This window comes from Paenibacillus daejeonensis DSM 15491, from assembly GCF_000378385.1.
Classification (GTDB): domain Bacteria; phylum Bacillota; class Bacilli; order Paenibacillales; family Paenibacillaceae; genus Paenibacillus_D; species Paenibacillus_D daejeonensis.
Window position 1 is genome coordinate 41,417 of record NZ_KB899663.1, and the last position, 57,671, is coordinate 99,087.

At 54.8% G+C, this 57,671-nt stretch carries 39 protein-coding genes and 1 riboswitch (1 of these 40 cut by a window edge); of the genes, 26 read left to right on the top strand and 13 right to left on the bottom strand.

All coding sequences use genetic code 11. The annotated features are described in order from the left end of the window. The first annotated feature begins 291 nt into the window (after nucleotides 1-291). The 3 genes from F556_RS0115465 (at nucleotide 292) to F556_RS0115475 (ending at nucleotide 9,147) form a co-directional block, all read left to right on the top strand. Complete coding sequence (locus F556_RS0115465; protein ID WP_020617886.1) at nucleotides 292-6,540, top strand: immunoglobulin-like domain-containing protein; 6,249 nt, start codon at nucleotides 292-294, stop codon at nucleotides 6,538-6,540. A gap of 62 nt (nucleotides 6,541-6,602) precedes the next feature. Further along, nucleotides 6,603-8,309, top strand: coding sequence for an S-layer homology domain-containing protein (locus F556_RS34155; protein WP_020617887.1), 1,707 nt, complete (start codon nucleotides 6,603-6,605; stop codon nucleotides 8,307-8,309). A 127-nt stretch (nucleotides 8,310-8,436) separates the two neighbouring features. Continuing rightward, nucleotides 8,437-9,147, top strand: coding sequence for a DUF421 domain-containing protein (locus F556_RS0115475; RefSeq protein WP_020617888.1), 711 nt, complete (start codon nucleotides 8,437-8,439; stop codon nucleotides 9,145-9,147). 64 nt (nucleotides 9,148-9,211) lie between these two features. Here the strand turns inward: F556_RS0115475 and F556_RS0115480 are convergent, their stop codons facing one another. Then, nucleotides 9,212-9,910 carry a response regulator gene (locus F556_RS0115480; RefSeq protein ID WP_020617889.1) on the bottom strand — a complete coding sequence of 233 codons (699 nt, stop codon included), beginning with the start codon at nucleotides 9,908-9,910 and terminating at the stop codon, nucleotides 9,212-9,214. Continuing rightward, nucleotides 9,903-11,456 carry an ATP-binding protein gene (locus tag F556_RS0115485; RefSeq protein ID WP_020617890.1) on the bottom strand — a complete coding sequence of 518 codons (1,554 nt, stop codon included), beginning with the start codon at nucleotides 11,454-11,456 and terminating at the stop codon, nucleotides 9,903-9,905. The genes F556_RS0115480 and F556_RS0115485 overlap by 8 nt, the downstream gene beginning before the upstream one ends. A 191-nt stretch (nucleotides 11,457-11,647) precedes the next feature. Between F556_RS0115485 and F556_RS37780 the strand changes: the two genes are divergently transcribed. The 6 genes from F556_RS37780 to F556_RS0115515 are packed head-to-tail and all read left to right on the top strand — an operon-like array spanning nucleotide 11,648 to nucleotide 18,680. Next, entirely contained in the window at nucleotides 11,648-11,899 is a 252-nt protein-coding gene (locus tag F556_RS37780; protein WP_157272776.1) for a hypothetical protein, read from the top strand. Next, nucleotides 11,896-11,976 (top strand): potassium-transporting ATPase subunit F, encoded by an 81-nt coding sequence (locus tag F556_RS39245; RefSeq protein WP_083938008.1) that lies wholly within the window; start codon nucleotides 11,896-11,898, stop codon nucleotides 11,974-11,976. Before F556_RS37780 ends, F556_RS39245 begins: the two co-directional genes overlap by 4 nt. A 30-nt stretch (nucleotides 11,977-12,006) precedes the next feature. After that, the gene (kdpA, locus tag F556_RS0115500) at nucleotides 12,007-13,686 is read left to right on the top strand and encodes a potassium-transporting ATPase subunit KdpA (protein ID WP_020617892.1); all 1,680 of its coding nucleotides are present in this window, start codon (nucleotides 12,007-12,009) and stop codon (nucleotides 13,684-13,686) included. 27 nt (nucleotides 13,687-13,713) lie between these two features. Then, nucleotides 13,714-15,738, top strand: a complete 2,025-nt coding sequence (gene kdpB / locus F556_RS0115505; RefSeq protein ID WP_020617893.1) for a potassium-transporting ATPase subunit KdpB — start codon at nucleotides 13,714-13,716, stop codon at nucleotides 15,736-15,738. A 24-nt stretch (nucleotides 15,739-15,762) separates the two neighbouring features. Further along, on the top strand, nucleotides 15,763-16,335 hold the full coding sequence (kdpC, locus tag F556_RS0115510; protein WP_020617894.1) for a potassium-transporting ATPase subunit KdpC: 573 nt from the start codon (nucleotides 15,763-15,765) through the stop codon (nucleotides 16,333-16,335). A 2-nt stretch (nucleotides 16,336-16,337) separates the two neighbouring features. Continuing rightward, nucleotides 16,338-18,680 carry a histidine kinase gene (locus F556_RS0115515; protein WP_020617895.1) on the top strand — a complete coding sequence of 781 codons (2,343 nt, stop codon included), beginning with the start codon at nucleotides 16,338-16,340 and terminating at the stop codon, nucleotides 18,678-18,680. Here F556_RS0115515 and F556_RS0115520 read toward each other — a convergent pair. Next, nucleotides 18,646-19,035, bottom strand: coding sequence for a DnaJ family domain-containing protein (locus F556_RS0115520; RefSeq protein WP_342663312.1), 390 nt, complete (start codon nucleotides 19,033-19,035; stop codon nucleotides 18,646-18,648). The genes F556_RS0115515 and F556_RS0115520 overlap by 35 nt on opposite strands. 197 nt (nucleotides 19,036-19,232) lie before the next feature. Here F556_RS0115520 and F556_RS0115525 point away from each other — a divergent pair, with 197 nt between their 5' ends. The 3 genes from F556_RS0115525 (at nucleotide 19,233) to F556_RS0115535 (ending at nucleotide 22,344) form a co-directional block, all read left to right on the top strand. Next, nucleotides 19,233-20,456, top strand: a complete 1,224-nt coding sequence (locus F556_RS0115525; protein WP_020617897.1) for a leucine-rich repeat domain-containing protein — start codon at nucleotides 19,233-19,235, stop codon at nucleotides 20,454-20,456. Then, the gene (locus F556_RS0115530) at nucleotides 20,443-21,282 is read left to right on the top strand and encodes a helix-turn-helix transcriptional regulator (protein WP_020617898.1); all 840 of its coding nucleotides are present in this window, start codon (nucleotides 20,443-20,445) and stop codon (nucleotides 21,280-21,282) included. The genes F556_RS0115525 and F556_RS0115530 overlap by 14 nt, the downstream gene beginning before the upstream one ends. A gap of 111 nt (nucleotides 21,283-21,393) precedes the next feature. Beyond that, nucleotides 21,394-22,344, top strand: coding sequence for an aldo/keto reductase (locus tag F556_RS0115535; RefSeq protein WP_020617899.1), 951 nt, complete (start codon nucleotides 21,394-21,396; stop codon nucleotides 22,342-22,344). Between the two features lie 6 nt (nucleotides 22,345-22,350). Here the strand turns inward: F556_RS0115535 and F556_RS0115540 are convergent, their stop codons facing one another. The 3 genes from F556_RS0115540 to F556_RS0115550 all read right to left on the bottom strand — a co-directional run bounded on the left by F556_RS0115540 (nucleotide 22,351) and on the right by F556_RS0115550 (nucleotide 24,999). Then, on the bottom strand, nucleotides 22,351-22,986 hold the full coding sequence (locus tag F556_RS0115540; RefSeq protein ID WP_020617900.1) for a cyclodeaminase/cyclohydrolase family protein: 636 nt from the start codon (nucleotides 22,984-22,986) through the stop codon (nucleotides 22,351-22,353). After that, nucleotides 22,986-23,843, bottom strand: a complete 858-nt coding sequence (locus tag F556_RS0115545; RefSeq protein ID WP_020617901.1) for a bifunctional 5,10-methylenetetrahydrofolate dehydrogenase/5,10-methenyltetrahydrofolate cyclohydrolase — start codon at nucleotides 23,841-23,843, stop codon at nucleotides 22,986-22,988. Before F556_RS0115545 ends, F556_RS0115540 begins: the two co-directional genes overlap by 1 nt. 84 nt (nucleotides 23,844-23,927) lie before the next feature. Next, nucleotides 23,928-24,013: riboswitch (ZMP/ZTP riboswitch) on the bottom strand. Between the two features lie 65 nt (nucleotides 24,014-24,078). Continuing rightward, entirely contained in the window at nucleotides 24,079-24,999 is a 921-nt protein-coding gene (locus F556_RS0115550; protein ID WP_020617902.1) for an NAD(P)/FAD-dependent oxidoreductase, read from the bottom strand. A 148-nt stretch (nucleotides 25,000-25,147) separates the two neighbouring features. Between F556_RS0115550 and aac(6') the strand changes: the two genes are divergently transcribed. The 5 genes from aac(6') to F556_RS0115575 all read left to right on the top strand — a co-directional run bounded on the left by aac(6') (nucleotide 25,148) and on the right by F556_RS0115575 (nucleotide 32,871). Continuing rightward, nucleotides 25,148-25,585, top strand: coding sequence for an aminoglycoside 6'-N-acetyltransferase (gene aac(6'), locus F556_RS0115555; RefSeq protein WP_020617903.1), 438 nt, complete (start codon nucleotides 25,148-25,150; stop codon nucleotides 25,583-25,585). An 11-nt stretch (nucleotides 25,586-25,596) separates the two neighbouring features. After that, entirely contained in the window at nucleotides 25,597-26,190 is a 594-nt protein-coding gene (locus tag F556_RS0115560) for a hypothetical protein (RefSeq protein ID WP_020617904.1), read from the top strand. Between the two features lie 9 nt (nucleotides 26,191-26,199). Then, nucleotides 26,200-26,670 carry a gamma-glutamylcyclotransferase family protein gene (locus F556_RS34160; protein ID WP_020617905.1) on the top strand — a complete coding sequence of 157 codons (471 nt, stop codon included), beginning with the start codon at nucleotides 26,200-26,202 and terminating at the stop codon, nucleotides 26,668-26,670. A 460-nt stretch (nucleotides 26,671-27,130) separates the two neighbouring features. Further along, on the top strand, nucleotides 27,131-30,082 hold the full coding sequence (locus F556_RS0115570) for a glycoside hydrolase family 2 protein (protein WP_020617906.1): 2,952 nt from the start codon (nucleotides 27,131-27,133) through the stop codon (nucleotides 30,080-30,082). After that, nucleotides 30,079-32,871 (top strand): alpha-L-rhamnosidase, encoded by a 2,793-nt coding sequence (locus F556_RS0115575; protein ID WP_020617907.1) that lies wholly within the window; start codon nucleotides 30,079-30,081, stop codon nucleotides 32,869-32,871. Before F556_RS0115570 ends, F556_RS0115575 begins: the two co-directional genes overlap by 4 nt. A 681-nt stretch (nucleotides 32,872-33,552) precedes the next feature. Here F556_RS0115575 and F556_RS0115580 read toward each other — a convergent pair. The 3 genes from F556_RS0115580 to F556_RS0115595 are packed head-to-tail and all read right to left on the bottom strand — an operon-like array spanning nucleotide 33,553 to nucleotide 39,904. Next, nucleotides 33,553-35,184: an S-layer homology domain-containing protein gene (locus F556_RS0115580; RefSeq protein ID WP_020617908.1), complete on the bottom strand. Its 1,632-nt coding sequence runs from the start codon at nucleotides 35,182-35,184 to the stop codon at nucleotides 33,553-33,555. A gap of 30 nt (nucleotides 35,185-35,214) precedes the next feature. Beyond that, nucleotides 35,215-39,237, bottom strand: coding sequence for a choice-of-anchor I family protein (locus tag F556_RS36325; protein WP_020617909.1), 4,023 nt, complete (start codon nucleotides 39,235-39,237; stop codon nucleotides 35,215-35,217). Nucleotides 39,238-39,268: 31 nt separating this feature from the next. Next, the gene (locus F556_RS0115595; RefSeq protein ID WP_020617910.1) at nucleotides 39,269-39,904 is read right to left on the bottom strand and encodes a YfbR-like 5'-deoxynucleotidase; all 636 of its coding nucleotides are present in this window, start codon (nucleotides 39,902-39,904) and stop codon (nucleotides 39,269-39,271) included. 231 nt (nucleotides 39,905-40,135) lie between these two features. Between F556_RS0115595 and F556_RS0115600 the strand changes: the two genes are divergently transcribed. From F556_RS0115600 to F556_RS0115610, 3 genes are all read left to right on the top strand, one after another. Next, nucleotides 40,136-40,987: an alpha/beta fold hydrolase gene (locus F556_RS0115600; RefSeq protein ID WP_020617911.1), complete on the top strand. Its 852-nt coding sequence runs from the start codon at nucleotides 40,136-40,138 to the stop codon at nucleotides 40,985-40,987. 171 nt (nucleotides 40,988-41,158) lie between these two features. Beyond that, on the top strand, nucleotides 41,159-41,620 hold the full coding sequence (locus F556_RS0115605; protein WP_020617912.1) for a hypothetical protein: 462 nt from the start codon (nucleotides 41,159-41,161) through the stop codon (nucleotides 41,618-41,620). Nucleotides 41,621-41,652: 32 nt separating this feature from the next. Then, nucleotides 41,653-42,465, top strand: coding sequence for an inositol monophosphatase family protein (locus F556_RS0115610; protein ID WP_020617913.1), 813 nt, complete (start codon nucleotides 41,653-41,655; stop codon nucleotides 42,463-42,465). Nucleotides 42,466-42,489: 24 nt separating this feature from the next. Here F556_RS0115610 and F556_RS0115615 read toward each other — a convergent pair whose 3' ends face one another. Further along, the gene (locus tag F556_RS0115615) at nucleotides 42,490-43,338 is read right to left on the bottom strand and encodes a helix-turn-helix transcriptional regulator (protein ID WP_020617914.1); all 849 of its coding nucleotides are present in this window, start codon (nucleotides 43,336-43,338) and stop codon (nucleotides 42,490-42,492) included. Between the two features lie 251 nt (nucleotides 43,339-43,589). On the opposite strand from F556_RS0115615, the gene F556_RS0115620 reads away from it, so the two are divergent. Then, nucleotides 43,590-45,959 carry a glycoside hydrolase family 95 protein gene (locus F556_RS0115620; RefSeq protein ID WP_020617915.1) on the top strand — a complete coding sequence of 790 codons (2,370 nt, stop codon included), beginning with the start codon at nucleotides 43,590-43,592 and terminating at the stop codon, nucleotides 45,957-45,959. A 769-nt stretch (nucleotides 45,960-46,728) separates the two neighbouring features. Here the strand turns inward: F556_RS0115620 and F556_RS0115625 are convergent. Next, on the bottom strand, nucleotides 46,729-47,499 hold the full coding sequence (locus F556_RS0115625) for an IucA/IucC family C-terminal-domain containing protein (RefSeq protein ID WP_020617916.1): 771 nt from the start codon (nucleotides 47,497-47,499) through the stop codon (nucleotides 46,729-46,731). Beyond that, nucleotides 47,489-49,462 (bottom strand): ABC transporter substrate-binding protein, encoded by a 1,974-nt coding sequence (locus F556_RS0115630; RefSeq protein WP_020617917.1) that lies wholly within the window; start codon nucleotides 49,460-49,462, stop codon nucleotides 47,489-47,491. Before F556_RS0115630 ends, F556_RS0115625 begins: the two co-directional genes overlap by 11 nt. Before the next feature lie 349 nt (nucleotides 49,463-49,811). On the opposite strand from F556_RS0115630, the gene F556_RS0115635 reads away from it, so the two are divergent. The 3 genes from F556_RS0115635 (at nucleotide 49,812) to F556_RS0115645 (ending at nucleotide 53,529) form a co-directional block, all read left to right on the top strand. Further along, nucleotides 49,812-51,422 (top strand): extracellular solute-binding protein, encoded by a 1,611-nt coding sequence (locus F556_RS0115635; RefSeq protein WP_020617918.1) that lies wholly within the window; start codon nucleotides 49,812-49,814, stop codon nucleotides 51,420-51,422. A 298-nt stretch (nucleotides 51,423-51,720) separates the two neighbouring features. Then, nucleotides 51,721-52,623, top strand: coding sequence for an ABC transporter permease (locus tag F556_RS0115640; protein WP_020617919.1), 903 nt, complete (start codon nucleotides 51,721-51,723; stop codon nucleotides 52,621-52,623). 12 nt (nucleotides 52,624-52,635) lie between these two features. Further along, entirely contained in the window at nucleotides 52,636-53,529 is an 894-nt protein-coding gene (locus F556_RS0115645; RefSeq protein WP_020617920.1) for a carbohydrate ABC transporter permease, read from the top strand. Nucleotides 53,530-53,582: 53 nt separating this feature from the next. Here the strand turns inward: F556_RS0115645 and F556_RS0115650 are convergent, their stop codons facing one another. Beyond that, the gene (locus F556_RS0115650; protein ID WP_020617921.1) at nucleotides 53,583-54,962 is read right to left on the bottom strand and encodes an extracellular solute-binding protein; all 1,380 of its coding nucleotides are present in this window, start codon (nucleotides 54,960-54,962) and stop codon (nucleotides 53,583-53,585) included. Nucleotides 54,963-55,055: 93 nt separating this feature from the next. On the opposite strand from F556_RS0115650, the gene F556_RS0115655 reads away from it, so the two are divergent. Both F556_RS0115655 and F556_RS0115660 read left to right on the top strand, forming a co-directional pair. Further along, nucleotides 55,056-56,795: a polysaccharide deacetylase family protein gene (locus tag F556_RS0115655; RefSeq protein ID WP_157272777.1), complete on the top strand. Its 1,740-nt coding sequence runs from the start codon at nucleotides 55,056-55,058 to the stop codon at nucleotides 56,793-56,795. A 27-nt stretch (nucleotides 56,796-56,822) separates the two neighbouring features. Further along, on the top strand, nucleotides 56,823-57,671 hold the 5' portion of the coding sequence (locus tag F556_RS0115660) for a DegT/DnrJ/EryC1/StrS family aminotransferase (RefSeq protein ID WP_020617923.1). The gene runs 408 nt beyond the window's last position; 849 of the gene's 1,257 nt are visible here — the first part of the coding sequence; its start codon is at nucleotides 56,823-56,825; the stop codon falls past the right edge of the window.

A 57,671-nucleotide genomic window follows, 5' to 3' on the forward strand; every position in this document is an offset into this window, starting at 1 on the left:
GCACACGCTCGACTAGCGCCTCCAACGAAAGTTTCTTTCGTTACAGCTCCTGCACACGCTCGACTGGCATCTCTAACGAAAGTTTCTTTCGTTACAGCACTCGCACACACTCGACTAGCGTCTCTAAGGAAAGTTTCTTTACTAGGGTTGTAGAGAAAAAGCGCTGATCATCGGGAGGGCGAGTATGTCTACAGACGTCCGCTCTACTGTCGAAGTCTGTCTTGTCAGTAACTTGTCAGAATAAGTCTTTATACTTAAGACAAGTGCATACATAAGGAGGAATTTAGGTACATGGTAGGAACGAAGAAGCGGTGGTCATCGAGTGCATGGGCACTTGTATTGACTGTTTGTCTCATTGTGTCGACTTTGGCGCCGCTGACGGCGGTAGCTAATAGTTCATTCTTTGCATCGGGCTCGGGGACTGAACAGGATCCCTATATCGTGATGACGGGCAAACAGTTGGAAGATATCCGCATGAATACTAACGCACATTATAAGCTGGGTGCCGATCTTACGCTAACAATTCCCAACTTCCCGCCCATTTGGGCTTTTAACGGGAGCCTGGATGGCAATGGGCATACGATTAAGGGACTGCATATTTCCCGGACCGATTATCAAAACGCAGCATTATTTGAAACCCTTAATCCCAGTGCAAAGGTTTCAAATCTCATATTTGAGGATGCTGTGATAACAGGACGAGAAGTTGCAGGTGTCTTGGCAGGAAATAGTAATGGGACAATAACCAATGTCCACGCTACTGGATCAGTATCAGGAACTTACAATATAGGCGGACTAGTTGGAATTGAAGATGGGACTATCGTTTCCAGTTCATTTGTAGGGAATGTGACGGGGAATGGTGATTCAATTGGAGGCTTAGTAGGGTTGTCCCTTGGTAATATTGATGCCAGCTTTGCACATGTTACCCTCAATGCGACCAATGGTGAAGGTACTGGCGGTCTTGTCGGATTTAAGGATGATGGCACAATCAGCCGTAGCTATGCTCAAGGAACAATCACCAGCAATGATAGTTATGTTGGCGGACTTGTAGGACTTCTTGTAGATACGACGTTGGAGGACAGTTATGCAAACGTCATGGTTAGCGGATCCGGAGAGTCCTATTATGGCGGTCTGGTAGGGGAAAGTGCATACAGCGCAATTAAGAGAAGTTATGCTATCGGTCAGGTCATCCATGAAGGTAATTCCGTTGGTGGCTTGATAGGTGAGAACGACATCGCTACTGTTGAGAACAGTTATTACGACCAAGAAACGACAGGACAACAGGATACTGGAAAGGGCGAAGGGAAAACCACGGCCCAGATGAAAATGCAGTCAACCTATACAGGCTGGGACTTTGACACGGTCTGGGACATCCAGGAAGGTGTGAATTATCCCACACTTCAGGTCTTCCGTGTGCCTCCACCAAAGCCCGATTTGGTAGGCTCGGGTACTGAGGAAGATCCATACATCGTTGATTCGGCAGAGGGTCTGGATAGCATCCGCTTGGATGTCAGTGCGCATGTCAAACTAACAGATGATATTGATTTAAGCAATATGATAAATTGGGAGCCGATCCCCGACTTTGAAGGTAACTTTGATGGAGATGGGCATAGCATTACAGGATTGAGCATCAACCGGCCCGGTGAGGAACTCGTGGGTTTATTTGCTGGCATAAAAGAAGAAGGCAAGGTGGCGAACCTTACCTTACTGAATGTAAATGTAACTGGCGATGGTTATACCGGTTCGCTTGCAGGAGAAAGTCTCGGAACCATTGAGAACGTCCATGCCGAAGGAACAGTGGTTGGAGGCGACATGTATACGGAACGAAAGTATACAGGGGGACTAATCGGTTATGTGGAAGATGGATTTATTACACAGAGCAGTTTTGAAGGTTCCGTTACTGGAGGCGCAGGAGGAACAGGTGGACTGGTGGGACGTTCATACGGCGTAATCGAAGCCAGTTATACCGATGTGACCATCGACCGCACCGGCCAATATGCTGGAGGGCTTGTCGGATTTAGTGGTGGTACTATTTCACAAAGCTATGCACAAGGTGTGGTAACGGGCTGGCACCGAAATATGGGCGGCCTTGTTGGTCTTGTTCAAAAAGGGATCGTCCAGGACAGTTACACCAATGTAGTATTGAATGGCAACGACGACAACTACGGTGGACTGGTGGGAGAGCTTACAGGAAGCACGGTCTCTCAAAGCTATGCGATTGGCCGCAATAATAATGATTTTAATACTTCTGGCGGTTTGATTGGCGATATGAGGAATAGCGAGGTTCTACGAAGCTATTATGATCGGGAAAAAGCTTTTTCGCGATCCGGAATTGGTGAAAGAAAAACGACAGCGGAGATGTTCACCCGAGTCACATACGTAGGATGGGACTTTGAGACCATCTGGGTTATTGAAGAAGGGAATGGTTATCCGACGCTTCGTGTTTTCGTTGAAGGCAACCCTGCTCCTGCGCTTGAGGGTTCAGGAACAATAGAAGATCCATATATTGTTGACTCTGCAGAAGCACTGGATAGCATCCGTTTGGATGTAAATGCACATTACAAACTGGATGATGATATCGACTTAAGCACAATTGAGAATTGGATTCCCATTCCTCATTTTAGAGGTAGTCTTGATGGTGATGGCCATATCATCACAGGATTAAACATCGATCTCCCGGACGGGGAGCATGTGGGGTTGTTTGCACAGATTGACGAAGAAGGAAAAGTTGAGAATCTTACTTTGCGTGATGCCTGGATTACAGGCAAAAACTATGTAGGTACGATTGCAGGAATAAACCGTGGAGAAATTGCCCACGTGCGATCAGAGAATGGCGTTGTGTTCGGAAGTCCGGCTGGTGGACTGGTGGGCAACCTGGAAGGGACAGGAATTATTGAATATGGCTATTATGAAGGACTAGTACAGGGTAGAGGAAGTATTGGTGGTCTGGTAGGTATTTCCTCGGGACATATAACTGCTAGCCATACGGATTTCTATGTTATATCGGAAGGCGAAATCGCAGGAGGCCTCGTAGGATTGAATAGAGGCTCAATTACTCAAAGCTTTGCCGTAGGCGGCGTCACAAGTTACAGTCCCACTGTTGGCGGTCTTGTCGGCAAACTGGAACAAGGCCTCATCGAGGACAGTTATGCAGAGGCATGGATCAATGCAAGCAACGAAAAAACGGGCGGATTGGTTGGCGAAAGTAGCTATGGTACGATTGCACGAAGCTATTTTTTCAGTGTTATGTCTAACCCATCGCCTGTAGGCTTGATTGGAAACGCCATTGATAGCATCGTCATCAACAGTTATTACGATACGGACACATCTGGTGATGCGGGTGCAGGCAAAGGCGAGGGCAGAACGACAGCCCAGATGCAATCAAAAGCAACCTATGTAGGATGGGATTTTGATACCGTTTGGTTTATTCGCAATGGTTCAGACTATCCGAAATTGCGCGTCCTTGATGACCCAGACCAATATACCGTTTCTTACGACGGTAATGGACATACGTCCGGTCAAGCGCCACCGTCCCAAATGTTTGAAGAGGGCGCGACGGTTACCACTCCACTTGCAGGAGATTTGGTCCGTACCGATTATATATTTACTGGCTGGAACACAGCAAGTGATGGCACAGGTACAGCCTATGCGATTGGCGATGAGTTCGATATGGGTTCCACGGACGTTACGCTATATGCGCAGTGGCTGCAAGCAATGAAAGGTGATGGGAATTTGGATGGCGTAGTCACGCCGGCGGATGCACTGTTGTTCGTCAAATCGACTAAAGATCTCTTTCCAATCCTTCTGCCTGATCAATATTGGGCGTTTGATATGAATGACGATGGCTCATTGGATGACCAGGATCTCCGACTGATCCTGGAAGCTTACAACGCAGCACCGTTTACTGAAACAGTTGACACTACAGGTTCTGTAACGATCGAGATTGGCAAAGCCTCTGCCGCTCAAGGTGAGGTTATTGCAATTCCTATTACGCTGCAGCAAGCAACAGTTGGCGTAGCGGCTTATGGCTTCGAGTTGATTTACGATGAGGATGCGTTTGAACTGGACCGCTTGTCCGAGCAACCAGGTATGCTGGTGGAACATGAAGCGGCGGGATCGCTCAAATTGGCTTGGGTAGATACGGAAGGCGGCGACGCTGCCATATCTGAAGGAGACGAGCTACTGACTGTTTATCTTCGAGTCAAAGGCGACGCGGCGCCAGGAAATCAAATCCTGACGATCAAACACCCAGCACATAGCGGTAACCTCCATGTTCAGGATATGAATAACCGGGCGATGGCTGTGACCTTCGTAGAGGGTGAGGCGGCAATTACACCGAAGCTTCAGCCAAGATTGTCTGCTGTGCCAGGTGACGGAAGCATCAAGCTCAGCTGGACCCACATTGCAGATGCAAAAAGATATACACTCTTTTATCATGATGCGGAAGATGTCATTGATAATCCACATGCAAGAAGCATGGGGGTAGTCGATCCAAATCACGAATTCAGTGATCTGGAAAATGGCAAGACCTATTATGTCGTCCTGCGTGTCGAGCGTGCATCCGGCGAGATGGTATACTCCAATGTCGTGAAGGCTACGCCAGACGGCACAACCGTCGATACGCTTCAGGACATGCTGGATTTCATCGATTCGCAGATTGAAGAGCTGCCGGATGGCGACTTCAAGGCCGAACTGGTGGAGATTGCCGATAAACTGAAGGACGACATCACAGAGATGCTGGCAGAAGAAGCGGAAGTGGATGACTTGCCCGCTTACCTGACTCTTTACCAGAAGATGACCAATACCGGTAAGAAGCTGTACGAGATTCAAGTTGCGATTCTGCAATGGTATGCCGACCAGTTGATCGATGCTCTAGTAGGATTAGAGGATGAGAACGAGGATTTAATGGCTGAAGCGGAAACGATGAAGCAGCAGATTCAGGATTTACAAGACAAAATTGATGAGCTGGGTAGCGAAAACGAAAATCTGTCCGCTCAACTCGGCAACATGAGTCAACAGGTAACAGACCTCCAGGGTCAGATCACAACACTCAATCAAAAAATTACGGACCTGGAGAATGAAAATGAACAGCTGAAGCAAGAGAAAGCGGCGCTGCTGGCGCAGATTGAGACTCTTGAGGATCAAATTGACGATTTGAATGCAAAGGTTGACGATCTGGAAGGCGACAAAACGGCTATGCAATCCATCATTGATGCTCTGACGACTCAGGTTGAAGTGCTGAAAAGCGAAGTCGATGACCTGAAGGGCAATGGTACCGAGTTGCAGCAGAAGGTTGCCGAACTGACGGCTCAAGTAGAGGAATTGCAAGCGAGTCTGCAACAAGCCGAAGCTTTTGCAAAAGATTTGCTGGCATTGAAGATCGGTTTCGCCGGCAATGAAACAGCAGAACAAGTAACAAGCAATTTCACCCTGCCGACGATTGGAGCGGGCGGTACAGCCATCGTGTGGACGGCCTCGCATGACGGCAATGTTTCGATCACGGACGGACAAGCAATTGTCACTCGACCTTCGTACACGGAAGGTGATGCCTTTGTCACCTTGACAGCGACATTAACGCTTGGCGATTTGACAGGTACGGTGTCGCAGCTGATCCGAATTGTTAAGGCAGAACCAAGCGATGCAGAAGCGGTAGCTCTGGCACAGAAGGAGCTGGCGATTCGTTTCGCAGAAGGCGATTCTGTCCTCGGTGTTACTGGGCAGCTGATCCTGCCAGGACAAGGCTTGCATGGTGCAGAGGTTACCTGGACTTCCACTCATCCATCGATCATTAGTCACACTGGTGCGGTGACACGGCCGGGGTACGACGAGAAGGATATCGTTGTTATCTTGACGGCGCACATTTCCCGCGGTGATGTTATGGAAACCAAGACTTTTGAGGTGCAGGTGCTTCGAACGATTCAAACGGCTCAAGAGGCGGTAGATGCGGCAAAAGCAGCACTCATGCTGGAGCTGGCAACAGGGGATACCGCTGAAACCATCAAAGGTTCCATCCGTTTGCCGCTCACCGGTACAGATGGCACAAGCGTCACTTGGACCTCTAGTGATGAAACGCTGATCTCTGCTGATGGCGTTGTGCGGCGTCCGTCTGCCTCCGAGGGCAATCGAACCGTCACTATGACGGCGACAATTACCAAGGATGGTGTGACCGAGACGAAGACATTTGAACTCACTATTCTTGCTTATGCATCCGGCAAGCCAGTTGAACTGGTAACGGCGGGGACGGGGCTGGGCATCCAGCGTGATGCTTCCGGCATTCGTGTAAGCGTGGAGGCAAACCGCAGGGATACTGCGCATCAACCGGAACGTGCGGTAGTTGTTTTCCAACTGATGAGAGGCAATGAATCCATTGCTATTGTAGCCTTTGAAAAAGAACAGCTCGTCAGCGAGCGGGCGACCGCAGGCTTCTTCAACGTGAACGGTAATGACGCATCTTACAGTGTCAAAGTGTACGTGTATGATGAGCTGTCGACTGACCTGACACGCATCCAGACCAGCTTGGCCGAAGTGGCAGAGCTGAACTAAATTATACGGAGCACGGGAGCCGGCAAGCCGGTCTCCCGTTTGCTCTGGAAAGGAAGCCAGACATGAAGAAGGTAAAATCGTATACGCTGCTTCTGATTTGCACGCTACTGCTTACAGTAGGGTGGCAGCCCGCCATTTACGCAGAACCAGAGTTCACTGTAACTCTGGAGGAAATCACGGATCAGGTTCGTGGGGCCACGGTGACCTTGCGGGGAACCACAACGCTGGAAGAGTTGAACGTGCGGATCGTCAACAGCCAGGGCCGGTTGATTTTCGTAGACACGTTTGCTCCTCAAACGGACGGGAGCTACAGCCGGGCTTTTAGAATATCCGCAACAGAGGCACTGGGCAACACGACGGTTGCTGTTGGCGAAGGAGGCGTCGTTGCTACAAGGACGTTCCGCATTGTGGCACCGGCAAGTCCAAATCCGAACCCGAATCCCGAGCCCAATCCTCCGGTAACCTCTCCGGAGACACCAGAGACACCTGAAACGCCGGAAACACCACAGCCTGGTAATACGGGGGTTGAAATTATCGTCGATGGCAAAACCGAAGCAGCACCAGCGCCGACAATGACCACGGTGAACGGCCGTTCGGTGGCGACGGTAGCCTTGAATGCTGAACAGGTGAATAGCCTACTGGCATCAGCAGGCTCACAGCCAAGAGTTTCTATTGCTGTGAACAGCACCGCAGACGTTGTAGTCGGCGAGCTGACCGGACGGATGGTAAGCAACATGGAGCAGCGCCAGGCGGTGCTGGTCATCCGGACAGGTGGAGTAGTCTATACTTTGCCTGCAGAGCAGATTCATATCCAGGCTGTTTCGCAGCAACTGGGAGAGGCGGTAGAGCTGGAGGACATTATTGTCCGCATAGAGATTGCCAAGCCTACGCAGGCAGCCGTGACGAATGCGCAAAACGCAGCGGCTGCCGGTGGTTTTGAGCTGGTGGCGCCGCCACTGGAATTCACCGTGACAGCGATCCATGGCAGCAACACGGTCCAGGTCTCCCGCTTTAACAGCTATGTGGAGCGGACGATCGCGCTGCCGGAAGGCATCGATCCGAATAAGGTAACGACTGGCGTAGTTAATGAAGCGGATGGTACGGTGCGGCATGTGCCTACCCAAGTTTCTGTTGAGAGTGGCATTTATTACGCCAAAATCAACAGCTTGACGAACAGTGCCTATTCGGTCATCTGGAACCCACTCAGCTTCGCGGATATGACCGCTCATTGGGCGGAAGCGGCAGTGAACGACATGGGTTCGCGGCTGATCGTAACCGGCGTTGGGGAGGGACAGTTCCGCCCGGATCTGAATATTACACGGGCCGAGTTCGCGGCCATTCTGGTTCGAGGATTGGGTCTCCCAGCAGAAAACGGTGATGTGGCATTTCCGGACGTACAACCGGGAGCTTGGTATAGTGGTGTTGTCGGTACCGCGCAGGCGTACGGTCTGATCAACGGCTTCGAGGATGGCACGTTCCGTCCGCAAGCACAGATTACGCGCCAACAGGCGATGACCATGCTGGCCAAGGCAATGCAGCTCACCGGGCTGAATAGCCAACTGACTGATACGTCAGCTAGCGAGCAGCTGGCGGCGTTCACCGACGGCGATCAGGTCGCAGCCTGGGCGGCGGAAGGTGTCGTAGACTCCCTGCAGGCCGGGCTCGTACAAGGGCGCGATGGCGGCCAACTGGCCCCGCTTGCTTCTGTGACCCGCGCCGAAGTCGCGATCATGGTACAGCGTTTGCTGCAAAAATCGGGTCTCATTTAAGACTATAACCTATTGCCTACCGCTCCATGCTGACTTATTAAGCTGTGTGGGGCGGTTTTTTGAGTTTTAGATATACTAGATTTGGATATACTAGGTAGCTATTACTTAGTATAGAGGAGTGGTAGCCATGATGGAGCATTTGATCATCTTGGTTCGGAGTATATCTGCCTTTCTTATTTTACTTGTTATCACTCGAATATTAGGAAAGCAGACCCTCTCCAACATGAATTTTCACGAATTTGTTACGGCAGTCATTCTAGGGGCCATTGCAGCCAATTTGGCCTTTAACGAGAAGATTCAAGTTTCGCACTTGTTGATTTCGTTTGCGGTGTTCACAGCGACTTCGTTTGTATTATCCAAGCTCATTTTGAAAAGCAGAAGACTGCGGTTGTGGACGGAAGGGACGCCGACCGTACTTGTCGAGAACGGCAAGGTGCTGGAAGGTAATTTGGGGAAAAACAACCTGACAATAGATTCGTTGAACCAGATGCTCCGTCAGAAAGATATTTTTGATCTGGACGAAGTGAAATATGCCCTGCTTGAGAATAACGGACAGCTCTCGGTAGAGAAGAAAAAAGAATATCAAACCACTACGCTCAAGGATTTTAACAAAGGTAAACAAGACGAGCGGCAGTTTCCAATTGAACTGATTATTGATGGTCAGCTACTACAGGGGAATTTTGATGCCAATCAGATATCCCAAGCTTGGTTGATGAAACAATTGGAATCTCGCAAGACGACTGTTCAAGACGTATTCTATGCTGTAAAAGGAAGTAATGGTCAGTTATATCTTGACTACTACATAGATCAAATAAGGAACCCAATAGATGTTGAATAATAAGAAAAGACGCAGTCCCTTGGATAACGAGGGCATGAGTCTTTTTTTTATTTTTCTTTAGTGACTATACCTCCCCGGCCATCAGCCGGTAGCCGATGCCGGGCTCAGTGAGGATGTAGACGGGCTGGGTTGGGTCGGGCTCTAGTTTCTTGCGGAGGTGGCCGATGTAGACGCGCAGGTAGTGGCTGGCGGATTCGTCGTGCTGGTTGCCCCAGACCTGTTGGAGCAGCTGGCGCTGGGTGACTACTTTGCCAGCATGGATAGCGAGTGACTTGAGCAAGTCGTATTCGGTAGGCGTTAGCTTGACTCGCTGACCGTGCAGCTCCACGATCCGTTGCTCCAGATCGATGGCCAGCGGACCCGCCCGCAGGACGGGCTCGTGCGCCGAACGGGCGGCATGCCGGAGGGCGACGCGGATTCTGGCGAGCAGCTCGCCTACGCCGAAGGGCTTAATCATGTAATCATCAGCCCCGCTGTCGAGCGCATCGATCTTGTCGGACTCCCGGTCCCTGGCGGTCAGGACAATGATCGGCACGGCGCTCCACGCCCGGAGATGGCCGAGGACCTCCATGCCGGTCATACCGGGTAATCCCAAGTCAAGGATGATGAGATCCGGCAAGGTTTTGGACGCCAGCGCCAATCCTTCCTCCCCTGTGGCCGCTTCGGTCACAGCAAGTTGATGCGCCTGCAGGGTTACTTTTAACAGCTTGCGAATCTGGGGTTCATCGTCAATGACCAAGATACGTGCGCCATGCTCACTCATGATGGTCAAGTCCTCCTTTCCCGTTGGAAGCCGCGGCCTCCGTATGCTCCGCCAGCGGCAAGGTGAGCGTGATGACAGTGCCGATCGGCACCCTTGCACTGGCCGAGATGGTGCCCCCGTGCAGCTCCGCAATGCCGCGGCTGATTGCCAGACCGAGCCCGGTCCCCGGCAGGTGGCGGGTCGCTTCCGCCCGATAGAACTTGCCGAAGATCTTCTCCCGCTCTTGCTCCGCAATTCCCATTCCTTCATCCGCGACCCGGATGACAACCTCACGCTGACTTGCCTCCACCATAAGCTGAATTTCACTATCCTCAGGGCTGTACTTGATTGCATTGCTGACCACATGACGCAGCATCTGCTCCAGCAGCACTTCATCACCGGGGACCACCAGCGGCTGCTCGGACCGAATGTCCACCTGCAGCCGGCGGTGCCGGTGCTCATCCTTCAGCTGCGCCAGCGTCATGCCGATCAGGTCCTCGATACCGCACCAGTTCCGGCGGAGGCTGAGCATGCCACTCTCCAGCTGGGCCATGCTCAGCAGATTGAACACCAGCCGGTTCATCCGCTGAGCGCCGTCCCGGATCGTGAGGAGCAGCTCGCGGCGATCTTCCGGCGAGAACAAGGCCTCATGCTCCAGCAGTCCGCCAGCCGAGCCAATAATCGCCGCCAGCGGGGTGCGCAGCTCGTGCGAGACGGAGTTCAGGATAGCCGTCCGCAGCCGCTCTGACTCGGCACTCACCTGAGCAACTCGGGCCTCCTCCGCCAGCTGTAGCCGGACGATGGTGGAGGCCATTAAGCTGCCAAGTGTTTCGACCAGCCCAACCTGCAAGGGGCTAATGAGTTCCTTACCTGTAGCAGGGTAGAGCGCAATTACACCAATATATCGATTCTCGGCACGAAGCGGCACAAAATACGTGTTGCCCCGGCTGCCTGCAGATACCCGCAGCTTGGAGACGGCTCTCCGCTCATAGGCTTGCTCGGCGGCCAGCAGCTCTTCTTCGGCATGCAAGCTGTCCGCTGCCAGATCCAGCAGTGAAAGTCTCTGGCTCTCATCCGTAAGGTACAGTCCAACCTGCATCCCGAATGCCTCCGCCACCTGGCTACCGAACACGCGAGCCGCCGCAGGGAGATCCGGACTGTCGGCTAGTGATCGGCTCAGCCCATAGAGGGCAGTCATTTGCAGCTCCTGTTGCTGCGCTTCAACGGCCCGGCGTTTCAGCCTGCTGGCCAGACTCGCCGTCAGCCCTGCGACAGTGAGGTATACGCCGAAGGTAATCAAGTCGCGGAGATCGGCGATTTTGAAGCTCAGCATCGGTGTGACGAAGAAGAAGTTCAGTGCCAGAACGCCCAGAACGGCGGCCCCAAAAGCAGGTCCTACTCCCTGAAGCACAGCGGCTCCGAGGACGGGAAGCAGGAGCAGTAGCGTTGCGTTGCTTAGCTCAGACGCCCAATTGAGGGTATGCAGCAGCCATACCATGGCTGCCGTCAAAGCCAGCGTCAACAAATACGGACGTGTAGTGAGCCATAAGCGTTGTGGGTTGATCATGTCGGAATTCACTCGTTTCCCGGCGACGGCAGATGCGCCATACCGAATTCGACTCTATGCTCCTAGCTTACTGTAAAAGAAGCGTAAATGAAACGGGCGAAGGGTGTAAAAATTGCATAAAAAAACATCTCCGGTCGAGAAATCAGGAGGAATACCGAGGAAAATAAAGCGATGATCCTAAGAAACCGCTTTTGTACGCGAAGCGGACGCCAAGCGGAGCGACAGCAGCAGCCGCCGGTTTTACAGCTGGCGATTGGGAGCGTATGATTCGTTCCATACTTGCATGCGGGGTCGCCAGCCAGATAGCGGCGTCTGCCCCAGAAGGAGAGAGAAGTATGATGGATGTTGGAATGATTGTTCTGATGATGAGTCTGAGTGCAGCGCTCTTGACGCTACTGGTTTGGGCTGATCGCAGGGTTCAGGATGGGAGGGAGGACGCATGAGCTGGGTATTGGGCTTCGTCATTGCGGGCGTCTTCCTCTATCTGGGTTACGCGCTGATTCATCCGGAACAATTCTAATGCCAAGCCCCAGCTTCGGAGGGAGACCTAATGTTGATCTACACATATGCTGCCATTGCCGTTCCGTTCTTGCTCGTGCTGCTATTGGTGCGCCCGGCAGGATGGTACCTGGCCAAGGCTTTTGATTACAATCCAACCGGTCTGGACCGGTTGTTCGGTCCGCTGGAACGACTGATCTACCGCATCGGCGGGCATCCGCGGCACAATCAGACCTGGCGGGACTATGCCGTATCACTCGTGCTGGTAAATACCGTGATGCTGATGCTGGCCTACCTCGTGTTCCGGCTGCAGGGTCAGCTCCCGCTAAATGCTGCAGGCCTACCGGGCATGCGGCCGGACCTGGCTTTTCATACGGCAGTGAGCTTTATTACAGGCAGTAATCTTCAGCATTACAGCGGCGAAAGCGGGCTATCCTACCTGTCCCAAATGATGGCGGTGGTGTTCCTGATGTTTGCTGCGCCAGCCACCTCGCTGGCGGCTGCCATGGCCTGCATACGTGCGCTTGCAGACAAGCCGCTGGGCAACTTTTATGTCGATCTGGTGCGTGCCCTGACCCGGGTACTGCTGCCTGCTGCGTTCGTCTTGGCCCTGGTCTTCGTGGCGCTGGGGACGCCGCAGACGCTGGAACCCGCCGTGACTGCTCAAACCGTCGATAGCGGAACACAGACCATTGCCCGCGGGCCGGTCGGCTCGTTTGTTGCGATTAAAATGCTCGGCACGAACGGCGGCGGCTTCTTCGGCGCCAACTCGGCCCACCCTTATGAGAACCCGGGGGCGCTCAGCAATCTGCTGCAGATCGTCCTCATGCTGCTGATTCCGGCGGCAATCCCGCTGGCTTACGGGCGGATGACTGGCCACGCCCGTCATGGACGGGTGCTGTTCATCGCTATGGGCCTGCTGCTCCTGCTCCTGGTGGGCGCTCTACTAGCGGCGGAGCATGCCGGTAATCCGGCGTTGCAGGCACTGGGGCTGCAGCAGGAGCAAGGCAGCATGGAAGGCAAGGAGAACCGTTTTGGCGTGGCGCAATCTGCCGTGTATACGGCGGTCACAACGGCATCCGAGACCGGTGCCGTCAACACGATGCATGACACGCTCAGTCCGATAGGCGGGCTTGTCGCACTCATAAGCATGCTGTTGAACACCGTATTTGGCGGCATCGGATCGGGCTTTATGAACGTCCTGCTCTATGCCATCGTCGCCGTTTTTTTGTCGGGTTTAATGGTCGGCCGTACGCCGGAATTTCTGGGCAAGAAGATCGAGGTTAGAGAAATGAAGCTGATCGCCGTCACGCTGCTGATCACGCCGCTGCTGGTTCTGGTTCCGTCGGCCTGGGCCGTCGCAGCGCATGCGGATACGATCTCCAGTCCGGGCTTTCATGGCCTGACCCAGGCGGTCTACGAATTCGCATCGGCGGCCGCCAACAATGGTTCTGGCTTCGAAGGGCTCGCTGACAACACGCGGTTCTGGAATACGGCCACAGGCGTGGTGATGATGCTGGGCCGCTACGTTCCGATCCTTTTGTTGCTGGCTATCGCCGCTTCGTTATCCGTCAAGCGTCTGGTGCCGCAGACATCCGGCACTTTCCGGACAGATACGGGTCTGTTCGGTGTTGTCTTCGTCGCCGCTGTGTTGATCGTCGGTGCGCTGACCTTTTTCCCCGTGCTTGCCCTGGGCCCGATCGCAGAGCATCTGTCCCTCTGGCAACGGTAAGCAACCATTTAATGAAGGAGCAAACCCATGGCTACAACCATTTCGCAATTTGTTCACCAGCTGCCCGTCGTCATGAAACAGGCATTCCGCAAGCTGGACCCGCGTCTGATGATCCGCAATCCCGTGCTGTTCGTTGTGGAGGTCGGCTGCGTCCTGACGCTGCTGCTTGCCTTGGCCCCGGACGCCTTGGGCGGCACGACACCGGGCTGGTTCAATCTCACCGTTGGCCTGATTCTGTTGGCGACGCTGTTGTTCGCCAATGCCGGGGAGGCTATCGCCGAAGGCCGGGGGAAAGCCCAGGCCGATTCGCTAAGGAAGACCAAAGCCGTCCTCACCGCCCACAAACAATCAGGCAGCACGTGGAAAACGATCCCCTCTGTCGAGCTGCGGCGCGGCGATGTCGTCCTCGTGTCCCAAGGCGAGCTCATTCCCGGGGATGGCGAGGTCATCGAGGGATTGGCCTTGGTGGATGAATCAGCGATTACCGGTGAATCTGCGCCCGTGATCAAGGAAGCGGGAGGCGATTTCAGCTCGGTCACGGGCGGTACCCGGGTTATCAGCGACTGGATCAAGGTACAGATCGCGAGCGAGCCCGGGGAATCTTTTCTGGATCGGATGATTGCGCTAGTAGAAGGGGCCAAGCGGCAAAAGACACCGAATGAAATGGCCCTGAGCACGGTGCTGATCAGCTTGACGCTGATCTTCCTGATTGTCGTTGTGACGCTGCCGTTCTATGCGAACTATCTCGGGATCCGGCTGGAGGTGCCGATGCTGGTTGCCTTGCTCGTCTGTCTCATTCCAACGACAATTGGCGGGCTGTTGTCTGCGATCGGCATCGCCGGGATGGACCGGGTGACCCGGTTCAATGTCGTGGCCCGGTCGGGCAAAGCGGTGGAAGCCGCCGGCGATATCAACACGATCATCCTGGACAAAACCGGAACGATCACCTACGGCAACCGGATGGCAAGCGAGTTCATCCCGGTGGGCGGGGCCGCTCTCGGGGATGTCGGGGCATGGGCGGCTATCGGTTCGCTGCAGGATGAGACGCCAGAGGGGCGCTCGGTGCTGGCACTGATGCGGCAACTGGAGCTCTATTATGATCCGGCTGTTGCGGCGGGTGGGACGTTCGAGGGCTTTCGTGCAGAAACGAGGATGAGTGGCGTCGACCTGCAGGATGGCAGGCGGGTGCGCAAGGGGGCTGTGGATGCCGTGAAGCAGTGGGTCATCGGGCAGGGCGGCCGTGTCCCATCTGATCTGAATGATGCGGCGGAGCAGATCGCAGGTGCCGGTGGCACGCCGCTGGCGGTCGCTGTGGATGGCTGGATCTGCGGTCTCATCCACTTGAAGGATACGGTGAAGCCGGGGATGCGGGAGCGGTTCGAGCAGATGCGGCAGATGGGCATCAAGACGGTCATGTGTACCGGCGACAACCCGTTGACGGCAGCGACCATTGCCCGTGAGGCGGGCGTCGACGAATTCATCGCTGAGAGCCGTCCGGAGGACAAAATTGCTGTCATTCGGCGGGAGCAGGCCGAGGGCAAGCTGGTGGCCATGACGGGAGACGGGACCAATGATGCGCCGGCGCTGGCCCAGGCCGATGTAGGGATTGCGATGAACACCGGTACGGTCGCCGCCAAGGAAGCAGCCAATATGATTGACTTGGATTCAGATCCGTCGAAAATCATTGAGGTGGTCGCGATTGGCAAGCAGCTCCTGATGACACGCGGCGCCTTGACGACGTTCAGCATTGCGAATGATGTCGCCAAATATTTTGCCATTCTGCCTGCGCTGTTCATGCTGGCGATACCGGAGATGCAGGCCCTCAACGTGATGCAGCTTGGCTCGCCGCAATCGGCAATTCTCTCGGCGCTCATCTTCAATGCGGTGATCATTCCGCTATTAATTCCGCTGGCCATGCGGGGTGTTGCCTACCGGCAGGTCAGCACGGAACGGCTGCTAAGACGCAATCTGTTGCTGTATGGCGTCGGGGGCATGATCGTCCCTTTTGCCTGTATCAAGCTGATTGATCTCCTCGTCCACCTGTGGGTGTAGGACATAAGAAAGGAACGATAGCGCATGAGAACAATCTACGCAAGCCTGCGACTCAGTCTGCTGCTCATGCTGGTATGCGGACTGTTCTATAATATGGCGGTGACTGGCATTGCCCAGGTCATTATGCCGGAGCGGGCAGATGGCAGTCTGCTGCAAGACGGAGAGGGGACGATTATCGGATCCTCGCTGATCGGGCAGCTGTTCACCGATCCCGGTTACTTCCAGAGCCGCATCTCGTCTACGGGGTACGCTGCCGATGCTTCCGGCTCCACCAACTACGCGCCGACCCATCCCGACTTGGCCGCACGGGTAGACCGTTCATTAGCCGACTGGCGTCAAGCGAATCCCGAGGTGCCAGCCGGGCAGGTTCCTGGAGATTTGCTCACCCAATCCGCTTCGGGTCTGGATCCGCATATCTCGCCGGAGGCCGCCTACGCCCAGATTCCTAGAATCAGCCGATTGTCAGGCATTGCTCAAGACGAGCTGAGGGCACTAGTTGAACGCCATACCGAAGGACGGGTGCTTGGCTTCCTGGGAGAGCCTGTGGTATGGCTGCTGCCCCTCAATCTGGACCTGGATGCGCGGAAGGAGCAGTAGTTATGGAGCCGTTCAAGCGACGCACCCCGGAGGAGCTGCTTGCATCTTATTACCGAATGCAGCGGGGACGCTTCAAGATTTATCTCGGCGCTGTCTCCGGCTCGGGCAAGACGTACCATATGCTGAGAGAAGGACATGACCTGCAGGATCGGGGCATTGATGTCGTGCTCTCTGCCATCTCCACCAGGCAAGGGGGGGAGACGGCCGCGCAAATGGGCAATCTGGAGCAGGTGCCAGCCATCCCTTGGACCGATGGGGAGGGCGTAATTCGTCATGACCTGGACGTAGCGGCGCTGCTCCAGCGTCATCCCGAGGTCGTGCTGGTGGACGATCTGGCGCACCGCAACCGCGGCGGGGCGCAACGGGCGGGAAGGCTGGATGATATCCAGTTGCTCCTTGCAAACGGGATTAGCGTTATCGTCACAGTGAACGGCTATGAACTGGAGGGTGTCGCTGACCTGGCCAGGCAGTATGCTGGCATAGCTGTTCGTTCCACGCTGCCTGCAGACACGCTTGATCTGGCGGATGAAGTGCGACTGATCGATGCGACGCCGGAGACGCTGCTGACCCGTCTGGCTGAAGGGCGGCTCTGCCAGTCGGATGGCGCGGTATTCCGGCGAGGCAAGCTGGCGAAGCTGCGGGAGCTGGCGTTGCGACTGGTGGCGGCAGATGTGCATGATGATTTGGCGAAGCACCGGATTGCATCTGGCCAGCCAGGGCTAGCAGGAGGTGCTGAGCGCATCCTCGTCTCGGTCCAGTATCTCTGGAATGCGTCGATTTATATCCGCCGCGGCCAGCAGGTCGCCAAGCGGCTGGGCGGTGACTTGCTCGTCGTGAGCTTCATCGATCCTGCCCAGCCGTTTGCCAAGGAAGCCGCCGCTTTCCGGCAATCGGTGATGAAACTGGCGGAGAAGGTTGGGGCGCCCTTTGAAGAAGTGCCGTGCGCCTCCAGACGCTTGATTGCACATCAGCTCTCTTCCTATGCTGCCACTCATAGTGTGACACGTATCGTCATGGGGCATTCCAAGCAGAGCGCTTGGCAGGAGTGGCGACGCGGATCGGTGATCGGCGGACTGCTGCGGCGGATGGCCGGGGTTGATCTGTTGCTGGTGGCTGACAGTTCGGAACGGGGAGAGCGGGTGCTTCCTGCGAAGTCCTATGCGGCTCCCAGAGATGAAGCGTATCGCCGTAAGAAGAGCGAAGAGCTGGCGAGCACCCTGCAAGCGATGGGGAGCGGGAAGCTCAAGGTGTACATCGGGGCAGCGCCGGGGGTTGGCAAAACCTACGCCATGCTCAAGGAAGGTAATGAGCTGTTGGCCAAAGGCGTCGATGCGGTCATCGGGCTGTTGGAGACACATGGGCGGATGGAGACGGCAGCGCAGATCGGCTCACTGGATCAGCTGCCCCGGGTGCAACAAGACTACCGGGGATCAGTGCTTGAGGAGATGGATTTGGCAGGCATTCTTGGCCGCCGGCCGGAGGTGGTGCTGATTGACGAGCTTGCTCACACCAATATGCCGGGGAGCCGGAACCGGAAGCGCTATGAGGATGTGGAACAGCTTCTGCATGCCGGAATCTCGGTCATTGCTACGGTCAACGTCCAGCATCTGGAGAGTCTGAACGATGCGGTGGAGCAGGCTACGGGTATTCGTGTCCGCGAGACGGTACCGGACCGACTGCTGCGGCTGGCCGATGAGGTGCAGCTAATCGATGTCTCCCCGGTCACGCTCCGGACGCGTATGCAGGAAGGCAAGATTTATGCACCGGCCAGTATCGAACAGGCACTGCATTCGTTCTTCAAGACGGTGAACCTGATTGCCCTGCGGGAGCTGGCCCTACGGGAGATTGCCGATGATGTAGACGAACGACTGGAGGCGTGGGAGCGTAAAGCCTCGCTGCGGGGACCTTGGCGGAGAAAAGAAAGCATCGTTGTTGCTGTCTCACTGGGCAGTGTGGCGGAACGGCTGATCCGCCGCGGGTTTCGGATAGCTCACCGGCTGAAGGCGAAGTGGCATGTCCTTCATATTCGCGCGGGGGCAGAGCCTTCACCAATAGAGCGAGAACGGCTTGATCGCCTGACAGAAATCACGATGGGGCTCGGCGGCCGCTTCGAGGTTGTCGAGGCCAGAACCAAACGGGAGCTGGCGCTGCTTGTCCTCCAAGCCGCTGCCGAGCGGCACGCCACGCAACTAATCCTTGGACAGCCCCGCATCCGGTCGTGGGGGGGACCTGTACGATTCCGCTCCGTCGTCGGTGCCGCACTCAGGCAAGCACGGCATCTGGATGTGTTAATTGTTTCCCGGCCGCCCGTCAGCTATTCCCGTCCTCATGATCTCCAGCTGTGAGCCGCTGCCGAATCTTGTCCTCATAAGCTGCCATCGAAGCTGAACCTGACCATCCCCGGGCCTCCATCAGCGACTGATAGCGCATCCGCTTGAGCGAGAGCTCACGATCCAGCCACACTCGCTCGCCATCGTCGCGGCAGCATGCAAGGAGCTGCTCCAGCGAGACCATATCCTTGCGCAGCTGCATCTCCTCGGGCAGCACACCGGCATTTTTGAGGAGCTTGTAGCTGGCCCGCAGTTCCTGCGGAACCGCACTGTCATCCTCCAGCTTGAGGGGCTTGCCGGACCCCGGTAAATTGTTGAACTCGCCCCGGCGCAGCGCCTCCTGGATTTTCTCCTCCACAATCGACGACATCCAATCCACGATGATCTCTCCTCTCTACGGAATGAACCTCTTCCATACCGACAACACACTTGAAGCGTTATACTTGTAGTATAGCAAAATTATAAGGATCCCACTCCGCTGTGGCTTCCTGTGAAACCCACAAGGCAAGTACCCGTAGGTATGTACAGGACAGTGCCATGGGATCGTGGTGACAAGGAGGAGAAATGATGGATATTACGGCAGCTTTTAACGATGACGCCTTTAAGGCATACATACTGGAACACTTCTGTGAGGGTCGCGAGCGCATTGAGCAAGCGGATGTAGCGCATATCTCGGAGCTGGATGTTTCCCGTCAGGGCTTGGTGAGTCTGGGCGGTATCGAGCACTTTGGCAGACTCGAGGTTCTGGATTGCTCCTATAACAAGCTGACGACGCTTGAGCTTGACAGCCTGAGGGAGCTGCAGTCGCTGACTTGCGGCGGTAATCGCCTGACGAATCTCAACACCTCAGAGCTCCCGCTGCTGCAGGAGCTGAATGTCAACCAGAACGAGCTGCTTGCGCTGAACCTGACGGCTAATCCCGAATTGGAGGTTTTGGATTGTGGCTTCAATCGTCTCCGCCAGCTGGATGTGAGCGGCAACCCTGCATTGACGACGCTAACGTGCTACTGGAATTTGTTGTCGGAGCTGGAGCTGGGACAGAACACGCTGCTGCAGACGCTGGAGTGCGGATATAACGCCTTGTTCGAATTAAGCTTAGTCCACAATAAGTCGCTCGTGCGCCTCGACTGCGGACATAACTATCTAAGCCGCCTGAACCTCACGGCCTGCGCTCAGCTTGAGGAGCTGCGGTGCAACCACAATCATCTGACGGAGCTGGATCTCTCCGGCAATCCGACGCTCAAGAGCCTGCGCTGCTTCAACACCCACATCTCGGAGCTGGAGCTGAGCCATATCGGAGAACTCGCCGAGCTCTTCTGCTCCGACACCAAGATTGCTGCTCTAGCATTGGAGCAGCTCCCGAAGCTGAAGCAGCTGGATATTGCCAATACGCTGATTGCGTATCCGGATTATCCGGTAGATGATGTTGGCACCTTCGTGTATGACCCTGCCGTAACTTGCTATTCCGCGAATCTGGACACCTCGGGCCAACAGTATGCGATAACGACGGAAGCCTCCGATCCGGCAGCGATGGAGCGGTTGGCACCTTATATCCAACATGCGTGGCAGAGACGGGAAGCTCTCCAAGCGGATGGGCTGGCACACATTGCCGAGCTGCACCCCGATGAGAATGTCAGCGAACTCGTCATGTCCGAATGGATGGTGAGTACCGAGGAGAGCATTCGCATCGGGTTTGAAGCCGGTGAAACACCGTCTGGCCATCTCGTTATCTATGTCGTCTTTGATGCACAGCTGGAGCGGGACGACGAACTGGTCTATGAAATCTATTAAGGAAGCAGGTGATTCCGTGTCCGAGGCTACGATTAAAGCCAAAACCTTGGGTGAGTATTTGAAATCCAGAAGAGAACGACTGCAGCCAGAGCAAGTTGGCCTTAAAGTTCATGGGCAAAGGCGTACTCCGGGCCTGCGGCGGGAAGAGGTTGCCCTGCTGGCGGGGGTAAGCGTGACTTATTACACTTGGTTGGAGCAAGGAAGATCTGTAACGGCATCCAGAGATGTAATCCAGAGTCTTGCCCGCGCACTCCAGTTGTCGCCCGAGGAGAGAGCCCATCTGGTTCATTTGTGGGACCCCCACGAGGAAGAGCGACGAAACGATAGGCCATCTGCAACCGGGCTTGAGATGCTGCAGAGCTCTGTCGATGCATTTGCTTGCCCCGCTTTTGTTACCAATGAGCGGACAGAGCTACTGGCCTGGAACCAGGAGGCGGCGACATGGCTGACTGACTTCGGGGCAATGACACCAGAGCACCGGGTATTTATTCAATTGTTGTTTACGGCTCCTGCGTTCCGAGAGCGTATTGTGAACTGGGACAGCTTCGTGCAGTTTGCCGTACCTGTCTTTAGAACGTACTGCGATCAGCATGCCGACGATCCTTGGTATGAAAAAGCAGCAGCGGAGCTCCGTGAAGTCAGTTCAACATTTACTCAGCTGTGGGACCGATATGATATTGGCGTGCGCAATGTGAGCCGAGTGATGCTGCGGCACCCGGACACTTCGGAACCGACAGCCTTCGAGGTGCAGTCCTGGTCTACGATTGCGGAGGGGGAGAACGTGCATATGTGCCTCTATACCCCGGTCCGTGCAAGCGAAAGTTAATTCTGCTGCCTGGTAATTTGCTTACCCGTAAGAGCGTGGTGTGGCTGCTCTTGTATGGATCCGTTAGACTTATCTTCGTTGGTACATAACTGAGCAGGGAGGATACACAGGATGAAGAGCAGCAAGCTGGGAAACGAAGGACTGGAAGTGTCCGCAATGGGTCTGGGCATTATGATGATGCCTGACAATGAGGAATCCATTCATACCATTCATGGAGCGATGGAGCTTGGGGTCACGTTGTTCGACACTGCAGATTTGTACGGGGACTTTGTCCGTGGGCGGTTCGGTGAAAATGAGAAATTGCTCGGACGGTCACTGAAGGGCCGGCGGGATCAGGCCGTGGTCGCCACGAAGTTCGGAATTACGCACGGTCAAGGCCCCAAAGGAGACCCTGCCTATATTAAAAAGTCTGTTGATGCCAGTCTATACAGTCTGGGTATCGATTATATTGACCTGTATTACCAGCACCGACCAGATCCCCACACGCCAGTTGAAGAAACGGTAGGCACGCTGGCTGATTTGGTGCAGCAGGGCAAAGTACGGTATATCGGATTGTCTGAGGCCCCGCCCGACATCATCCGTCGCGCACATGCCGTTCATCCGCTCTCCGCTGTGCAGACCGAGTATTCGCTATGGAGCCGCGAGGTCGAGGATGAGGTGATACCTGTGCTGAGGGAGCTGGGGATTGGCCTGGTCCCCTACAGTCCGCTCGGCAGAGGTTTTCTGACGGGGCAGATCAAGCAGCCGGAGGACCTCCCTGCAGACGACTACCGCCATCACTTTCCGCGGTTTCAAGGCGAGAATTTCTACAAAAACATTGCCGTTGTGGGCCTGATTGAGGAGATGGCGCTTCGCAAGGGCTGTTCTCCGGCACAGTTAGCCTTGGCTTGGCTGATGAGTCAAGGCGAGGGGATCGTGCCGATCCCCGGAACCAAGAGGCTGGAAAGGGTGCAGGAAAACCTGGGAGCACTCGCCATCACCTTGACTGCGGATGACTTGAGCGAAATCGAACGGATTTCGCCCAAGAACGTCGCTGCTGGTAGCCGGTTCGGTGCGTTCTAGTTGTGACTAAGATCCAATCCTTGACCGTGTAACAGCCAGGGCCTCGCTTCTCAGATCCGTAATCTCGTGGATCAGGGCAGCGAGGTCTTCGGCGTACTGCGCCTTCTGCGCGGAATCCCGAATCGAGGCCAGGTTAATCTCCACCGTCAGTCCGGCAGACTGAGCTGCGGCCTCGAAGAGAATGGCGCCAATGCCCAGGTCGGAGATAACATGCGGGTTGCAGATGCCGGCGAGGCTCCGGGTACATCGCATACCATCCCGACATAGCCGGGCCAACTGCAGCGGTACCTCAATGGCCTTGGCGGCAGCGGCATCGATGGCTTGACGGCGGGCTTGCTTTTCCTCATCCGTCGTCTTGGACAAGCGTATCGCTTGCATGTAGCCATCAAATGCGGCGATGTCGGCCTGCATCAGTTGTTCACACGTTCCGGTCAGCTGCTCCAGCAGACCGACGGCTTCATCGGTCTGGCTCAGGTGCTCCGTATACTTGTCGCCCTGCGAGAGCCGAGCGGCCATCGACGTCATGGAACTGGCGAGCGCCGCAGCGAGGGAAGCGACGCTGCCGCCACCCGGTGTCGGCTGTGCGCTGGCGGCTTGTGACAGAAATTCGTGGATGCTATGCTCCCAAGTCAGTTTCTCCATTATCTCCACGCCTCCTCAAACTGTCCGCGTACGGCCTGCATCAGATTTTCGAACAGGATTGCCGTCGTCAGCGTACCCACGCCTCCGGGTACAGGCGATATAGCAGTTGCACGATCACGCGCTTCAGGCGCGACATCACCCACGATGCGTCCATCCTCCGTTTCATGAATACCGGCATCAATGACGACAAGCCCGGGATGAACCATGTCCGCGCGCACTGTATTCGGCCGACCTACAGCTACAAAAGCGATGTCAGCATGCCCCAGGTGGAAGGCCAGATCCGGCGTCCGCGAGTGACAGAGCGTGACGGTTGCTTGTTCGCGCTGCAGCATATGGAATAGCGGCATACCAACGGTCTGGCCACGTCCGACCAGCGTCACATTTTTCCCTTCGAGGGTGTAGCCATAATGCTTCAAGAGCCGGATGCAGGCCTGGGGCGTGGCGGGATAGAGACCCGGTTCACCAGTTATCGTCGCCTGCTGGTTATAATGGTTCACGCCATCGATATCTTTTTCGGCACAGACTTCATTCTCCAGATGTCTGCCAGCTAGATGTGGAGGAAGGGGGAGCTCCAGCAGGATGCCATGCACGGTCGGGTCCGTTTTCCATGCTTCCAGAATGTTTAACACTTCTTCTTCGCTCACCTGTGCGCTTACGGTTCGAAGCTCATAATTGATCCCCAGCTTCTCAGCTACCTTCCGCTTGGCCTGCGCGTAATAGGCAGAGGCAGGATCGCCTTCCACCAGCAGAACGGCAAGTGTAGGATAGATCCCTTTTTGTTTGCACGCTTCAACCTCTAGCGCGATCTTGCGGTACACCTCATCGGCAGCTTCCCTTGCTTTCATAATGACAGTCATTGCGATGACCTCCTTAAGAATGGGATGGCACGAACGAAAAAAAGTATCTGTACGCAGCTCGTCATCAGACGCAGCTGTGTTCAGATACTTTTCCCAGGCGAACGGAACCGATCGACCTGTAGGCTCCCTTGTGGTTGATTCCACTCTCATCGCCAGTCGCTTACAGGGGTTTCCACCATCGTATCAGACTAGAATGTGATTGAAAAGGGGTTTTTCACCGCCACAATGTTTAAGCTTAGGCTTCCTCTGGCCTGGCATGCCAGTCTTCCTCGGTCATATCGGCATGGACGCCGATACCCGCTCGACTGCCTGAGGCAGCGGCAAAGATAAGCTGAGCAGGCATTACATACGCCGCATCTCCGGCTGCATAAACGCCGGGAACGCTCGTCCGTCCCATCTCGTCGACGACCAGACCATCCAACTGATTTTTCTCACATCCCAGTGCTTCATGCAGCGCGAGATTCGGTACCTGAGCGGGCGAGAGAAATCCGCCGCTTCGAGCGATCCGGCTACCGTCTGCGAAGATGACCTCCTCCAGCTGCCCATCCCGCCCGGCAAAGGAGGCGATTGGTTTATCAATAATGGGGATATTGCGTTTGGCGAGCTGTTGCCGTTCCTCATCAGTTATCGTTCCCTTGCCATTGGTGCAGAGCACGAGATCCCGGCTCCAATTGAGCAGCAGCTTGGCTTTGTGGAACAGATCCTTGTATTCCGAGACCGCGACCAATGGTTGATCACGCAGCTCCCAGCCGTCGCAGAACGGGCAGTTGAACAAGCTTGTGCCGTAAAATTCACGCGCGCCTTCAATTTCGGGGAGAACCTCCTTCAGGCCGGAGGACAAGATCAGCTTGCGAGCCTGGATGCGCTGGCCTGATGCTGTCTCAATCCGGAAGTGGTTGCCGTCCTGTTCGATCCGGGTAACCTCCACTTCCTGGTGCTCTACACTTGGATACCGAAGGACCTCCTCGTAAGCAATTCGGCGAAACTCGGCAGGCTTTACTCCATCCCGGGTAATGAAACCGTGCGACTCATGAGTCACGGCATTGCGGGGCTGGTTGTTATCAAGCAGAATGACCTTGCGCCGGGCCCGGCCCAGCACCAATGCAGCATTTAACCCAGCGGGCCCGCCGCCTACAATTGCGCAATCGTATGTCATTAATAGTACCTCCAGAGATTAGTGGATTTAAGAGATTCGTATAGTCCTTTATTTGAATAATAAAAGACCTTGTGAATCTATAATAGACGGGATTGGTTCCTGTTGTCAATGCCCGCCTCGTGATTCATAATCAAAGTGAGGTGAGCACATGAACATTGAACAAGCCACAACTGCGCATGTCGATGATGTGACTAGTCTGGCACTATTGCTGTGGCCGGACAATGAACGAGATCCGTTGCGATCGGAGTTTGCAGAGATGGTAGGGGCGGACCGGGATCAAGTATTCGTCGCACGAGAGGGTGAAGAGACCATTGGCTTCATCCATGTATCCATCCGAGTCGACTATGTTGAAGGCTCTACGACCAGCCCGGTCGGTTTCATCGAAGGGATCTATGTGTTGGAGCAGCATCGGGGGCAAGGGGTTTCCAGACAATTGGTCGAAGCGGCGGCTGACTGGTCCCTAAGCAAGGGATGCCGCGAGTTGGCTTCGGATACAGAGCTGCATAATACGGACAGTCAAGCGTTTCACGAGCGGATCGGCTTTCGCGAAGCCGGCCGGACGGTGACTTATATCAAGGATTTGTGAGGACTATACCTATGTCAAAATTTCTAAAACGATACGGTCTGTTCATTCTGGCAGGACTCATCCTGATCGGTGGCATCGGCGTATCCGGAGCAGCGATGATGGCCACCGTTGTTCGGATGGAGCGAATCGAGCTGCCGCTTGATACAACAATTGAACTCCGTCTGCAACCTGGCACGTATCTTATCTTTCAAGAATTTGAAATTCACTCCCCTATTCTCCCAGTTAGCGCTTCGTTCACCACAGAGACGCCAACGGACGAACCACTTAACCCATTATCCGTTGAAGTGTTTAAGGAGCAGCATCAACTTCGGGTGCATCCGGACACATCTACCACGTACACGTTGAATGGAAAGGGAGGGAGATCGAACTATCGTTTTCATGCAGACCAGGAGACTTGGTATACCTTGCATTTGACTTCCACAGAGGCTATGGAAGAAGGAGAGACCTTTACCCTCCGCAAAGACTTCATGGACAATCTCATCGTCATGCTCAAGCAGATGGGAGTCATCTTCTTGGTGTTTGTGACGCTGGGTGCGGCAGGTACGATTGTCTGTCTGCGCAGCTTCCGGGCCGAACGTGAAGGGCGTCTATCGACACCGAAGTAGCTAAGGAGAATGATAGAGGAAGGGCTGGTGACAAAGGTGGAGTTTCATAACGAATGTGACAATGACGCGCTGGAGTCAGCCAGCCTGGTCTTTGTCTATGGCACCCTGCGCTGCAATGAATGCAATCATGCGGCCTATTTGGCGAACAGTGAACAGGTATCGGACCATGCCTTCCTCGCGGCGCAGCTGTGGGATACGGGACTCGGCTATCCCGCCGTCCTCCCGGATGACCAAGCTCATACCCTGGGTGAGCTCTATCGAGTGACCCCGGAAGTGCTGGGCCGTTTGGATGAACTGGAGGACTACTACGGGCCGGGCGGCCCTAATGAGTATGAACGGGTGGAAGCCGAAATCGACGCAGATGGTCAGCATTACCGGGCGTGGGTATATGTGTATCTCGCAGTGCCGAGCTCCGCACGGCTGATTGCCTCCGGCGATTGGTGTGCGTATCGGCGAGCTCGCCACACAATGGAAGAATAGCTGCTGTTAAACTGTCAAAGCGCATCTGATGAAACATCTCGCTTCGGATGCCGCGAATTAGCTGCCGAAATGCATGTATTGGACGATTCGCTCCCTTCAGCTAACTTAGCTCTCCTATGAATATGAAAAATCATATTCATTTGCTCGTTTTTCCCCAAAACGACGCCATGAACTCGAAATATCGTGTTTATTCAGCTATCTGCAGCGCATATGACCAAAATAGATATGAAATTTCATACTTAAATGAAATCCGCACATGCAATAATTCGCGATGAGTAAGCCCTCCTGATAACCCACTGTCAGTACAAAGCGTCCCTCTGCAAGACAAGAGGGGTGTTTTTCGCGTCTCAATAAATGACAACAAGTGAAACTAAATAATAAAATATGATTGACTTGAAGTTAAGATCAACACATAATAAAAGTGTTCTTGTTGTCAGTTTATTTGAAAAGAGGCGTAACGATGAGCGAACCAACAATCATTACTTGTTATGAACCGATAGATGGTAAGCGTTATCTGGATGAGGTGCAGGACGAAGCGTATCGTGCCTCTTCTCTACACGGGGATGCAGCGGTAGAGGCAGAGATGCGGATCCCGTACCGAGAGGTTGCTAGCGAGGTCGTACAATCACAGCCAAGGACAGCGTCGATGGGGAGCGAGGCGTCGGATGTCCTCTGCTTGTCTGGGGCCTGGCAAATGAAAGGAACGGAGCCCACGGATCCGGGCGACCCCGCGCCAGCGACGGGCTGGTTTGGTCGCAAGGCCAAGGTGAGCCCCGGGATGGAGGAGAGATGGTACGGGTTTGGTCATGACCGGAGTGGCTGGGATGAGGTGCAGGTGCCGACGACGGTTCAGAAGGCGCTGATCGCATTAGGGAAGCTGGAGGATCCAATGTGGAATACGAATACAATGGATGAACTGGAGGAGCACGGAGAACCGAAGGAGCGGCCGCTCTGGTTCCGCCGGACGCGGGTAGAACGCCAGGACTGGTGGTTCGCACGCACATTTGAAGTGTCGGATACCTGGAAGGGGCGGCGGCTGACGCTACGGTTCGACGGCATTGATTATTCCGGCACGGTCTTCGTCAATGGGATATCGCTGGGCCATCATCGGGGGATGTTTGGCGGACCTGACCATGACGTGAGCGGCTTGATCCGCTTCGATGGTCCCAATGAGCTGGTCGTACGTATTGATGCCGCTCCCGAGTCCTGGAATGGCTACCTCAAGGGAAGTCCCGGCTTCGGCTGGCATTACGGGCATCTGATCTCGCTTGGCATCTGGCAGGATGTCTGGCTGACTGCTGAGCCCGATGTAGCCGTGGTAGATCCGTATGTGACGACCCGCACCCTCACGAGTGAGGCTGCCGAACTGGTCATTGACTACGCGGTAAACAGCTGCCTCGGCGAACACGTATCATTGGAGATTCAGGGAGAGATTAGCCGGGTGGCGGCTGACGGAAAGCGCGCCCCCGATTCAACCGGTTCCCTGTGCTTCCGGCAAGAGGTTGCGGTGAGTTACGGTCGCAGCCGCTACCGCACGGCGGTAACGCTGCCGGATCCGGCACTGTGGTGGCCGATCGGCTATGGCGATCCTTCATTGTATGAGCTGCATCTCACGGCCCGTGTTCTTGAAGCATCCTCTTCCCAGGCCGAGGGGCTGCAGAGTTCAGACGATAGGAGTCAAGCGGTTGGCACTCGTACTCGCTTCGGCGTGAGAACGCTGGAGATGCGTCCGCTGCCGGACACGCCGGAGGAGACGGATTACCGCTGGCAGTTCGTTATCAATGGCGTACCGATGTTTATCAAAGGGGCGAACTGGTGCTGGACGGAGCCGATGCTGGAGCGCGACGATGCCAAGCTTGAGAGGATGCTGGAGCTGGCGCGGCGGGCGCATGTCCAGATGCTGCGTGCCTGGGGCGGCGGCATGATTGAGACGGACAGCTTTTACCGCACATGTGATGAGAAAGGCATCCTCGTGTATCAGGAGTTCCCGCTGTGCTGGGGACCGATGGATGCGCCGCACACCGACCTTGGCGTGCTGGACCGGCAGGTTGCCCGCAATGTGAAGCGGCTGCGCAATCATCCGTCCCTGGTCATGTGGGGTGGCGGCAACGAGAACGGGCCGCATGGCGGAGCGGATGAAGGCTTGTTTCTAGTTGGTCGGCGCTGCCGCGGACTCGATCCGTCCAGACCTTATCACCGGACGGATCCGTGGGGCGGCAGCCTCCATAACTGGGACGTGTACCACGGGGGCGAGCCGATGAAGGCCTCGACGCTAGCCAACCCGTCTGTTTTTTATGGCGAATACGGCATTCCAAGCATGACCAACCGCAGCAGCGCAGCTCATTATCTGCCAGAGGATGCACTGGCATCATGGCCGCCGACGGAGGAGAGCCGGGGCTGGCTAGCCCATTCGCACCAGTTCAGTCTCAAGGATCCGATCAAGTCGATGCGCTACGGCGCGTATTTTCCCATTCGCAGCTGGGATGACTATATTCTCAGCTCGCAGACGGCCCAGGGCGATCAGATTCGCTTCGTCGCGGATGTGCAGCGAGCAGGTGCCGGTCGTTCCACAGCCGGTTTCTGGTACTACAAATTCTCGGACCTCTTCCCAGGCCATTCCTGGGCAGTAGTCGATTATTATGGCAGCCCCAAGCTGAGCTATTACCGGGCGCTGCAGGCTTGTCGTCCGCGTTTGGCTTTTGCAACGTTCGAAAAATCTGACGGCTGGTGCTCTGGAGACATCTTCGGCGCTAACCTCTATGCTGGCAACGATACGCTCGAACCGCTGGCAGATGCACTTGTGACAGCAATAGTATATGGTAGCGACTGGCAGGTGCTCTGGATGATGCAGTATGACCGGGTAACACTCGTGCCGGGGGTGACGAAGGAGCTGGATACGCTCTCTCTGACGCTCCCGCAAGAAACCGACATCCGGCCATTTCTATTGGTGATCTCGCTACAGGATCGTGATGGAGATTTGATTTCGGATCAGTGGTACGCCTTCAATGGGCAGGCCAAGTCACCTGAGCTGCTTGAATTTGAGCAGGCTCATCGGAAGGAGAACAATGAATATCCGGGCGAGCTGGCAGGCGAAGCGTTTCGCAGGTATGCGGAGATTACGGATGCACCACTACGCCGCTTGCCTCAGACGACTATCAGTATCCAGGTGAAGTCGGACGAGGGCGGGGGCACGATAGTGGTGCGGAATACAGGAGAAGTACCGGCTTATCGTGTGACGCTGGAGGGGGTTGGCGATGATGCGCATAGCTATCTGTCGGACAACGACTTCGGGCTGGTTCCCGGGCAGGAGAGAGTTCTGCACTATGAGGTGACGGACGGGAATGCCCTTCAGACGGATCTGACTGTTAGGGCCTGGAATGCCGAGCCTGTTCGAATGGAGGAAGAGCTATGACGAAGGGAGGCCACGGGATGGATGTGAAGGAACAGGTAAAGGTGAGCGCAGTGCCCGCTGACTGGTCGGCTCGTTGGATAGGCGGACGGCAGATGGATCACCGGGCATGGACGGAGATTCGCCTGGAGGTGAGCGTGTCCATCGAAAAAGGCGGCGCGGACGTGTTGTTCGGGGTGCGGGACGAGGCGAATTACTACGGATTGACGCTGAACTCCGAAGCGCTGACAGCCACCGTTTATAGGATGGAGAACGGCCAGCAGACGGTATGGTCCGAGGTTGGCGTCCCGGAGTTGGCAGGATCCGCTACAGCGCAGCAGGGTCCGTCCTATGTCACTAGTGAAGCGGTGACCGGAGGTGAGGCTGTCAAGGTTGCCGTCTGTATTGAGAGGACTCAGGAGGCGGTGCGGATTCTCATCGATAGCCGGGAGATCGGCCGCGTGCAACCGCAAGCGCATGATTGGCAGGCGGGAACCATTGGATTTGCAACCAAGACTGGACAGGAAGCAGTCTTCAGGGAACTCCGGGTATTTGATCCGGAGGGACGGGCGCAGGTTGTGAACCGTTTCTACGATCCAGCCTGTCTGGGATTCAGTGCAGGCACAATAGATCGAACGGGCAGCGGCCTTCGTCTCGGTGAATCGCAGCTTGCCTTATGCGAGTCGCCCATTGCTGTAGACCAGCCCTTGCTGCGGACGACCTTCAACGTACCGCCAGGACTCGTTCGAGCTACGGTTCGGGTCTATGCCATTGGCTGGTATGAGCTGCATCTCAACGGCCGCAAGCTGGACGATCGGGTGCTAGCGCCTGCCAACAGTCCCTATGAGCGCAGGATGCTCTATGATGTCTATGATGCTACGGCAGTGCTGCAGGAAGGTGTGAATGCCATCGGACTGTCCCTCGGCAATGGCTACAACATCAATTACTCTCGCTGGGGCTGGAAGTGGAAGCGGGACAAGGCGGCAGTTGCTGTACTCGAGCTGGAGCTGGTGGATGGCCGAATGCTGCAGATTGGAACGGACGAGGACTGGCGGACCACAGATGGCCCGCTACTGCAGCAGGATATCTATGACGGGGAGACGTGCGACGGCCGCCGGAGCTTGGCACTGGCGGGCTGGACGGAAGCTGGCTACGATGAAAGTGGCTCGTCATGGCAGCCGGCCGTTGTTGTCGAATCGCCGCCAGGCGTGCTGGAGCCGCACACGCAACCGCCGATCCGCCCAAGTGTTCCGCTTGCGCCAGTGAAGACGGCTCATCCCAGCGAGGGAGTCACGGTATACGATTTTGGCCAGAATATCGCGGGCTGGGCACGCGTCGACGTGTCTGGCGAGGCGGGCTCGCAGGTGACGCTCCGTTACAGCGAGTTGGTGGATGAGACAGGGGCAATTGATCCATGGACGAACCGGAACGCCCGGGCCACCGATCGCTACATCCTCCACGGCCAGGGACTCGAGCGGTATGAGCCGACGTTTACGTATCATGGCTTTCGCTATGTCGAGGTGACGGGGGAGGCCGAGCTGCATTCCATTGAAGCCGTGCCGATCCGGTCGGATGTCCGCGCAACCGGCAGCTTCCGGTGTTCCAATGCGCTGCTCACAGGCATACAGAGCAACCTCCGCTGGTCGGTGCTTAACAATCTGGTCTCAATCCCCACGGACTGCTGTCAGCGCGACGAACGGACACCTTGCATGATGGATTCGGCCGTGGTCGAAGAAGCGGCGATGCACAATTTTGATATGCGGGAGTATTACATCAAGTGGCTCGGCGATATCTCAGACAGCGCGACCAACCCGGACTGGAGCGGAGACAAGGTGACCCTGCCTTGGTACCTCTACTGGCATTATGACGACAAGGAGACGCTGGCAGCTCATTACGGAACCATGCGAGGTTATGTGGACCATGTAGCCGAGAAGTGGCCTGACTTGATCGTCACAGATGGCTTCGGCGATTGGTGTCCACCTAATGAGGATGGATGGGAGCAGTATTTTCGCGAGGTCGAGATTGTGAACACCACCCTTGCCTACCAGCAGGCGTCGGTCGTCTCGCAGGCAGCTGGCGTACTGGGTCGGGCGGATGATGAGAGACACTATGCTGCTCATGCTGAGCGTATCCGTCAGGCGTTTCAGGATCGGTTCCACAAGGGAGAGGGTCGCTACGGTAGTGGTACCCAGACGTCACAAGTCATGCCGTTGGCGCTCGGTCTGGTCCCGGATATGCTCGTAGAGCAGGCTGTCCAACAGCTGGTGGCAGCCATTCAGGAGAAGGATGGGCATCTCGATACTGGCATTTATGCAACCCGGTATCTGGTGGATGTGCTGGCAGATCACGGCCATATGGACCTGGCATACAGCTTGCTCACCCGGACAACGTATCCGAGCTTCGGGTGGCAGATCGCCCAAGGTGCCACTACACTTTGGGAGCAATGGAGCTTCAAGGGCGGCATGCATTCGCTTGATCATGCCATGTTTGCAGGAGTGGGCACCTCATTCTACACGCGTATCGCAGGCATCCGGCCGCTGAGTCCAGGCTACAGGCAGATCGAGATTCGGCCGTATGCTCCGGTTGGGCTGGACTGGGCGGAGGGCTCGCTGGAGACGGCATATGGTCGCATCGTTGCTGGGTGGCGCCGCGAGGCAGAAGAGCTCATTCTCGAGGTGGAGATTCCACCGGGGACAAGCGCGAATGTCGCGCTGCCCCAACCGGATGGCGAGTTATTGGAGCTTGCCCGCGGGATTGGCGAGGGACAGCATCGGTTTGTTGTACCTGTGCCTGTCGTGGGAACGGAGGCTTAAGAGACGGAGTTGACATGAGCCACAGCGCTAGAACATAGGAGCGGTCCCGCAAGGGCCGCTTCTTTGTTGTGATGGAGCGATGGGGCGCACCGTCGGCAGGCGAAATGAAGTAACATTGTGCACCTAAAAGGGGTGTGGAGTGGGAAATGGAGGGGATGAAGTAACATTGTGCACCTAAAAGGCGTGTGGAGCGGGAAATGGAGGGAATGAAGTAACATTGTGCACCTAAAAGGCATGTAGAGCGGGAAATGGAGGGGGTGGAGTAACATTGTGCACCTAAAAGGCGTGTGGAGCTGGAAATGGAGGGGATGAAGTAACATTGTGCACCTAAAAGGCATGTAGAGCGGGAAATGGAGGGGATGAAGTAACATTGTGCACCTAAAAGACGTGTGGAGCTGGAAATAATGGGAATTAAGTAACATAGTGCACCTAAAAGACGTGTGGAGCTGGAAATGGAGGGGATGAAGTAACATTGTGCACTTAGGTGGTGACAGAGCGAGTGGTTGGCCCAATAAAGTGTTATAGTACATCCGGATGGTGGGCGAGTCGGAGTGTAGACGCATGAACTGCCAAACGGCAGGTAGGGTGGGCTTCTGACTGGGCATGCCACCCTGGGTAGCCCATAAGAAAAAACCTTCACAACCACTCGAAAGTGGAAGTGAAGGTTCCTGTATCCGTGACCTACGGTTGGCTCAGGCCCTGCAGGAGGACAGCGATCATCTTGGAAGCTTCGGCGCGTGTGGCCGTGCCTCTCGGGTTGAAGCGGCCGTCGCCGATGCCTTCAATGATGCCGGCCTGCTGTAACTTGCCGATAGCTGCTACAGCCCATTCGCCAAACTGTGAGCGATCCGCGAAGCTCACTGCCGCCTGATCTGCAGGCAGCGTGTACCCCATCGTCTCCGCATAGCGGGAAACCATCACGGCCAGCTCCTGACGGCTGATCGGCTCGCGCGGCTGGAAGCGGCCCTGACCGGTGCCCTGCACAACACCGCTGTCGTAGCCCCACTGCACATATGGCGCGTACCAGTCGCTGGCCTGCACGTCGGTGAACAATCCGCTCTCGTACGCGGAGGCTTCCGCCTCTGACAGCCGAGCCAAGATGGCAACGAATTCTCCGCGAGTGACCGGCTTGGCTGGTGCGAATTCACCTGCCCCGACGCCTTCGATGATGCCGCGAGCCGACAGGTAGGTGATGTAAGGTACAGACCATCCAGATACGTCACCAAAAGTCACGTGCTGAACGCCAATGCCGTACATGGAGAAGTGAGTCAGCGTCACATACATCATGCCAGCCGCTTCATCATACCAGCCATTGCGAACGACAGCAGGGGAACCGGCGCCAGGCAGATAATACACCACGACTGCCTGCGAATCCTCGGACCCAGCCAGCTCATAAGGAATGCCGAGGCGGACTGTGCCGCCGTCAAATGCCGTTACATTCGTACCACCGACGCTCACCTGTACATCAACAACAGGACGTCCGCCTGTAGCATTGCGGCCAGTAGCTGTCAGCGAGAACGGATCTACCGCTTCGATCTCAAAACGCACCTCGCCTGCTCCCCGGCTTGCCAATGTCTCCAGACTCTTCTGGTCATAAGCGACAGAGCCAAGCGGGCTCGCGAGGACTATGGAAGTAGCTGTACTGCCCCAGAGCAGCGCCGCTGCTTCTGGACTCAGCTGGAGATCGTACGCTGTTCCAGTGGTGGTACCACCGCTCAGGCGGATCACCAGTTGCCTGGACTGCGCACCGTTCTCGCGAAGAGCTTCCAGAACGGGAGCGAGTCTCTCAGAACTAAGAGTGACGGTCATCCGACCGTTCACTTCCACCGGTGTTACCGTCACGGTGACGCCACGTGAGCCTGGTGTTACGACTGGATCAGATCCGCCTGCTGGAGGCCGGGTTGTACCAGGTTCTTCCCCATTGTTTCCTCCAGGCAAGCCAGTAGGAGGACCGCCAGGGGTGCCTGTATCCGGGCCTCCACTGTTACGCACCGCTACAGCATTCGATACTTCTTGCCCACCAGATACGGCCACAACGTTGTAGCTTGATCCAGCCCATGCCTGCGGCACTGAGATGGTAACACGGTAGGCACCATCGGCAACCTTTTGTGTATCAAAGAAAACGATCTCGCCATCCAAGCTGCGAATGCTGAGGATGACCTCAGCACTCGGAGCTGTGCCTGACAACGTCAGGTTTTGCCCGGCTGTCACCACGGCAGGGGTCTGAAGCGTGAGCTCAGCCGCATATCCCCGCGTAGGCAGCAGGACGATCATAAGAGACAACACCAATAGACTGGCTATCCATCGTTTCAAGCGAATTCCTCCTCTAGCGATCCCCATGGCTTACTCCACTCCATAGGCTTCCGCCAGCACCTGGCCGTTTGGCCCGTCTACATCGGAAACGACCATGATTTTTACTTTTTTGGTTGCGCCGATCCGGATGGCCTCATCTTGAACCGGAGCACCGGCCGTTACTTTTTTGATCATGGTAGAACTAGGCGTCGTGGCGCCCTGGCCCTCATAGACCTGGAAAACAATATAGTAATCGTCTCTGTAAGTTGGCGCCGCCTCTACTGCATCGACCGCATACGAGTAGGTAGCCATGCCGTTTGCCGTCTGCTTGTTCACTTTCAGTTCAAAAGGCAGCCTCGGCTGTGGCTCGACATAGCCTTCGTTCAGCTGATATACCGCTACAGTGCCGCTCACCTCGTGGGCAGCCAGCAGGAGCGGGTAGCCGGTCGGACTGTGTTCTGGCTTAATAAATTTGAGCCCCTCCGGCGAGACATCGCCCCGAACTGCTGCACTGAAATCTCTCGTATTAATGTAGTCATAGAACTTGGCATCTGCCGGGCTCGTGATGTCGTACATCATGACACCGCCGATACGCTCCAGACCGACTGCAGCATAGATCTTGCCGTCCACCTCGATGACCTTCACATCCTCCGGCTCCGGTCCTTTCTTGGAGCTGCGGTTCTTCAGCGTCACATTGCTGTTGGAGGCATTGAAGTGATTCGGGAACAGCTCGGCTGTAATCCGTTCGAAGTCACTGCCGCTGTCGAATACCAACTCCATGGTCTCGGCATCGAAGATCGAGAAGGAGCGTCCACCGAGAATGTACGTTGCCTCCGAATTCAGGCCGTCATGCGCCTCGCTGATCAAGGCATCAAAATTGTTGCCGTCGATCGTCGCTGTGCGGAGATTGGTGTAGTCGCCCCATTCTCTGGCATCGCCTTCGTTAGGCGTCAGGATATACGTCTTGCCTGCAATTTCGGCTACTGCGAGTCCATCTGGCATATGCACGCCATATACCGGATGATTCTTGATATCGATCGTGTTGCCGCGGAACAGATCCAGTTCATTGCCTGGCTGGCTATGGTCCTTGAAGCCGAGGCCTTTGACGCTTGTAAACTCGCCTTTTTCGATATCCAGGGTGGCAATGGCATTGGCTTCTTGCAAGGAAATATAAGCGGTCTTGCTGTTCGAGGCTACCGCTACATATTCCGGTTCAAGATCAACCGAAGGGGCCGCACCTTTCTTCAGGATGACCTGAGAAGCTACAAGCTCGGCGCGCTTGGAGTCACTATCGAACGCATCAAATGTAACAATCCTCGCAGTGGCCTGTTCTAGACCGCCGGACAGATCGATCATCGAAACCGAGCCTTTTGGATCAACAATACCTTCCCCATAGCCCTTGCGCGGCTCGCCTTCGTCCGCTGTCAGAACATAACGTCCATCAGGTGTGAAGGTGACCATGTCAGGCTGAACGCCAACACGGATATGCTTCACCAAGTTGCCATTGTAGTCGAGGAAGAGAACAGCTCCACTCTTGGTATAGTCGGCTTCCTGAACCGAAGCGGCAATCAGCTTGTGCTCGGTGTTGATATCAATGCTCGTAATATCAGCCAGCGCAAAGTCTTCCAGCAGTACATCCATTTCTTTCATTTCAATCCGCTTATCGAGTGTCATCGTGTTGCCAGGCTTGTTCTGCAGATCCGACAGACTGACAATATCAATCGACTGGGTGGCCCCATTGACGAGATACATCTTGCGGTTATCCGGATTGTAAGCCACGATTTCAGCAATGCCGCCATCTTCGCTAGTCATGCCAGTGGAATAGCTGCCCAGGTGGGAGAAGCCGCCTTGCTTCTCGGCAATGATCAGGCGGCGCTCGGCGTCGATGGTGCTGAATGCTTCGGCTGTCAGCTCGCGAATGTGTTTGATTAGCGCCTCATCCAGCGAGTTGAACTCGTTGATCAACGCTGGAGCTTGAAGTACGGTATATCCGTCGCCGCCAGCACCCATGAAATCATTGGTGGCTACGACATAAGATTTGTTCATATCGATAGACTCGCCGCCGACTTGGATATCGATGACGCGTCCTTTTTCGACAGGCGTGCTGCCTGCCATGCCAGCCACCTTCTCCACGGTCACTTGCATGCCACCGAAATGAGGGAAGGAGCCTGCACCGAACGTCATGCCTTGCTCGATGGCCGCTTTAATCTGCGCACCGGTCAAGGACTTGGTGATAATAAAGTTGCCAAAAGGCAGAACGTTAATAATATCTCCGTTGCTGATGTCTCCGGCAGCAATCGATTCACGAATACCGCCGCCGTTGGTCATGGCAATGTCCGCACCGGTCTCGGCAATCATCGAATCGGTGATCAAGCGACCGAGGTTGGTCTCACCGCTACGAACGTTGTTACGCGCTCCGTCAAGGGCAATTGGGCTATTGCCCACGATGACATCCAAAATCGCCGATTGGCGTTCAATAATGGCTTCATACTCCGCTTTTACAGCCGCGTCTTGAGGATATTCTGCCAGTGGCAGATCGGCAGCAGCTTTGCTTACTGCATTCACTGCTGTTACTTCTCCTGCTTCCTTGTTGTAACCGATCGTTACGACACCGACATTTTTGAAATGCTCACCAGTGCTGGCGATAGGTACGCCGTTGACCTTTGTACCCGTTGGATAGTTACTGTGGCTGTGGCCATCCACGATCAGATCGAGTCCGCCAACTTGCCTTGCAATATCCGTACTCTTGATCGTACTCGTCTCATCGTCGCCGAGATGTGTCAGCGCAATGATAATGTCTGCGCCTGCAGTTTCCAGTTCAGCCACCGCTTCTTGAGCAGCCTCGACCACTTGCTCGTCTGTGCCAAAGTCAACGCCGACCACGTTGTTGGGGTTGGTCTTGTACGCCGTCTCAGGAGTTGTCAGACCGAACAGGCCGATCTTCACACCATCAATCTCTTTCATTTGCGTGTTTGTGTCAAACAGGGGATTACCGTCTTTCTTAGTATTGGCCGACAGCAGAGGCACGCCGGACAGGGTCTCCAGTTCCTTCAGTCTAATTACACCGTAGTTGAAATCATGGTTGCCTGGAGAAAGGGCGTCGAAGCCAACGGCCTTCAGTAGCTCGGCAATTCCTTGTCCGCGCTCAATCGAGGCGAAGGATTGGCCATGGAACGTGTCGCCGGCATCCAGAACGAGCTTGCCGTCTGCATTTTCGCTTTCCACATCAATAAAGGTTTTAAACTGAGCGTAGCCAACCTGTGCATGATTAGCCGGCGGGGAGGTGGCATAATTCGCACGCGAATGAACATCATTAATGTGGAACACTTTAATGATGGTATCGTCTTCTCCCGGCTCTTCGCCGCCAACAGGCGCAAGACCCCAAGCGCCGTCTGCGATACTGCGCGGGCGGTATTGGTCGATAAAGGCCACCAATGCAGCTTCAGAAGTAAATTGACTAGCTTGAAAACGGAGGTTCTCAAAATCGACTAAGTTGTCATCCGAATCCTTAAAATCCACACGACGCACGGATTGCTGCTTGGAAATTGAAGCAATCGCTTCACCTTCAAGGGCTGTTTCACCTACAACGACCTGATCCATAATCGTATCGCCGTTCGAAAGACGAAGGCTGTACTGGCTATTGTCGATATAGCGCCCGGACCATTCCTGATCAAACTGCCCAATCGAGTAGACCTGAAGGCTTGTCGTCTCTGCAGCTCCCCCAATGAGATAGGAACTGTAGCCTGGGAGGGTTCCGCTCAGATCGAGACTTACCCACTGTCCGTTGGTATTCCCCAGATGAGAACCGCCACGATTCGAAGCATAATCTACCCGCCAACCCGTCAAATCCACTTCGTCCGATGAAGGATTGTACAATTCAATAAAGTTGTGTGTGAACGGTGTGTCACTCTTGCCGCCGCCGCCAAATACTTGATGAATAAGGAGAGAATCATTTCCCGGCGCAGCTTGTACCGCTTGTTGGCCAGTCAAGCCAAGCATCAGCGGCATAATGAGTGCAAACGTCAATACGACAGACATCATTCTTGTCAGTCTCTGCTTCAACCTTCTTTTCATACCAGTTCTCCTTTATACTTGTCTTTTTTTGCTATGTTTCTTGAGTCAGGGCTTCTTCTGTAATTTGGCGGATATTGATGGAGCCGCGTGCCCCTTCATGAACAAGATCGGGGAGAATCTTTTCCAAGAAATACGAGACACAATGCAAACGAATGTTTTTGATTTTCACCAGCGCCTGACGGTACATGATGACAAACTCTTTCTCCGTGTTGCCTCGTTGCAATTCTGCAAATGCCTCATACACCTGATCCATCTTGTCGGCCACCTCCAGAATGAGGCCTTCGAGTGAGCCGTCCTTGCCTTCTCGTAGCTGTCTGCGGAAGATCGCTTGCAGCTCCTCCGGAATGTTTTCCTCAATGAAATGCTCGACCATACCTTCTTCCACCTGCTGGAGGAGGGAGCGGAGCTCTGTGCTGTAGTGCTTAACGGGCGTCTTGATGTCACCGATAAAAATTTCGCCGTAATCGTGGCTGCTCGTAATCTCGTACAGCTTCTTCCAATCCACGATCGCGCCATGCTGCTCCTCGATGTCCGCCAACGTTTTGGCATACTGAACGACCTTCCAGGAATGTGCGGAGACGCTGTGCTCCTCGAATTTGAATTTGCCGGGGCAGCGAATAATTCTCTCCAAGTCATTTAATGATCTGAAGTACGTATGCAGTCCCATAGGATGTACCTTCCTTGTCTATGACATATCATGAAATTCATTGCATGACATGGCTTCATCATACCTTCACACTGTTTGCGGGGAATCAACCGAACGTTAAGGGGATGTAAGGCGCGGACAGGATTGTTAACAGGCTGTAGCAAAAGGGGAGTTTTCCTTGTCATTCTGCAGGCATTAGCCGATAATTGTTACTAATGGGGAAGAAGTGACAGAGAGTAGGGGGGAATTGGAGTGACCGAAGAAAGCAGCCATACGTATGGCATCAGTAAATTTGCATCAACCTCGGACGGAAGAAAGCTTCATTATATGGTGAAAGGCTCAGGGGAGCCGACCGTCGTATTCGAATCAGGCATGGGCGCATCGCGCTCCAATTGGGGACTTGTGCAGCCGGCCATCGCCGAACGCGTGCGTACAGTCGTCTATGATCGGGCCGGATTTGGCAAAAGCGATCCTGACCCCGCCCCGCGCACATTGGCGCGGATCGCAGCGGATCTTGGCGAGCTGTTGACTGCACTGGGGCCGGGCCCCTTCATCCTGGTCGGACACAGCTGGGGAGGACCGATTGTGCGGACGGCTGCGGCAGCGGATCGATCGCGAATCCAGGGGCTGGTGCTGGTCGATCCATCAGATGAGCATTGCGACATGTATTTCAACCGCTCGACCCGCGTGTACTTCCGCATGTCACGGCCGCTCTATCCGCTGCTGGCACGCACGGGACTGTATAGAAAGATGGGCAGTGGGCCCGGAAACGTGCAGCCCGCCGATGTGGTAGCGGATCATCAAGCCGAGGATTTCACAGTCCAGGCTGCCCGCACCGCAGCTGCGGAGCTGACGACGTTCATCAACGATCTGGAGCGGCTCCGCACGGAGCGGCCAGACCTGGGCAGCCTGCCACTGACGATCATCTCCGGAGGATTGACGACCGGTCCGGAGCGCAAGATTCGCCCAGCCGTGATGGCGGCCCATCAGCAATCGGTAGCTGCTTACGGTGGCCGTTTAGTGGAGGCGCCGCAGTCGGGCCATATGGTGAATTTTGACGAGCCGGAGCTTATTGTAGAAGAAATCATCCGCATGCTGGAATAGGAACAAAACAATAGCAGCCATCCTCCTCTGGGGGATGGCTGCTATTGTACAAGTTGCCCACATAGGATAGACAGCCTCGAGGCTGAGAGCTCTCAATTCCACTCTAAGTCTTCAATTATTTGGGAGTAGATGGTACCATGGGTATAGACATAAACGGAAGGGGAGGAATAAATGAACATCCGAATTGTTGCGATGCTTTTGCTGGGTTTGCTGGTCATCGCAGGCTGCCAGGGCAACGATGAAGATGCGGTTGAGCAGGAAACGGTGGAAGGTTTCAGTAGCAATGAGTATACGCTGGTGGATGGATATTACGAACCAGATGGATACAAGCAAGTGAATTCCATTACGTACATCAAGGATAATCGGCATGAGACCGTTGCGGTGATTGTTGCCATTGAAGATTATTACGACGCGGATCACAATTATATAAGAAGTCATTTTGTTGACCTGCAAACGCAAAAGTCCAAATTAACCTATGCCGAGAGCACTCGGAATCATAGTCAGGATATTGAGGGCCCGCTTACGATTCATATTCCGGAACAGGACACGGAGTTTCGTCCGCGGTACCTGACTGAGGAGCAGCTAGCAGAAATCCGGGCTCACATTCTGCAGGTGCGTGAAGAAAATTCGTAATATTTATTATAGAAGATAAAGTGGGGGAAACGATGAACGACTATCAAACGGTAATCCGTACAGCGAAAGCACTAGCCTGCGAAATTATCCGCCCGGCCGGCGAACTGGCCAAATCCAGCTTCGACCGGGTGGCGCAGGTTCAGATGAAGGGTGAACACGGCGATCTGGTAACGGAGGTCGATACGCTGGCGGAGGAGCTCATCCTGCCTCGTATTCGCGAGGTGTTCCCGGATCACCAGATCCGCAGTGAGGAAGCGGGCATCAGCGGCGAGGCGGGCGATTGGCTCTGGATGATTGATCCGCTCGATGGGACGAATAATTTTGCTATTGGACTTAGTATATTCGCGGTTTCCATTACGCTGATGTACCGACGGGAGCCGGTGCTGGGTGTTGTCTATGAGCCGATGACGGACAGGTTGTTCGTGTCAGTACGTGGTGAGGGAGCCACCTGCAATGGACACCGCATGGCCGTGAAGCCGGTACCCAACTTGGTCAAAGGGACCGTCGGCTGGATTCAGGGGCATGTCGTGCAGCGGGATGTCCGCGCAACCCAGCTCAGGCATTACATTGACGGAACCTACAAGCGAATGCTTCGCTTATGGGCGCCTACAGTGCTCTGGTGCCTGCTGGCCAAGGGTGACATTCAGGGCATTGTGCTGTACAACTCGGAGGGCGACGATTTGTACTCGGGTCTGCTTATGGTAAGAGAAGCCGGGGGTGTGGTGATCGATTTTGACGGCCGGCCGGTAATCGGCATGTGCGAGGAGCCCTATCTGATCGCTTGTCATCCAGATCATCAGGAGCAGCTGCTGGAGACGGTAAGAAGCGGACTTCGTCTCTCGTAACTCTCCGTCTGCAAACGTACGAGACTAACGGTTCAGATGCCGATTCCGAAATTCCCCAGGCGTCATGCCCTCGGATGCCATGAATTTTTTGTTGAAATAGCTAAGTCCCGGATAGCCTGAGTTAATAGCCACTTCCTTAATGGGGATGACGGGCTGTTGAACAAGCAGGTGCTTGCTCAGCTGGATTCTGCATTTGGTCATGTAGGATACCGGCGTCATGCGGGTGACTTTCTTGAACAGGCTACAAAAGTAATTTGGCGTATAGCCAGCTTGCTCTGCCCATGCTTCCAGTACAAAAGGGAGGTGGGCTTTTTTCTGCATAAGGGGCAGCAACGCCAAGATCTTGTCACTGCTATTGACGCTGCGATAATGGGAATATGGGATCGCATGACTGACAAATTCGATCAGCACCCCATAGGAGAGCGCAGAGATTCGAGAAGGCCGCAAAAAGTTGTGCGCTTCAATTTCATCGAGCAACTCATCAAAAGTCAACTGCAGCAGCTCGCTATCATTCATCGTCCAGATCGAGGACTGATGAAATCCATTCTCGGATAGGAAGGTGGGCAGCGTACTCCCATACATTTGCATCCAGTATACATTCCAAGGGTTGTCATCCGAGCTGTAATAGCGCATAGGGGAGTGAGGCACATGCCAAAAGGCGTCCCCGGCCCGCAGCTGATACGTATCCCCATTTAACTCCAGAATGCCCGAACCTTCCGCGACATAATGCAAGCTGTAATCCCGCACCCCACCCAGCCGGGTGACATTGTGGCCTTTTTTGAAAGGCCGATTGTAATTGCCTGCAGAATGGGGGAAACACGAAAAGCGAAATTCGGAGAAATTCGGCAAATAAAACTCTCGACTCACACGCATAACATTCGCTCCAAATCATGATGTAGTAGAGGCTGCATTTACAGTATAGGCCAATTTGGAATCGGAATAAAGTTGTATAGAGGGCATTTAACGGTAGATTAGATCAAGATAAGATGACTTTTCACAAAGGATTTATCGTAAAATAATGTTATGTTTCGTAATTACGTTGCAGGGTTTTCACGCTATAATGAAAGGCAATGGGCACGTGGCAAGTCGCTCGTATACCAACCAAATGGAGGGTTCAATTACATATGAGTATTCGATTCAGCAAACCTGCAGTCTATTGGACGGAAGCGCTTCCCGTAGGGAATGGCAAGTTGGGTGCGATGGTGTTCGGCGGTGTCGAGAGCGAGCGCATTCAGCTTAACGAAGATACGTTGTGGTCAGGGGGGCCAAGAGATTGGAATAATCCAGAAGCCAAGGAAACGCTGCCTAAGATAAGAGAGGCTCTGGCCAAAGAAGATTACGCGGCAGCGGATGCGCTTGGCAAGCAGATGATGGGGACGTATACACAATCTTATCTGCCCCTGGCGGATCTGCAGCTGACGATGGAGCATGGCAATAAGTATAGCGGTTACAAGAGAAGCTTGGAGCTAACAGACGGACTGGCTAAGGTGACTTATCGCGTGGGAGACACGGTCTATACACGGGAGATTCTGGCCTCGCATCCACACCAGGTGATCGCCATCCGGTTGGAGGCGAGCAAGCCAGGTCAACTTAACTTTCGCGCGCGAATGACGAGTCTGCTCCGCTATAGAAGTACAGTGGAGGCCAATGTGTATGCCATTGATGGCATTGCACCCGAGCAGGTATGGCCCAGCTACTGTGACAAGGAAGAGCCTGTTCAATATGGACACCCTGAGCAAACAGACGCGCTGCGTTTTCATGCACGGCTGACGATTCAGCAGGAGGGAGGCGTGGTAGAGCAGCTATCGGACAGCCTGCATGTTCATGGTGCAACCTCTGCCGTGTTGTATATTAGCGCCGCAACAACCTTCGATCCCGAGACCGGGACAAGCCGTGTGGAGCGTGACCCTGCAGCCATTGCAGCCCAGACGGCAGCAGCTGCGATCGGGGAGACCTTCGAGGCGTTGAAGGCTGCTCATATTACGGATCACCAATCCTTGTACAACCGAGTCAAGCTAGACCTGGGCACAAGCTTGGCCCCGGCCGAGATGGATACGGATGAGCGAATCGCCGAGTATGGCAGCAAGGATCCCGGGTTGGTGGCGCTGCTCTTCAACTACGGCCGGTATCTGCTTATTGCCTCTTCGCGGCCCGGTTCCCAGCCGGCCAATTTGCAAGGCATCTGGAATGAAGAGACGCGCGCGCCATGGAGCAGTAATTATACACTCAATATTAATGCGCAAATGAACTACTGGCCAGCGGAGAGCTGTAATATGCCTGAGCTGCACGAGCCGATGCTCGCCTTCATTGAACGACTGGCGGTGAATGGACGCCGTACAGCAGAGATTAATTACGGTGCACGCGGTTGGGTCGCCCATCATAACTCTGATCTCTGGGCACAGACAGGGCCAGTAGGCGACTTTGGGGACGGCGATCCGGTGTGGGCCCTGTGGCAGATGGGGGCGGTATGGCTTACACAGCACATGTGGGAGCACTACCTGTACAGCGGCGACCGGGCATTTCTGGACGAGCGCGCCTACCCGATTATGAAGGATGCGGCCTTGTTCTGTCTTGATTGGCTCTATGAAGACAGCGAGGGACGACTGGTGACCGGGCCTTCGACTTCACCGGAGCACAAATTTATTTTTGGCGGATCGGCTCATGCGGTCGGTGTAGCAGCGACCATGGATTTGGCGCTGATTGCAGAGCTGTTCGACAACTGTATTGCTGCGGCAGGCATCACGGGTAGCGATGAGGCGTTTGCCCAAGAGCTGCAGGATGCCAAGGATAAGTTGTATCCGTTCCAGATCGGTCAACATGGGCAGCTTCAGGAATGGCACAAGGATTTTGAGGACGAGGATCAACATCACCGTCATGTCTCACATCTGATCGGCGTCTATCCCGGCCGTCTGTTCACAGCGGCATCCACGCCGGAGCTGTTCGAGGCTTCGCGCACGTCGCTGGAGCGCAGGGGTGATGAGGGCACAGGCTGGAGTCTCGGTTGGAAGGTTGGCCTATGGGCAAGGTTCGGGGACGGCAACCGGGCGGAGCGGCTCCTTGCGAATATGCTGCGGCTGGTCCGAAGCGATCAGAAAAACAATGAGCGGGGCGGCGTCTATGCGAATCTGTTCGATGCGCATCCACCATTCCAGATCGACGGCAATTTCGCAGCGACCGCCGGCATTGCAGAGATGCTGCTGCAGTCTCACCAAGGGTACCTGGACTTCCTGCCAGCGCTGCCGGACCAGTGGTCTGTCGGATCAGTCCGTGGTCTGCGGGCGAGAGGCGGTTACGAGGTGGAGCTGGCTTGGGAGAGTGGCCTGCTGAAGTCGGTCAGCTTATCCTCGCGTTACGACCAGACATGCAAGCTGGCGGGGGCCGCGAAACCTGCTGGTATCGTCAGCGGCACCGAACAGGTAGAGTGGAGCGTAGGAGCGGATGCATTAGTTAGTTTCGAGGTGAAGGCAGGACGCACGTATCAGCTTCAGTTTTAGGGGATAGACGGGGCGCGGGGGAAGTCAGCAGGTACTGACTTCCCCCGCGCCTTGTTTGGCTTGCTGGGTGTTTGGATGGAAGCTGCGCTGCTGGGCTGCTGCTCTGTGTAGCTCCTGAGGAAGCAGGCAGCCGGATGAGGCGCCAGGAGGCAGTTGGAGCAGGTGTGTGGGAGCGCCGCAGTCGGCTGTAAGGCAAAAAACTTTCGTTGGAGCGTGTGCGGGAGCGCCGCAGCCGGCTGTAAGGCAAGAAACTTTCGTTGGAGCGTGTGTGGGAGCGCCGCAACCGGCTGTAAGGCAAGAAACTTTCGTTGGAGTGTGTGTAGGCGCGTCGAAGTCGGCTGTAAGGCAAGAAACTTTCGTTGGAGCGTGTGCGGGAGCGCCGCAACCGGCTGTAAGGCAAGAAACTTTCGTTGGAGTGTGTGTGGGGCGCCTCCGTAGCCTCCAAGTACAGAAAGTTTAGTTGGAGGTTGCGGTGTGCGCAAAATTAAAGAAAATTTAGTTAGAGGCTGGCGGTGTGCGCAGAATGGTGGGTGTAAGTAAACAAAGTTTAGTTGGGGTTGGTGGTGTGCGCGGAATGGTGGGTGTAAGTAAAGAAAATTTAGTTAGAGGCTGGCAATAGCTTACCATAGCCGCCTCTAACTAATTATACTTTCCTAGGAGCCAAGTTGGAGCACCCGTGGGAGTGTCCGTATTTGTGTGCTTATAGCTGACTTGGGGCCTGTCCTGGCATGGACCGCCCCCTCAGCAATTGGCTGGCACGGACCACCGCTCAAGCGTTGGCTGGCATGGGGCATTTACGGCAGTATTCGTCGGACATCTCGTAATAGTAGCAGCAAGTTCGCCGTTGTGCGCCAGTGGCAGCAGCCAGATCTCCACACGAGGTGTCGGGCATGAAGCGGGCAAAAGGATTCTTGCGTTCGCCGAATAGCTCCGGAGCCGCATCCACCAGCACATACGCAGCGTCCTCGCGACTGTGCGGCGCTGCTGCTGCAGCTTCCGCCAACAGCGGTCCAATGCGAACGAACACATTCTCCCACAGGACGGTCTTGGATACCTGAGCGGCCTTGGCCAACGAGTGCAGCAGCGGTGTCAGATGCCCGTCGAACAACTCTCGCAATACATGCTCGCGCCACACCCGGCGACCTTCTGGACCGGGTTCCCATACCTGATATCCCGTGAGAGCCAGATCAGGAAAAGTCGTTCGACCAGGCTCCAGCGCCGGATCAGGCGTAATCAACACACATTGCTGCGGCGTAGGCAGCAATGCTTTGTTGAACTGGGTCATCGCGTACACCACAGGTGATGCGAGCAGATAGCCATAGCGTTTGGCCAGCATGGATGCGGCTACTCGGGGCGAAGGGGCGCCAATATAATCGGCCAGCCAGTCCAGGTACTCCGCGCAGCTCTGCGGGTCCAGCAGTTCGCTAACCGGAATGGAGCGGATCAGGGTCCGCTCCGGATCGCTCATGGCCAGGCCGAAATCCTCCGATAGCTCCCGCCATTCCTCTGGGGTTAGCGTTGCCTCGTGATTAAGCCTCATCCAGCAAAAGCTCCGCAATCTCATCGACAATCAGGTTAATGGCGATCGGACCGTAATAAGCGATCCACTGGGTGGTGTCAACAGTGTAGACTTGATCCTGCTGGACAGCTTTTAGCGACTTCCAAACCTCTGTATCCTGTACGCTGTCGACATCCTCTTGGAACATGGCGTTCGTCAGCAGGAAGTAATGGTCGGCATCCACATCCGGCAGCACTTCCAGGGAAATCTGGTATGAATCATCCTGATCATTCAGTAGAGGCGGTAAATTCAATCCCAGATCGTTATACAAAATCGCGCCTGTCCGGTGCTCTGGCGGGTGAATTCGAATGGCGCCATCGCGAGGACGGATCAGGGCAACCGTCTCGTCACCTAGCTTGGCTGCAAATTCTTCCTTCAACTGAGCCGTTTTTTGCTCGTAGGCAGTCAGCAAATCCTGAGCTTCCTGCTCCTTTTCAAGAATCTTACTCATCGTAACGAGCGTATCACGCCAGTCTTCATCGAAGTCCAGCATGAGGGTAGGTGCGATTTTGCTGAATTGATCATAGAACTGCTCCTGGAAGCCAGTACAGATAATCAGATCGGGATTCATCTCCAGGATCGCTTCCATATTGGGCTCATCGCGTGTGCCAAGAACCTTGACATCGGTCAGCTTGTCCATCAAATATTCAGGAAAATCGGTGTCTGAGCCAGCTGAGGTCACACTGCCGATTGGCTTCTCGTCGATAGCGATGAGCTGGTCGGCAAACTTGTTGTCCAGAACGACGATACGTTCCAGTTTTTGCTCCAGGGTGAAGTCGCCTCTCAGATCCTGAATGGTAAGCGGGTAATTGCCTTGTGCCGTCTGTGCGGCATTGTTGCTAGCATTGGCATTCGTGCCTTGGGTGGCGTTGTTTGCCGGTGCATTCGTGCCCGTTCCGTTGGCGGGGCCGGGTCCTGCGTTGGAGCACGCTCCAATAATCAACATCAAACTCAATAACAGACTGACAGCTAATGTCCCCTTTGTACGTCTAAGCAATGGTGTCTCTCCTCCACGTGTGTAATGATAATGATTTTCATCTTCATTTACACTATACGGAAGAACGCCTCTCGCTCCAATGGGGGAGGGCGACATCAAGGATGGACTTCTGCGACATCGCGCGCGATACTGCATCGGCGACATACCTGTGTACTTCTTGAATGCCCGGCTGAAATAGTAGCTATCCGTATAACCCACAGCTTCGGCCACTTCCCGAATGGGAGCTCCGGTTGAGTATAGTAGCGTTTGGGCCTGGCGCATGCGGATCTGGTTGACGTACTCCATGGGGCTGGTCCGGAGACTGGCTTTGAACTGGCGTTGAAGCTGCCGGGTTCCGTATTGCAGCTGGGAAGCTAACTCGCTCAAGGTAAGTGGCTCTGCATAATGTTCTTCAATGAAGAGCATAGCCGCTCGGACAGGGTCAGGCTGTAGCATCGCTGCCGAATCACCAGCTTCGTGTAATTGATTAAGCAGCTCATAGATCCATTGATGAAACAGCGCACGCACGTGGAATCTCTCGAGTGGTGTGTTCTTGTGCCATTGCTGGTGCATCCGGTCCATCTTGATATATAACTGCAGGGGACGCAGGGGAGCCAGTCCATACTGGGCACGGAACGGGTTGTTCTCCCGCATCATGCGTTCAAGCTCGAGACGAGCAGGGCTCACAAGTGCAGCTTTGTAATATAAAAGATAATACACCGCCTGCTCGTGCGCCTCGGTGACGGCCAGTTCAGCCCCTTTGCCAGCATGACACACATAGCCTTCGGGAGCATCATAGGTGCGGCCGTCGATGATGACCTGCGCAGCGCCATCTGCAATAAGAACAAAGGTATTGGCAGGCAAGCGCGGTACATGCTCCATTTCTCCGGGCTCCAGCACAGAACGGCGGATATCGAGGACCCGGATGGCGCTGTGTTGCCATAGCGGCAGTTGATCCAATATGGTCAAGCTTCTCACCTTCCATTGCGAGATTGCTTTTTACCGCTGATTATATCAGCATTGCCTTCAGGTGAAAAGCTGGAGGACATTGGATGTCGAAATAGAACCAGAAAAGGTCGACTATTTTTAGTTACACGTATGATACAAGTATGATATAATGAGGAAACTTTTGGATAATACGGCACATCAATTTCTTTTATGAATTGAAATCGCTTACAAGCTAACTAGTGGCATTTACGTTAGTTAAATGTCAGATATAATGAAAATGTGTTATGAAAATAACCTTGACCATGTTAACTATCCTTTATATAATTAGATACAGGTACGATACAACTACCTAATTCGGGGAGGTTAAAAGATGAAACGATTTAGAATGGTTGTGCTCCTGCTGACCATCCTGTCACTTGCGATTGCTGGTTGCTCCAGTGAACCGGCAGCAGAGAGTGGGACAAACGGCACCGGAGAAGCCGGGGCAACCGGCGAGGCGACCACGCCTCCCGCAGACAGTCCTTACGCAGAGAAGCTGGATCTGAAGCTATTCCTCGGTGCACTGCCAGGCGCTGATAGTAATCTGCCGCCAGGTGACAAGGATTTCGTTAAGCAAGCAATAGAAGAGAATTTCAACGTATCCCTGAATGTGGAGTACATGCCAATGGGCGCGGATCGCACAAGCAAGCTGAATATGCTGCTGGCCTCGGGAGATACGCCAGACCTGTTTGTATCACTTGGCTCAGATGCGCAGAAGTATGTAGCAGATGGAATTGTCGCTAATGTTCAGGACCTAGTGACGCCTGAGAAAACGCCGAATTACTTTGGCTGGATCAAGGAGGAAGAGGTGGAACGCTTCCAGGTAGCCGAAGGGGTTCAGCGTCTGCCGTTGCCGTTCAGCCGCGAGATTTTCCGTTCCTACTATATCCGTCAGGATTGGTTGAACAACCTGGGACTGGAAGTGCCCACAACCTACGATGAAATGATCGAGGTCATGCGCCAATTTACGCATAGCGATCCTGACCAGAACGGACGAAATGATACGTACGGTTATACGACAATAGGCAACGGCAACTCGATTCCGCTCGATTTCCCGGCTTATATCAAGCATGGCCTGGTCGGCCCGACGATGATCGAGAATAACAAATTCGTTGACGTTCAATCGGATCTACGGGTGGAAGGCGTACTGGATGACGTCAAGGCGATGCTGGATGAAGGACTTGTGGACCCGGACTGGTTCCTGGCCAAAGGCTCGCAAGCCATCGACAAAGCTGCGCAAGGTCGGGCAGGCATTATTATGTCGGCGGAGCGGGGATTTGCCTTTGACAGCAATCCGGCCAGTATTCAGAACAAATCCAAGGCGGTCAATCCCAATGCAGACTGGGTGCCATTCCACCCATTTGCCGAGACGGGGGTATGGACCGCGAACCTGACAGACCAGGCCATTCTGTTCTCGCAGGCTGCTTATGACAAAACGCCGGAGAAAATCGAGCGTGCAGCCGCCATCCTCGACTGGCTGTGCAGTGAAGAGGGCTTCTTGCTCACCCACTATGGTGTCGAGGGCCGGGACTATACGCGTGATGGCAACACCATTACCCTGAATCCGGAAGCTTACCAGAAAAATATTATCGAGCAAGGAAACTTCCTGGCCATCTGGGGTTCTGTCGTACCACTGGAGCCCGCCGTCCTTGAATTGGAAGTCAACGATCCACTCATGACCGAGCGCGATCAGGCCATTGTTGATACGATCAAGAGCTACACCATTCTGCCGTCCATCGGCCGTAACGTATCACCGCCACAGGGCTTCAATATCGGAGACTTCCGTTCCAAAATGCGTGAGTTCCAAGTGAAGATCGTCTTTGACGAGCCAGACGCCTCCAATTGGCCAACCTACCGCGAAGAGCTCATGACCGAGTACCGTGGCCAGGAAATGCTGGATGTGTACGAGGAGCAAATCCGCGCGGTCGGATTACTGAACTAATCATCGCCAGGTGACAGCGGGCCGCTGGCTGCTGCTCTGTCGCGATAACTACCAAATAAATTAGGCTGTCCGAGAAGTGCTGAAGAGGTAAGGGTCGATTCTGGAAAAGTGAAACGTTCGCCTGAAAGCTTTTCGCAGAAAAGCAGCTTCGAAAGCATATGCTTCCCCGGATTTCCCCCATTACAGGGGTTACACATTCAAGAAATCTGGGGACAACAGCGATTGGAAGAATGACCCTGTACCTTGAAGTTTTATTATCGGCAAGCCTAATAACTCACATGCGAGGAGTGATGGGGCCATGACATGGAACCGATTGCTATGGAAATACCGCTGGTTTTATCTCATGATGCTGCCCGGCCTGCTGTACTACCTGATCTATCATTATCTCCCGATGGGAGGGCTCGTGATTGCCTTTAAGGACTACAGCTTAGGAAAGGGGATCTGGGGAAGCGAATGGGTCGGTTTGGCCAATTTCAAGGAAGTGTTTAACTCACCGGAATTCCCGCGGCTGATGCGCAATACATTGCTCATTAGTGTGTACCGGATTCTATTCAGCATGGTGCCGGATCTGCTATTTGCCCTGATACTCAACGAAGTGCGGGTCCGCTGGTTCAAAAAAATCGTGCAAACCGTCACATACGGACCGTACTTTTTGTCCTGGGTGATCGTATACGGCCTTGCCTTTGCCTTCTTATCACCTGACGCGGGGATCGTCAATTACTGGATCAGGGAAGCGGGCGGGCAGACGGTCAACTTCTTGGCCAGCTCGGAGTACTTCCGGCCGATGATTATTTTCACGGATGTGTGGAAGAGTACCGGCTACGGGGCTATCATCTACCTGGCGGCACTCTCGACGATCAATCCCGAGCTCTATGAGGCGGCCACAATGGACGGAGCCAACCGGTGGCAGAACATCTGGCATATTACCTTGCCGGGCGTGAAGGATGTATTCGTCCTTCTGCTCATTCTGCGCATCGGCCATATCATGGACGCTGGCTTTGATCAAATCTACATCTTCTTGAATTCCCGCGTGCAAGAGGTGGGAGATATTATCGATACCTGGGTGTTCCGGCGAGGGCTTGAGCAGCTGGAGTTCAGCATTGCAGCGGCCACCGGCCTGTTTAAATCCGTGATCGGTCTCGTCCTTGTACTTGGTGCCAACAAATTGGCCAAGAAAATGGGCGGCTCCGGCATCTGGTAGGGGGGAGACAACATGTCCGCACTTCATTTATACAACAAACCTTCGGACCGCATCGCGGATGCCGTTATCTACACGATTCTGGGTCTGTTTGGCCTGCTGACGCTGTTCCCGCTCTATTACGTCTTTGTGATGTCGGTGACGCCATACTCCGAAGTCATTGCCAATGGCGGCTTTGTCCTGCTGCCCAAAGCATTGACTCTGGAAGCGTATCGAACCCTATTCGATTCACCGGTTATTCCACAAGCGCTTCGTGTGACGATTATCGTTACGGTTCTAGGTACGGCTCTCAATCTGGCGGTGACCACGCTGCTCGCTTACCCGCTGTCCAAGACGTTTATTCCCGGCAGGAATTTCATTCTGATGGCGATTGTCTTCACGATGCTGTTCTCCGGTGGATTGATCCCGTTGTACCTTGTGGTTCAGGCGACGGGACTGCTCAATTCGATCTGGGCACTGATCATCCCCTCGCTGGTATCGAGTTTCAATATGCTTATTATGAAAACCTATTTTCAAAATCTGCCTCAGGAAGTGGAGGAAGCGGCACGGGTGGACGGCTGCGGCGAGGTGAGAACGCTGGTGTCTATCGTCCTGCCGCTGTCGATGCCGATTATGGCGACGCTGGGGTTGTTCTATGCGGTAGGTCATTGGAACAATTATTTCAGCGGCATTATGTATATCTCGGACCGGACACTCTATCCGATGCAGGTCGTGCTGCGCAACATGATTCAATCCCCGGCTGTCAGTCAGGATCTGATGATTCAGAACATGTCGGCCATCCAGCAGCTGCCGCCCGAGACGATCAAGATGGCTGCCGTCAGTGTAGCGATCCTGCCGATTCTGGTGGTTTACCCGTTCCTGCAGCGTTACTTCGTCAAGGGGATGATGATTGGAGCGATCAAGGGATAACAAAAAAAGCTGGCCTGATGTTCAGACCAGCTGCATAAGGATGGGGTGATATCTTAGTTCAGTCCCAGAATCTCCCGCAGCCGCGAAGCGGAAGTCTCGGCGGACTCGAGTCCGGCCCAGAACAGGTCCATCTGCTTGTCCAGCTCCTCCATGATCTCCGGGTCAGGGAGCAGCTCATGGAGAAATAGGCTGTGATCCAGCGTATTTCCAGTCAGTCCCAGTGAATGAAGGTCCTGCTGGCTCAGCAGCGCCTCGTTGACTGGGGGCAACACCGACAGGAAAGCGGAAGCTTCGCTTATGGCCTGCTGGGTCCGGGTGGACAGCGCAACCTTAAGGAATTGCGCAGCCAGGTCGGGACTCTCGCCATCCTTGGGGATCATAAAGGCATTGGCGATCAACAGCGAGGCTTCATCCGAGCCCAGCGGCAGCGGTGCCAGCCGGGGCTCAAACGGCAGGCCGTCACGTTTCCATCCTGCCAGCTCAATTGACGTAGTGAGCGTCATGCCGATTTTCTCCCGGATGAAGGCTTCCGAATTGAGCCAGGTCCGACTAGCCAATGCCGCGACTCGGTGACGATACACCAGATCGTGGAGGGAGGTGAGCGAGGCCAGCAGCGCTTCCGGCGCATCGTCTTGACGGAACCGGACACCGTGGCGCAGAGCCAGAGCCGGCCAGCGGCTAAGCGAGGTCTGCAGCGACAGACCGTAGGTATCCTTGATGCCGTCGTCGTCGGTGTCGCGCGTCATGGCGCGGGCGGCGTCCAGAAACTCCGGCATCGTCCATTCACTGTGTGGGAGCGGGATGCCAGAGCGCTCGAAGAGATGCGGATTGTAGACAAGATAGACAGGCGAGAAGGTGACCGGGGCGGCGATGGCCTGACCTCCGAAGCCTTGCGCCAGACGGGGATAGACGTGATTCAACGGCTCCTGCAGCAGCTGACCCAGTGGGACAAAATCATCGGTACTCTCTAACTGGAGCTCGTGGTATTGCCGTTCACTGACGAACAGCAAATCAGGTCGAAACCCCATTTCCTTGCTGGTCTCGAAGAGCGAGTAGAAGGATTGATTGGGCAATGATAGAATCGAAACCTCCACTTGCGGGTATAAGCGCGCAAATTCCTGCTGAATGATGGGCAGCCCGATCTCGGCAAAATAAGAGGGCGAAGTAGCGAGAATACGCAAGGTTCGGCGAGTCTGCTGCGGGAGATCCAGATCGGTGGAGACAATGGTCCCTTGACCGACGCGCTTCGTAATCAGACCTTCCTCCAGGAGCTGATCTAATGCCTTGCGGACGGAGGAACGGCTGAGTCCGTAATGACGGCAGAGTTCATTTTCGGACAACAGGAATTGTCCAGGTTGAATATATCCAGAGAGAATCTGATCGCGCAGTGCGCCTGCCAGCTTCATATAACGAAATTCTTGATCACGTTTCATCGTTAGCAACATCCAATCGGGCTAGATTAACCGAAACAATCGGCTATAAGTAGCATAGCGCGTTTAAAAAAACAATACAAGTATGATATCGGTATGGAATTCGAAGCAGGAAGGATGATGGATGTGCGAATGGCTCGCATTGGCTTGTTGGTGGATCAAAAAGCGGCGGCTCGCCGCTGGTCGTTTGGAGAAAATGTGTTTCAGGCCTACATCGGAGAGATTCTGTCGCATGCGGGAATCGGCTTTGAGCGGCTGAGCCATGCAGAGGAGATTGGTGCTAGTGGTTGTGACATCGTGCTGGCAGCACTCGCGGATGAGGGCAAGTCAGATGCGCTGCTGGATTATGTCCAAAAGGGCGGCGTCGTGGTCGCTTATGGTGGTCTGCATGGGCTCGCGCAGCAGCTTGGGTTTATCCGAGGAACGCCGCTGAGTGCGGGGTATGCGGTCGATGGTCGGCTAGGGGACAAGGGAGAGGGACTGCGTTATGAGCGGGCAGAGCCCTGGTATATTAATGACAGGTACGGTACAAGTCATGTTGTTTCTGTAGAAGAGTGCGGCACGATTGGCAAGGGGAACGATGAAGTAGAAGGTGTACTGCTGCACCGCATTGGTTACGGAGCGGGCCAGTTGGACCGGTGGGCAGTGGATATCCCGACAGTCGTCGTGCAGATGCAGCAAGGAACGCATCCCGTGCTGGAAGACGGCGTACCCGCGCCTGATGGCACAGGTCAGGTCAACGAAGGCATTCTGAAAGCGGACGACGCGATTGCATTCGATTGGAGCCAAGACCGTATAGCGACTGCTAGTGGACAAATGCTGTTCCCATTGCCACAGGCTGATTTGTGGCGTGAGCGTCTCATTTCCCATCTGATCGGCTTATCACTTGAGAAGGGGATGACGTTGCCTTTCCTGGGTTACTGGCCGGAGGGTGTCGACTATGTGGCTACAATCTCCCACGACAGCGATCACAACAAGGATGAGGATGCATTGGCGACGCTAGAGCTGCTGGCAGAGTGCGGCGTCCGTTCAACCTGGTGCATGATCGAGCCGGGCTATACGCCATCGGTTTATGAGCGCGTCAAGGCGGGCGGTCATGAACTGGCGTTCCATTACAATGCCCTGGAGATTCAAGGGGGGATCTGGAGCGAGGAAGAATTCCGCCGTCAGCATCAATGGTTGAAGGAAGCTGCGGGTATTCAAGGGGCAGTCTCCAACAAAAACCACTATACCCGCTACGAGGGCTGGGGTGAGTTATTCGCCTGGTGCGAACAGGAAGGCATCCAGGTTGACCAGACGCGTGGGCCGAGCAAGCCGGGCAATGTTGGTTTTCTGTTCGGCACCTGTCATCCTTATTATCCAGTGGCTTGGGCGGATGAGCGGAATAGGCTCTACGATGTGCTGGAGACGAGCTTCCTCACGCAGGATATGGAGCTGCCGAATTGGGCCGACAGCACGCTGGTCGAGCCTTGCCTGGATCAGGTGAAGCGGGTAGGCGGATTGGCGCACTTCTTGTTTCATCAGGTGCATATCGGCAGCAAGCCGGACGTACGGGAGTCGTTCCGTTATGTGGTTCGCGAGGCAGAGAAGCGGGGCTTTCAATTCTGGACGTCTGCGGAAATCAATCATTGGGTGCGGGCTCGGCGTCTTACCAAGATTGAGCGGATTGAGGATACCGGAGAAGTCGCAGTGTCGCAGGCTCAGCCGGGCACCGTGGTCTGGATTCCGGTACTTGCCGGCGAAGGCGGCGAAGTGGAAACTCGATTCGGTCATCCTTGCCGCAAGCAAGTGATGGGCTCCTGGCTCCAGCAAGCAGTTGTGAAGGAAGCGAGATAAGCAATGATTCCAAAGGAGGCAACCGGAATGAACAAGACAGCAGGCACGTCAGCCGACAAGCTGGCAATTACAGGTGGCCCGAAGGTCAAAACAACGCCATTTGGCACGGGCAAACGCTTCGGCATGGAGGAAGTCAAGGAGCTGGTGGAGGCGTTGGAGCAGGAGACCTTGTTCTACCACCTGGGCACTAAGGTGAAGACCTTCCTGGCTGACTTCAACAAAATGTACGGCGTTCCATACAGTGTAGCAGCTTCTTCTGGAACGGCTGCCATTCATATCGCCTTAGGTGCGGCGGGGGTCACGGCGGGCGATGAGGTTATCACCAGTCCGATTACGGATCAGGGCACACTGATTGGTATTCTTTATCAGAATGCGATTCCTGTCTTCGCCGATCTCGATCCGCATACCTATAATCTGCTGCCTGAGTCGATTGAAGCGCAAATTACGCCGCGGACCAAAGCGATCGTTGTGGTCCATCTGGCGGGTAATCCGTGCGATATGGACTTCATTATGGCGATTGCACGCAAGCATGGTCTGAAGGTCATCGAGGATTGTGCCCAGAGTTATCTGACGTACTACAAAGGTAATTTGGCAGGCACCATCGGCGACTACGGCTGCTTCAGCACCAATGACTTCAAGCATATTTCTACTGGTGATGGCGGCATGGTGACAGTGAATTCTGGCAAGGAAGAGGACTATCGCAACGTGCATGCCTTTGCCGACAAGAACTACCACCGTCTGGGCGGTGCAGTCAACCGGGGACTAAGCTATCTTGCGCCCAACTACCGGATGACAGAGCTGCAAGGGGCGGTTGGCATTGCCCAGCTCCGCAAGCTGGAGCGCATCTGCCAGCGCCGACATGAGAATGGCGAGCGG

Coding starts and splice junctions, on each gene's coding strand:
- F556_RS0115465 (WP_020617886.1), top strand. CDS start 292: ATGGTAGGAACGAAGAAGCGGTGGTCATCGAGTGCATGGGCACTTGTA.
- F556_RS34155 (WP_020617887.1), top strand. CDS start 6,603: ATGAAGAAGGTAAAATCGTATACGCTGCTTCTGATTTGCACGCTACTG.
- F556_RS0115475 (WP_020617888.1), top strand. CDS start 8,437: ATGATGGAGCATTTGATCATCTTGGTTCGGAGTATATCTGCCTTTCTT.
- F556_RS0115480 (WP_020617889.1), bottom strand. CDS start 9,910: ATGAGTGAGCATGGCGCACGTATCTTGGTCATTGACGATGAACCCCAG.
- F556_RS0115485 (WP_020617890.1), bottom strand. CDS start 11,456: ATGATCAACCCACAACGCTTATGGCTCACTACACGTCCGTATTTGTTG.
- F556_RS39245 (WP_083938008.1), top strand. CDS start 11,896: ATGAGCTGGGTATTGGGCTTCGTCATTGCGGGCGTCTTCCTCTATCTG.
- kdpA (WP_020617892.1), top strand. CDS start 12,007: ATGTTGATCTACACATATGCTGCCATTGCCGTTCCGTTCTTGCTCGTG.
- kdpB (WP_020617893.1), top strand. CDS start 13,714: ATGGCTACAACCATTTCGCAATTTGTTCACCAGCTGCCCGTCGTCATG.
- kdpC (WP_020617894.1), top strand. CDS start 15,763: ATGAGAACAATCTACGCAAGCCTGCGACTCAGTCTGCTGCTCATGCTG.
- F556_RS0115515 (WP_020617895.1), top strand. CDS start 16,338: ATGGAGCCGTTCAAGCGACGCACCCCGGAGGAGCTGCTTGCATCTTAT.
- F556_RS0115520 (WP_342663312.1), bottom strand. CDS start 19,035: ATGTCGTCGATTGTGGAGGAGAAAATCCAGGAGGCGCTGCGCCGGGGC.
- F556_RS0115525 (WP_020617897.1), top strand. CDS start 19,233: ATGGATATTACGGCAGCTTTTAACGATGACGCCTTTAAGGCATACATA.
- F556_RS0115530 (WP_020617898.1), top strand. CDS start 20,443: ATGAAATCTATTAAGGAAGCAGGTGATTCCGTGTCCGAGGCTACGATT.
- F556_RS0115535 (WP_020617899.1), top strand. CDS start 21,394: ATGAAGAGCAGCAAGCTGGGAAACGAAGGACTGGAAGTGTCCGCAATG.
- F556_RS0115540 (WP_020617900.1), bottom strand. CDS start 22,986: ATGGAGAAACTGACTTGGGAGCATAGCATCCACGAATTTCTGTCACAA.
- F556_RS0115545 (WP_020617901.1), bottom strand. CDS start 23,843: ATGACTGTCATTATGAAAGCAAGGGAAGCTGCCGATGAGGTGTACCGC.
- F556_RS0115550 (WP_020617902.1), bottom strand. CDS start 24,999: ATGACATACGATTGCGCAATTGTAGGCGGCGGGCCCGCTGGGTTAAAT.
- F556_RS0115560 (WP_020617904.1), top strand. CDS start 25,597: ATGTCAAAATTTCTAAAACGATACGGTCTGTTCATTCTGGCAGGACTC.
- F556_RS34160 (WP_020617905.1), top strand. CDS start 26,200: ATGATAGAGGAAGGGCTGGTGACAAAGGTGGAGTTTCATAACGAATGT.
- F556_RS0115570 (WP_020617906.1), top strand. CDS start 27,131: ATGAGCGAACCAACAATCATTACTTGTTATGAACCGATAGATGGTAAG.
- F556_RS0115575 (WP_020617907.1), top strand. CDS start 30,079: ATGACGAAGGGAGGCCACGGGATGGATGTGAAGGAACAGGTAAAGGTG.
- F556_RS36325 (WP_020617909.1), bottom strand. CDS start 39,237: ATGAAAAGAAGGTTGAAGCAGAGACTGACAAGAATGATGTCTGTCGTA.
- F556_RS0115595 (WP_020617910.1), bottom strand. CDS start 39,904: ATGGGACTGCATACGTACTTCAGATCATTAAATGACTTGGAGAGAATT.
- F556_RS0115605 (WP_020617912.1), top strand. CDS start 41,159: ATGAACATCCGAATTGTTGCGATGCTTTTGCTGGGTTTGCTGGTCATC.
- F556_RS0115610 (WP_020617913.1), top strand. CDS start 41,653: ATGAACGACTATCAAACGGTAATCCGTACAGCGAAAGCACTAGCCTGC.
- F556_RS0115615 (WP_020617914.1), bottom strand. CDS start 43,338: ATGCGTGTGAGTCGAGAGTTTTATTTGCCGAATTTCTCCGAATTTCGC.
- F556_RS0115620 (WP_020617915.1), top strand. CDS start 43,590: ATGAGTATTCGATTCAGCAAACCTGCAGTCTATTGGACGGAAGCGCTT.
- F556_RS0115625 (WP_020617916.1), bottom strand. CDS start 47,499: ATGAGGCTTAATCACGAGGCAACGCTAACCCCAGAGGAATGGCGGGAG.
- F556_RS0115635 (WP_020617918.1), top strand. CDS start 49,812: ATGAAACGATTTAGAATGGTTGTGCTCCTGCTGACCATCCTGTCACTT.
- F556_RS0115640 (WP_020617919.1), top strand. CDS start 51,721: ATGACATGGAACCGATTGCTATGGAAATACCGCTGGTTTTATCTCATG.
- F556_RS0115645 (WP_020617920.1), top strand. CDS start 52,636: ATGTCCGCACTTCATTTATACAACAAACCTTCGGACCGCATCGCGGAT.
- F556_RS0115650 (WP_020617921.1), bottom strand. CDS start 54,962: ATGAAACGTGATCAAGAATTTCGTTATATGAAGCTGGCAGGCGCACTG.
- F556_RS0115655 (WP_157272777.1), top strand. CDS start 55,056: ATGGAATTCGAAGCAGGAAGGATGATGGATGTGCGAATGGCTCGCATT.